55 protein-coding genes and 2 pseudogenes (2 of these 57 running past the window's edge) are annotated in these 55,649 nt (G+C 64.3%); 25 read left to right on the forward strand and 32 right to left on the reverse strand.

The genetic code is table 11. From position 1 onward, the window contains the following. The 6 genes from B0G83_RS17605 to otnK form a co-directional block, all read right to left on the reverse strand. Positions 1-298: the 5' portion of a hypothetical protein gene (locus B0G83_RS17605; RefSeq protein WP_105508662.1), read on the reverse strand. Its footprint begins 287 nt before the window's first position; 298 of the gene's 585 nt are visible here — the first part of the coding sequence; its start codon is at positions 296-298; the stop codon falls past the left edge of the window. A gap of 428 nt (positions 299-726) precedes the next feature. Continuing rightward, positions 727-1,929 (reverse strand): 3-oxoadipyl-CoA thiolase, encoded by a 1,203-nt coding sequence (gene pcaF / locus B0G83_RS17610; protein WP_105508663.1) that lies wholly within the window; start codon positions 1,927-1,929, stop codon positions 727-729. A gap of 228 nt (positions 1,930-2,157) precedes the next feature. Next, entirely contained in the window at positions 2,158-3,138 is a 981-nt protein-coding gene (gene denD / locus B0G83_RS17615) for a D-erythronate dehydrogenase (RefSeq protein ID WP_105508664.1), read from the reverse strand. A gap of 47 nt (positions 3,139-3,185) precedes the next feature. After that, positions 3,186-3,977, reverse strand: a complete 792-nt coding sequence (otnI, locus tag B0G83_RS17620; protein ID WP_105508665.1) for a 2-oxo-tetronate isomerase — start codon at positions 3,975-3,977, stop codon at positions 3,186-3,188. Positions 3,978-4,154: 177 nt separating this feature from the next. Next, positions 4,155-4,817, reverse strand: a complete 663-nt coding sequence (locus B0G83_RS17625; protein WP_105508666.1) for an aldolase — start codon at positions 4,815-4,817, stop codon at positions 4,155-4,157. Beyond that, positions 4,814-6,139 (reverse strand): 3-oxo-tetronate kinase, encoded by a 1,326-nt coding sequence (otnK, locus tag B0G83_RS17630; protein ID WP_105508667.1) that lies wholly within the window; start codon positions 6,137-6,139, stop codon positions 4,814-4,816. The genes B0G83_RS17625 and otnK overlap by 4 nt, the downstream gene beginning before the upstream one ends. Before the next feature lie 249 nt (positions 6,140-6,388). Here otnK and B0G83_RS17635 point away from each other — a divergent pair, with 249 nt between their 5' ends. Next, positions 6,389-7,213 carry an IclR family transcriptional regulator gene (locus B0G83_RS17635; protein WP_105508668.1) on the forward strand — a complete coding sequence of 275 codons (825 nt, stop codon included), beginning with the start codon at positions 6,389-6,391 and terminating at the stop codon, positions 7,211-7,213. Between the two features lie 69 nt (positions 7,214-7,282). Here the strand turns inward: B0G83_RS17635 and B0G83_RS17640 are convergent. Together B0G83_RS17640 and B0G83_RS17645 are read right to left on the reverse strand one after the other, a co-directional pair. Next, a pseudogene (locus B0G83_RS17640) lies at positions 7,283-8,577 on the reverse strand (MFS transporter). A gap of 147 nt (positions 8,578-8,724) precedes the next feature. Further along, entirely contained in the window at positions 8,725-9,915 is a 1,191-nt protein-coding gene (locus tag B0G83_RS17645) for a M20 aminoacylase family protein (RefSeq protein WP_105508669.1), read from the reverse strand. 131 nt (positions 9,916-10,046) lie between these two features. Here B0G83_RS17645 and B0G83_RS17650 point away from each other — a divergent pair, with 131 nt between their 5' ends. Beyond that, positions 10,047-10,955, forward strand: coding sequence for a LysR family transcriptional regulator (locus B0G83_RS17650; RefSeq protein WP_105508670.1), 909 nt, complete (start codon positions 10,047-10,049; stop codon positions 10,953-10,955). A gap of 6 nt (positions 10,956-10,961) precedes the next feature. On the opposite strand, the gene phnN is transcribed toward B0G83_RS17650, so the two are convergent. From phnN to phnF, 3 genes are read right to left on the reverse strand one after another with little or no spacing between them, the layout of a single operon-like run. Then, positions 10,962-11,516, reverse strand: coding sequence for a phosphonate metabolism protein/1,5-bisphosphokinase (PRPP-forming) PhnN (gene phnN, locus B0G83_RS17655; RefSeq protein WP_105508671.1), 555 nt, complete (start codon positions 11,514-11,516; stop codon positions 10,962-10,964). 2 nt (positions 11,517-11,518) lie between these two features. Further along, a complete protein-coding gene (locus tag B0G83_RS17660) occupies positions 11,519-12,241 on the reverse strand; it encodes a DUF1045 domain-containing protein (protein ID WP_105508672.1) in 723 nt (240 codons plus the stop codon). Beyond that, complete coding sequence (gene phnF / locus B0G83_RS17665) at positions 12,238-12,996, reverse strand: phosphonate metabolism transcriptional regulator PhnF (protein WP_105508673.1); 759 nt, start codon at positions 12,994-12,996, stop codon at positions 12,238-12,240. The genes B0G83_RS17660 and phnF overlap by 4 nt, the downstream gene beginning before the upstream one ends. 181 nt (positions 12,997-13,177) lie before the next feature. Here phnF and phnG point away from each other — a divergent pair, with 181 nt between their 5' ends. The 7 genes from phnG to B0G83_RS17700 all read left to right on the forward strand — a co-directional run bounded on the left by phnG (position 13,178) and on the right by B0G83_RS17700 (position 19,155). Continuing rightward, positions 13,178-13,675 carry a phosphonate C-P lyase system protein PhnG gene (phnG, locus tag B0G83_RS17670; protein WP_105508674.1) on the forward strand — a complete coding sequence of 166 codons (498 nt, stop codon included), beginning with the start codon at positions 13,178-13,180 and terminating at the stop codon, positions 13,673-13,675. Continuing rightward, a complete protein-coding gene (gene phnH, locus B0G83_RS17675) occupies positions 13,675-14,286 on the forward strand; it encodes a phosphonate C-P lyase system protein PhnH (RefSeq protein ID WP_105508675.1) in 612 nt (203 codons plus the stop codon). Before phnG ends, phnH begins: the two co-directional genes overlap by 1 nt. After that, positions 14,286-15,464: a carbon-phosphorus lyase complex subunit PhnI gene (locus B0G83_RS17680; RefSeq protein WP_105508676.1), complete on the forward strand. Its 1,179-nt coding sequence runs from the start codon at positions 14,286-14,288 to the stop codon at positions 15,462-15,464. The genes phnH and B0G83_RS17680 overlap by 1 nt, the downstream gene beginning before the upstream one ends. Continuing rightward, positions 15,461-16,384 (forward strand): alpha-D-ribose 1-methylphosphonate 5-phosphate C-P-lyase PhnJ, encoded by a 924-nt coding sequence (locus tag B0G83_RS17685; protein ID WP_105508677.1) that lies wholly within the window; start codon positions 15,461-15,463, stop codon positions 16,382-16,384. Before B0G83_RS17680 ends, B0G83_RS17685 begins: the two co-directional genes overlap by 4 nt. Further along, positions 16,381-17,151, forward strand: a complete 771-nt coding sequence (gene phnK, locus B0G83_RS17690) for a phosphonate C-P lyase system protein PhnK (protein WP_105508678.1) — start codon at positions 16,381-16,383, stop codon at positions 17,149-17,151. The genes B0G83_RS17685 and phnK overlap by 4 nt, the downstream gene beginning before the upstream one ends. A gap of 8 nt (positions 17,152-17,159) precedes the next feature. Then, complete coding sequence (gene phnL, locus B0G83_RS17695) at positions 17,160-17,924, forward strand: phosphonate C-P lyase system protein PhnL (RefSeq protein WP_105508930.1); 765 nt, start codon at positions 17,160-17,162, stop codon at positions 17,922-17,924. Between the two features lie 97 nt (positions 17,925-18,021). Beyond that, positions 18,022-19,155, forward strand: a complete 1,134-nt coding sequence (locus B0G83_RS17700) for an alpha-D-ribose 1-methylphosphonate 5-triphosphate diphosphatase (protein WP_105508679.1) — start codon at positions 18,022-18,024, stop codon at positions 19,153-19,155. A gap of 39 nt (positions 19,156-19,194) precedes the next feature. Here B0G83_RS17700 and B0G83_RS17705 read toward each other — a convergent pair whose 3' ends face one another. From B0G83_RS17705 to B0G83_RS17725, 5 genes are all read right to left on the reverse strand, one after another. Then, positions 19,195-19,641 (reverse strand): lytic transglycosylase domain-containing protein, encoded by a 447-nt coding sequence (locus B0G83_RS17705; RefSeq protein WP_105508680.1) that lies wholly within the window; start codon positions 19,639-19,641, stop codon positions 19,195-19,197. A 99-nt stretch (positions 19,642-19,740) separates the two neighbouring features. Beyond that, the gene (locus B0G83_RS17710; protein WP_258167932.1) at positions 19,741-20,100 is read right to left on the reverse strand and encodes a hypothetical protein; all 360 of its coding nucleotides are present in this window, start codon (positions 20,098-20,100) and stop codon (positions 19,741-19,743) included. Further along, on the reverse strand, positions 20,097-20,405 hold the full coding sequence (locus B0G83_RS17715; RefSeq protein ID WP_258167959.1) for a hypothetical protein: 309 nt from the start codon (positions 20,403-20,405) through the stop codon (positions 20,097-20,099). The genes B0G83_RS17710 and B0G83_RS17715 overlap by 4 nt, the downstream gene beginning before the upstream one ends. 409 nt (positions 20,406-20,814) lie before the next feature. After that, the gene (locus tag B0G83_RS17720) at positions 20,815-22,641 is read right to left on the reverse strand and encodes a diguanylate cyclase domain-containing protein (RefSeq protein WP_105508682.1); all 1,827 of its coding nucleotides are present in this window, start codon (positions 22,639-22,641) and stop codon (positions 20,815-20,817) included. Next, positions 22,641-23,789: a PotD/PotF family extracellular solute-binding protein gene (locus B0G83_RS17725; protein ID WP_105508683.1), complete on the reverse strand. Its 1,149-nt coding sequence runs from the start codon at positions 23,787-23,789 to the stop codon at positions 22,641-22,643. Before B0G83_RS17725 ends, B0G83_RS17720 begins: the two co-directional genes overlap by 1 nt. Positions 23,790-24,291: 502 nt before the next feature. On the opposite strand from B0G83_RS17725, the gene B0G83_RS17730 reads away from it, so the two are divergent. The 3 genes from B0G83_RS17730 (at position 24,292) to B0G83_RS17740 (ending at position 26,911) form a co-directional block, all read left to right on the forward strand. Next, positions 24,292-24,549, forward strand: a complete 258-nt coding sequence (locus B0G83_RS17730; RefSeq protein ID WP_105508684.1) for a hypothetical protein — start codon at positions 24,292-24,294, stop codon at positions 24,547-24,549. Positions 24,550-24,737: 188 nt separating this feature from the next. Beyond that, positions 24,738-25,520 carry an ABC transporter substrate-binding protein gene (locus B0G83_RS17735; RefSeq protein WP_105508685.1) on the forward strand — a complete coding sequence of 261 codons (783 nt, stop codon included), beginning with the start codon at positions 24,738-24,740 and terminating at the stop codon, positions 25,518-25,520. A 275-nt stretch (positions 25,521-25,795) separates the two neighbouring features. Next, positions 25,796-26,911, forward strand: a complete 1,116-nt coding sequence (locus B0G83_RS17740; protein ID WP_105508686.1) for a succinylglutamate desuccinylase/aspartoacylase family protein — start codon at positions 25,796-25,798, stop codon at positions 26,909-26,911. 128 nt (positions 26,912-27,039) lie between these two features. Here B0G83_RS17740 and B0G83_RS17745 read toward each other — a convergent pair whose 3' ends face one another. Next, a complete protein-coding gene (locus tag B0G83_RS17745) occupies positions 27,040-27,846 on the reverse strand; it encodes a MetQ/NlpA family ABC transporter substrate-binding protein (RefSeq protein ID WP_105508687.1) in 807 nt (268 codons plus the stop codon). Between the two features lie 298 nt (positions 27,847-28,144). On the opposite strand from B0G83_RS17745, the gene B0G83_RS17750 reads away from it, so the two are divergent. Further along, entirely contained in the window at positions 28,145-29,287 is a 1,143-nt protein-coding gene (locus tag B0G83_RS17750; protein ID WP_105508688.1) for a porin, read from the forward strand. 91 nt (positions 29,288-29,378) lie between these two features. Here the strand turns inward: B0G83_RS17750 and B0G83_RS17755 are convergent, their stop codons facing one another. After that, the gene (locus tag B0G83_RS17755) at positions 29,379-30,365 is read right to left on the reverse strand and encodes a nitronate monooxygenase family protein (protein ID WP_105508689.1); all 987 of its coding nucleotides are present in this window, start codon (positions 30,363-30,365) and stop codon (positions 29,379-29,381) included. Between the two features lie 114 nt (positions 30,366-30,479). Further along, a pseudogene (locus B0G83_RS17760) lies at positions 30,480-30,862 on the reverse strand (nuclear transport factor 2 family protein). A 217-nt stretch (positions 30,863-31,079) separates the two neighbouring features. Between B0G83_RS17760 and B0G83_RS17765 the strand changes: the two are divergent. Next, positions 31,080-31,631: a PadR family transcriptional regulator gene (locus tag B0G83_RS17765; RefSeq protein ID WP_105508932.1), complete on the forward strand. Its 552-nt coding sequence runs from the start codon at positions 31,080-31,082 to the stop codon at positions 31,629-31,631. 53 nt (positions 31,632-31,684) lie between these two features. On the opposite strand, the gene B0G83_RS17770 is transcribed toward B0G83_RS17765, so the two are convergent. Then, positions 31,685-32,377 carry an SDR family NAD(P)-dependent oxidoreductase gene (locus B0G83_RS17770; protein WP_105508690.1) on the reverse strand — a complete coding sequence of 231 codons (693 nt, stop codon included), beginning with the start codon at positions 32,375-32,377 and terminating at the stop codon, positions 31,685-31,687. A gap of 176 nt (positions 32,378-32,553) precedes the next feature. On the opposite strand from B0G83_RS17770, the gene B0G83_RS17775 reads away from it, so the two are divergent. From B0G83_RS17775 to B0G83_RS17795, 5 genes are all read left to right on the forward strand, one after another. Next, positions 32,554-33,483, forward strand: a complete 930-nt coding sequence (locus B0G83_RS17775) for a LysR family transcriptional regulator (protein WP_105508691.1) — start codon at positions 32,554-32,556, stop codon at positions 33,481-33,483. 61 nt (positions 33,484-33,544) lie between these two features. After that, positions 33,545-34,270, forward strand: a complete 726-nt coding sequence (locus B0G83_RS17780; protein ID WP_105508692.1) for a GNAT family N-acetyltransferase — start codon at positions 33,545-33,547, stop codon at positions 34,268-34,270. Between the two features lie 191 nt (positions 34,271-34,461). Continuing rightward, positions 34,462-34,851 carry a DUF6232 family protein gene (locus B0G83_RS17785; RefSeq protein ID WP_105508693.1) on the forward strand — a complete coding sequence of 130 codons (390 nt, stop codon included), beginning with the start codon at positions 34,462-34,464 and terminating at the stop codon, positions 34,849-34,851. Positions 34,852-35,036: 185 nt separating this feature from the next. After that, complete coding sequence (locus B0G83_RS17790; protein WP_105508933.1) at positions 35,037-35,372, forward strand: hypothetical protein; 336 nt, start codon at positions 35,037-35,039, stop codon at positions 35,370-35,372. Between the two features lie 455 nt (positions 35,373-35,827). Continuing rightward, the gene (locus B0G83_RS17795) at positions 35,828-36,856 is read left to right on the forward strand and encodes a hypothetical protein (protein WP_258167933.1); all 1,029 of its coding nucleotides are present in this window, start codon (positions 35,828-35,830) and stop codon (positions 36,854-36,856) included. Between the two features lie 63 nt (positions 36,857-36,919). On the opposite strand, the gene B0G83_RS17800 is transcribed toward B0G83_RS17795, so the two are convergent. Continuing rightward, on the reverse strand, positions 36,920-39,373 hold the full coding sequence (locus B0G83_RS17800; protein ID WP_105508935.1) for a glycogen/starch/alpha-glucan phosphorylase: 2,454 nt from the start codon (positions 39,371-39,373) through the stop codon (positions 36,920-36,922). A gap of 734 nt (positions 39,374-40,107) precedes the next feature. Between B0G83_RS17800 and B0G83_RS17805 the strand changes: the two genes are divergently transcribed. Further along, on the forward strand, positions 40,108-41,475 hold the full coding sequence (locus tag B0G83_RS17805) for an MFS transporter (RefSeq protein WP_105508694.1): 1,368 nt from the start codon (positions 40,108-40,110) through the stop codon (positions 41,473-41,475). Positions 41,476-41,584: 109 nt separating this feature from the next. On the opposite strand, the gene ltaE is transcribed toward B0G83_RS17805, so the two are convergent. From ltaE to B0G83_RS17820, 3 genes are all read right to left on the reverse strand, one after another. Beyond that, positions 41,585-42,592, reverse strand: coding sequence for a low-specificity L-threonine aldolase (gene ltaE, locus B0G83_RS17810; RefSeq protein WP_105508695.1), 1,008 nt, complete (start codon positions 42,590-42,592; stop codon positions 41,585-41,587). Between the two features lie 204 nt (positions 42,593-42,796). Beyond that, positions 42,797-43,576, reverse strand: coding sequence for a peptidoglycan DD-metalloendopeptidase family protein (locus B0G83_RS17815; protein ID WP_105508696.1), 780 nt, complete (start codon positions 43,574-43,576; stop codon positions 42,797-42,799). 150 nt (positions 43,577-43,726) lie between these two features. Next, positions 43,727-44,038 carry a cupin domain-containing protein gene (locus B0G83_RS17820; protein WP_181156938.1) on the reverse strand — a complete coding sequence of 104 codons (312 nt, stop codon included), beginning with the start codon at positions 44,036-44,038 and terminating at the stop codon, positions 43,727-43,729. A 250-nt stretch (positions 44,039-44,288) separates the two neighbouring features. Here B0G83_RS17820 and B0G83_RS17825 point away from each other — a divergent pair, with 250 nt between their 5' ends. Both B0G83_RS17825 and B0G83_RS17830 read left to right on the forward strand, forming a co-directional pair. Continuing rightward, positions 44,289-44,609 (forward strand): hypothetical protein, encoded by a 321-nt coding sequence (locus tag B0G83_RS17825; protein ID WP_105508698.1) that lies wholly within the window; start codon positions 44,289-44,291, stop codon positions 44,607-44,609. A 164-nt stretch (positions 44,610-44,773) separates the two neighbouring features. Further along, entirely contained in the window at positions 44,774-45,559 is a 786-nt protein-coding gene (locus B0G83_RS17830; protein WP_105508699.1) for a DUF2968 domain-containing protein, read from the forward strand. Positions 45,560-45,687: 128 nt separating this feature from the next. Here the strand turns inward: B0G83_RS17830 and B0G83_RS17835 are convergent, their stop codons facing one another. The 7 genes from B0G83_RS17835 to B0G83_RS17865 form a co-directional block, all read right to left on the reverse strand. Continuing rightward, on the reverse strand, positions 45,688-46,005 hold the full coding sequence (locus B0G83_RS17835; protein ID WP_105508700.1) for a DUF4148 domain-containing protein: 318 nt from the start codon (positions 46,003-46,005) through the stop codon (positions 45,688-45,690). Between the two features lie 274 nt (positions 46,006-46,279). Next, complete coding sequence (gndA, locus tag B0G83_RS17840; protein ID WP_035555948.1) at positions 46,280-47,689, reverse strand: NADP-dependent phosphogluconate dehydrogenase; 1,410 nt, start codon at positions 47,687-47,689, stop codon at positions 46,280-46,282. A gap of 165 nt (positions 47,690-47,854) precedes the next feature. After that, the gene (locus B0G83_RS17845; RefSeq protein ID WP_105508701.1) at positions 47,855-48,487 is read right to left on the reverse strand and encodes a DUF938 domain-containing protein; all 633 of its coding nucleotides are present in this window, start codon (positions 48,485-48,487) and stop codon (positions 47,855-47,857) included. 86 nt (positions 48,488-48,573) lie between these two features. Then, entirely contained in the window at positions 48,574-49,179 is a 606-nt protein-coding gene (locus tag B0G83_RS17850; RefSeq protein ID WP_105508702.1) for a pyridoxamine 5'-phosphate oxidase family protein, read from the reverse strand. Positions 49,180-49,284: 105 nt separating this feature from the next. Continuing rightward, entirely contained in the window at positions 49,285-50,154 is an 870-nt protein-coding gene (locus B0G83_RS17855) for an NAD-dependent protein deacetylase (protein WP_105508703.1), read from the reverse strand. 51 nt (positions 50,155-50,205) lie between these two features. Continuing rightward, a complete protein-coding gene (locus B0G83_RS17860) occupies positions 50,206-50,454 on the reverse strand; it encodes an oxidoreductase-like domain-containing protein (RefSeq protein WP_105508704.1) in 249 nt (82 codons plus the stop codon). Between the two features lie 111 nt (positions 50,455-50,565). Then, positions 50,566-51,330, reverse strand: a complete 765-nt coding sequence (locus B0G83_RS17865; protein ID WP_105508705.1) for an SDR family oxidoreductase — start codon at positions 51,328-51,330, stop codon at positions 50,566-50,568. Positions 51,331-51,576: 246 nt separating this feature from the next. On the opposite strand from B0G83_RS17865, the gene B0G83_RS17870 reads away from it, so the two are divergent. Next, positions 51,577-52,428 (forward strand): polysaccharide deacetylase family protein, encoded by an 852-nt coding sequence (locus B0G83_RS17870; protein WP_105508706.1) that lies wholly within the window; start codon positions 51,577-51,579, stop codon positions 52,426-52,428. A 19-nt stretch (positions 52,429-52,447) separates the two neighbouring features. On the opposite strand, the gene B0G83_RS17875 is transcribed toward B0G83_RS17870, so the two are convergent. After that, entirely contained in the window at positions 52,448-53,857 is a 1,410-nt protein-coding gene (locus B0G83_RS17875; RefSeq protein WP_105508707.1) for a DUF2252 domain-containing protein, read from the reverse strand. Positions 53,858-54,310: 453 nt separating this feature from the next. Here B0G83_RS17875 and motA point away from each other — a divergent pair, with 453 nt between their 5' ends. Next, positions 54,311-55,180 (forward strand): flagellar motor stator protein MotA, encoded by an 870-nt coding sequence (gene motA, locus B0G83_RS17880; RefSeq protein WP_105508708.1) that lies wholly within the window; start codon positions 54,311-54,313, stop codon positions 55,178-55,180. A gap of 14 nt (positions 55,181-55,194) precedes the next feature. Beyond that, positions 55,195-55,649: the start of a flagellar motor protein MotB gene (motB, locus tag B0G83_RS17885; RefSeq protein WP_105508936.1), read on the forward strand. It continues 535 nt past the right edge of the window; 455 of the gene's 990 nt are visible here — the first part of the coding sequence; it begins with the start codon at positions 55,195-55,197; its stop codon lies off the right edge, out of view.

Here is a 55,649-nt window from a genome sequence, read left to right on the forward strand (position 1 = left end):
CGGCCTTCACGAGCAACGCGTTTTTGTAGAGCACGTCGACCCGGTCGCCGACCTTGAGTTGATCGAATCCGGCCACCTGCTGACTCACCAGCACGACGACCGCGTTGCCGCCCGGCCCCTTGAGCGTGAGCGTGCGGCTGCCCGGATCGATGCCGACGATCTCCGCCTTCACATGTACCGGCTGCACCGCGCTGACGATACCGCGCGCGGCGCTGGCCATGGCGTCCTGCGCCGACGCCGGCTGACTCGCCGCGAGCGTCGCGACCGTGAATGCCGCTGCCAATAGGGCTGCCTTCATCTCCGCTCTCCTCGATAAATTGTTCGATCTGGCGTAACGGCGATTCGACACACTGACATGCCGATTTATAACGCCATGAATACCGGTTTTTCAGAACGACAATTAAAAAAGGTACAGCGCGAATGATAGTACATGCCCGGCGGGAAGCCCTCATTGTTTGAATTCAGACTTTCGAATCGGCGCGCAGGCCCGCGCAACGGGCTGGAATGGCTGGCCGCAGCGGTTGGCCGGGCCGTTGCGGTATTTTATTTTCCGTTCATTCGTATTCGATGCATGCCGAAATACCCAGCCAGCATTAAATACATACTGCACAGACATTGAACGGGAAATGAATGGGATGACGCAATCGAATAAAAACCGATACAGGCCTTAAGCCTGAATCAGGCCTCCATTCGATAAGCAGCGCGCGTCACCCGAACCGTCATCGATCACACGCGTTCGATCGCGATCGCGATGCCCTGGCCGACGCCGATACACATTGTGCACAGCGCGAAGCGGCCTTGCGTGCGATGCAACTGATACATCGCGGTGGTCACGAGGCGCGCGCCGCTCATGCCCAGCGGATGGCCGAGCGCGATCGCGCCACCGTTCGGATTCACGCGTGCGTCGTCGTCGGCAACACCGAGTGCGCGCAACACGGCGAGCCCCTGCGACGCGAACGCTTCGTTCAACTCGATCACGTCGAATTGATCGATGCGCATGTTCAGCCGCTCCAGCAGCTTTTGCGTGGCGGGCGCCGGGCCGATGCCCATCACGCGCGGTGCGACGCCGGCCGTCGCGATGCCGAGCACACGGGCGCGCGGCGTGAGGCCGAAGCGCCGCGCGGTTTCCTCATTCGCGAACAGCAGCGCCGCCGCGCCGTCATTCACGCCCGACGCGTTGCCTGCCGTGACCGTGCCGTCCGGCCGCACCACGCCCTTGAGTTTCGCCAGCGTTTCCAGACTCGTCTCGCGCGGATGTTCGTCCTGCAACACCGTGAGCGGATCGCCCTTCTTCTGCGCGATCGTCACGCCGACGATTTCCTGGGCGAGCGTGCCGTCGCGTTGCGCGCGCGCGGCCTTCTGCTGGCTGCGCAGCGCGAACGCGTCCTGATCGGCGCGGCTGATGCCGTAATCCGTGGCGACGTTTTCACCGGTTTCCGGCATCGAGTCGACGCCGTAGAGTTGCTTCATCAACGGGTTGACGAAGCGCCAGCCAATCGTCGTGTCGAAAATATCGGCCTGGCGCGAGAACGCGCTGGTGGCCTTGCCCATCACGAACGGCGCGCGACTCATGCTTTCCACGCCGCCCGCCAGCATCAACGCCGCCTCGCCCGATTTGATGGCGCGCGCGGCGATCCCCACCGCGTCCATGCCCGAACCGCACAGCCGGTTCACCGTCGAGCCCGGCACGTCTTTCGGCAAGCCGGCCAGCAATAGCGACATGCGCGCGACGTTGCGGTTGTCTTCGCCCGCCTGGTTCGCGCAGCCGTAGATCACGTCGTCGACCGCGTTCCAGTCGACCTCCTTGTTACGCTCCATCAGTGCCTTGAGCGGCACCGCGCCCAGATCGTCGGCGCGAACCGACGACAGCGAACCCGCATAGCGGCCAATGGGGGTGCGAATCGCGTCGCACAGGAATGCTTCGGTCATGGGAATGTCTCCGTTCGATGTGCCATTTGTTCTTTATACGAACACAAGGTCATATATCGAACAATCAGCCTCGATAATAGGCGCGTGGCCGAAACCGTGTCAAGCGCGGGCATCCCGCGCCGGAGAATAAGCGGCAGTTGACGCCTGGCTTTGGAAGGATCAAACCATTGACGCGCTCGTGCCGCGGGGCCGGCTTCGACGCCGCCCACACGAGGCGGGTGAAATGCTTCAGCGAATCGAGATGTGTTCGTCGGCGATGTAGCTGCGGATCACGTCGGCAAAACTGGACTCGCCGGCTAGGCCCAGCCGTTCGGCGCGCGACGTGTCCCACCGCCCCGGCCAACTACCCACGATCTTTTCCACCCGCGCGTCCGGCTCCCAGACGATCCGCTGGGCCACCGCATCGCCCGCGACCTCGCGCAGCGCCGCGACCATCTCGTCGACGCTGACCGAAATCCCGGGTAGATTCAGCACGCGCCGGTTGCCGAGCGCCGCGGCGTCGAGTTCGAGCCCGGCAATCAGGCTCTCGATCGCCTTGCGCGGCGACAACAGCCACAAGCGCGTCGCGCCCGCCACGGGGCACACAGCCGTTTCGCCATTCAACGGCTCGCGCACGATGCCGCTCGCGAACGACGACGCCGCCGCATTCGGCTTGCCCGGCCGCACGCTGATGGTCGGCAGCCGCAACACCCGGCCGTCGACGAAACCACGCCGCGAATAGTCGTTGAGCAGCAATTCCGCGATCGCCTTCTGCGCGCCGTAAGACGACTGCGGATTCAACGCGGTGTCGTCCTGCACGACCTCGGGCAGCGCGCCGCCGTACACCGCCACCGAACTCGTGAACACCACGCGCGGCCGGTGACCACGCTGCCGGCAGATCTCCAGCAGCAGGCGCGGCGCATCCAGATTGATGCGCATGCCGAGATCGAAATCCGCTTCGGCCTGACCGCTCACGATCGCGGCGAGATGGAAGATCACGGTGGTTTTCTCGTCGATCGCACGCTCGAGCACGCTGCGCTCCGCGATATCGCCCACTTCGGCGCGCACGCGCGGATCGCCGAAATCGTCGCCGCGCGCCACGTCCAGCAGCACCAGGTCGGTGAGCGCTTGCGGCACGCCTTGCGCGTCCTTCAACGCACCGCGCGCGAGCAGTTCGCGCGCGAGTCGCTGACCGAGAAAACCTGCGCCGCCGGTAATCAGAACCTTCATGATCGGTTTTCCTTGTTTCGTCGGGGGGCGTCGTGGTTCAGGCGCGGTTAGCGGGCGCCGGCGGCCAGGTAAGGCTTGAGCCACCCCAGTCCCGCCGACGTACCCGCGCGCGGCCGGTATTCGCAGCCGATATAGCCGTCATAGCCAAGTGAATCGATCAACGCCAGCAGATAGGGGTAATTCAATTCGCCGCTGTCGGGCTCATGACGCTCCGGCACGCCCGCAATCTGAATGTGACCGATGCCGGCCATATCGCGCTTGAGTTTCACCGCGAGGTCGCCTTCGACGATCTGGCAGTGGTAACAGTCGAACTGCACCTTCAGATTCGGCGCGCCCACTTCCGCGCAAATCGCCTGCGCGTCGTCCTGGCGGTTCAGAAAGAAGCCCGGCATATCGCGCAGGTTGATCGGCTCGATCACGATCAGGATGCCCTCGGCGTGCGCCGCCTGCGCGGCATGCGCGAGATTGCGCAGATACACGTCGCGATGCTGTGCGCGCGCTTGATCGGCGCCGATCAGGCCGGCCATCACATGCAGCTTGCGATTGCCGATAACGCGCGCGTAGTTGAGCGCCGTGTCGATGCCGCGGCGGAATTCGTCCTCGCGGCCCGGCAGCGACGCGAGGCCGCGCTCGCCCGCGGCCCAGTCGCCGGGCGGCGCATTGAAGAGCGCCTGGGTCAGACCGTGGGCGTCGAGGCGCGCCTTGATCTCCTCAGCGGGGAAGTCGTAGGGAAACAGAAACTCGACCGCGTCGAAGCCGTCTTTCGCGGCGGCGGCGAAGCGGTCGAGAAACGCGTGTTCGTTGTACATCATCGTCAGGTTCGCGGCGAAACGGGGCATGACAGCAACTCCAGAAAAACAGGGGGATTCCGTGCGCGCGGCAGGCGTGGATATAACCTGTACCGCGCGCGCAATTCGGTTGATGGCTTGAGCGGTTCGGTTCGGCCTGATCCCGCCTGATTGAGCCTGGTCGAGCCTGACTCAATTCGGCTCGGCTAAGGTCGCAGCGGCCTCCAGCTACCAGCGCGCGCCGAACACGGTACGCAGTTCATCGAGCGCGGCTTCGTTCAGGGGCGTCGGCTGCGGACTCGTCATCAGCCACAGGCGCGCGGTCTCTTCGAGTTCTTCGAGCGCATACGCGGCCTGTGCGACGGAGCGCTCCCACACCACCGGCCCGAGCCGTTCGAGCAGCACCGCGCGAACCCGATCGGCCAGCGCGGCGATCTGCTCCGCCACTTGCGGATCGCCCGGCCGACGGTAGCGTATCAGCGGAACATGGCCCACTTTCATCACGTAGTACGGCGTGATCGGCGGCAGCACATCGGCCTCGCTCCAGACGCCCGCCAGCGTTAGCGCAACCAGATGCGTCGAATGCGTATGGACGATGCCGCGTACCTCGCCGTTGCGCGCATAGATGCCGCGATGCAGCGCCAGCGTCTTCGACGGTTGACCGCCCGACACCGCGTGACCGTCCAGACCGACCTTGGCGATGTCGGCCGGATCGAGCCAGCCGAGACAGGCGTCGGTCGGCGTGATCAGCCAGCCGTCGTCGAGTCGCGCGCTGATATTGCCTGCCGTGCCGACCGTGTAGCCGCGCTGATAGAGACTCGCGCCGGTCACGCAGATTTCCTCGCGCACGCGGGCTTCGTTCGTGATGAGCAGAGCGGGCGTACCGGTCACGACATGCCTCCGTCGAGATGACGCAATGCCTTGGCAAAGAAATCGGTCGTGCCGAAGTTGCCGGATTTCAATGCGAGCGCAAGCGGTTCGGAACCGGTTGCGCTCGCAACGGTGGCCGGCACGCCCGGATCGATTTGCGCGCCGATACGCAGCGTGCGCACGTCGAGCGCCTGCACCACCGCGCCCGACGTCTCGCCGCCGGCCACCACGAACTTGCGCACGCCACGCTCGCGCAAACCGCGTGCAATTGACGCCAGCGTGGCCTCGACCAGCTGCCCCGCCTGATTGACGCCGAGTTCGCGCTGCACCGCTTTGACTTCGTCGGGCGTGGCGGTGGCGTAGATCAGCACCGGCTCGGCGCGTGCGAGATAAGGCCCGGCAAAGGCCAGCGCCTGCTCGACCACGGCCTCGCCGCGTGCCACGGCGAGCGGATCGACACGAAACGCGGGCTGCGTCTCGCGCCACGCGGCCACCTGGGCGTTGGTCGCTTTCGACGCGCTGCCGGCCAACACCGCCGACAAACCTTCCACGCGCGGCAACTCGGCGGCGTCGGCATGCTCGTCGAGCAGCCCCGCCTCGCGGAAATTGCCCGGCAAGCCTAGCGCGATGCCCGAACCGCCCGTGATCAGCGGAAACTCGGCGCACGCGGCGCCGAGCGTGTAGAGATCGGCGTCGGACAGCGCGTCGGCGACCGCCATTCGCACGCCCTGCGCGCGCAGCGCGTCGAACGCTTCGCGCACGGCCGGCACGCCGTCGGCCACGGTGTCGTAACGCACCAGGCCGACTTTCGAGCGGGTCTGCCGTTGCAGCACGTTGACGAGGTTGGCGTCGCGCATCGGCGTGAGCGGATGGTTTTCCATACCCGACGCGTTGAGCAACGTATCGCCCACAAACAGATGGCCGCGAAAGATCGTCCGGCCGTTCTCGGGAAACGCCGGACAGGCGATCGTCAACGCGCCCGCGCCGCCTTGAACGGACAACGCGTCGAGCAACGCGTCCGTGACCGGGCCGATATTGCCGGCATCGGTCGAATCGAAGGTCGAGCAGTATTTGAAAAGAAACTGGCGGCATCCTTGCGCGCGCAACCAGTCGAGCGCGGCGAGCGATTGCGCGACCGCGTCGGCGGCGGGAATGGTGCGCGATTTCAGCGCGACCACCAGCGCGTCGGCCGCGAACGTGTCGGCCGATTCAGCCGCCGCCGGCACGCCGATGCTCTGCACGGTGCGCATGCCGCCGCGCACCAGCATGTTGGCGAGATCGGTGGCACCGGTGAAGTCGTCGGCGATGCAGCCGAGCAGCGCGCGGCGTGAAGTGGCAGTCATGGCGGGGGCTCCGGGCTTGCTTCGCACACGGCGGGCGATTCGCCGGGGAAGATCCTGTCGACCATCGGTCCCCCGATGGATCAAGTCGTCGGGTCATCATACAAAGTCCGTCTGCCGGGAGCATCCACGCTAACCCTGGGATTTTTGCGCGAAACCAGCGCGAAGTTGGCGAAACAGAAGGCTTAAGCTATCGTCACGGCTTTGCGCAGTGCGCTGCCCGCACTTTCCCGAACGCATCCTTCAAGGTCCATGAGCCAAGCCCTGCCGCCGTCTTCCGCCGTTCCTGCCAGCGCCGATCCGGCCCCGGACAAACCGGGCGACTCGTATGTGCAGTCGTTCGCCCGGGGTCTCGCGGTGATTCGCGCGTTCAACGCCACCCGTCCCGAACAGACGCTCACCGACGTCGCCACCGCCACCGGCCTGACGCGTGCCGGCGCACGCCGAATTCTGCTGACCCTGCAAACGCTCGGCTACGTGGAAGCCGAGGGCCGCCTGTTCCGCCTCACGCCGAAGATTCTCGACCTCGGCTTCGCTTATCTGACCTCGATGCCGTTCTGGAATCTCGCCGAACCGGTCATGGAAAGCCTCTCCGCGCAAGTCCACGAAAGCTGCTCGGCGGCCGTGCTCGATCGCACCGAGATCGTCTACGTGCTGCGCGTGCCGACGCACAAGATCATGACGATCAACCTGTCGATCGGCAGCCGCTTGCCGGCGTACTGCACGTCGATGGGCCGCGTGCTGCTGGCCGCGCTCGACGACGACGCGCTCGAAGCGACGCTGAGCTCCGCGCCGCTCTACGCCCACACGCCACGCACGGTCACCGACAAGGACGAGCTGAAGAAACTGATCGCGCAGGTACGCCGCCAGGGGTGGGCGATCGTCGATCAGGAATTGGAAGGCGGACTGATTTCGCTATCCGCGCCGATTCGCAACCGCCAGGGGCGCGTGATCGCGGCGATGAATATCAGCGGCAACGCCCAGCGCAATTCGGCGAAGCAGATGGTGAAGGCGTTTCTGGAGCCGCTGCAGCAGGCCGCGCAAACCGTGTCGGAGATGGTGGCGCGGCGCGGGTGATCTTGATGCGGATGAAGGCGCGCGTTGGCCACGCGCCCGTGTTTTTCAGCGTCGGTTTCAGCCTTGGCCTCAATCGATCGGCTTATCCGCCGTCTCCTTCAGCATCGCGACCGCGATCAGCGACACCACCACGCACGTGGCCACATAACCGGCCGGCGCCAGCTTGCTGCCGGTCAGCTTGATCAGTCCCGTCGCCACCAGTTGCGCGGTGCCGCCGAACACGCATACGCAATGGAAATTCCCGTCGCCCGCACGCGACGCGGGAACGATTCGCACATCAGCGCGAATTCCGACGCCGAGCCCATCGAATAGAACAACAGCATCAGCGCGGTCAGCGACATGATGACGGGCAGGTGCGGAAAGCGGTTGATCAGCATGAAGGCCGGAAACAGCAGCAGCACCAGCACGCCCCGGCCGAACAGAATCGGCCGCTTGCGGCTGCCGATCCGGTCCGACAACATGCCGAACACCGGACACATGACCAGCATCACGAAGCCCGACGCCACGCCGACCAGCATGGAAAGCGACATCGGCAAGCCGAGCGTGTGGATCGCGTAAGTCGGCATGTAGAAGGTCAGGATGTAGGTGGAGACCGTGCCGCCCATCACCGTCAGCGTGATCAGCAACAGCGTGCGCATATGCTCCGTGAACAGCTCGTGCAGCACACCGCGCTCGATTCCGTGACTGTGCGCGCCGGCGGCGTCGTCGGCGAGACGACGGCGCAAGTACATGCCGACCGGCGCGATCAGCACACCGATCAGAAACGGAATGCGCCAGCCCCAGCTTTCCAGCGACTCTTTCGGCAACGCCGCCGATAGCCCCGCCGCAATGCCCGAACCCATCAGCGCCGCGCCGCCCTGCGTGGCCAGTTGCCAACTGGCGCGAAACCCGCGCCGCGCGCCGCCGCCCTGTTCGAGCAGCGTGGAGGTCGCCGCGCCGAACTCGCCGCCCTGCGAGAAGCCTTGCACGAGACGCGCCAGCACGATCAGCAGCGGCGCGGCAAGGCCGATCTGCGCATACGTCGGCACGATCGCGATCAGGCCGGTGCTCGCCGCCATCAGCATGATGGTCAGGTTCAGCGCGGCCTTGCGCCCCCTGCGGTCCGCGTACACGCCGAGCATCACGCTGCCGAGCGGCCGCGTGATGAAACCCGCCGCGAACGTCGCCACCGACAACAGCAGCGAAGTGGTCGCATCCGCCGACGGGAAATACAGCTTGCCGATAATCACCGCAAAGAAGCCGTACACGGTGAAATCGAAGAACTCGAGCCAGTTGCTGATCACCGCCGCCGCGATCGCGCCACGGCTCGCGGTGCGAGTGGCGTCGCCCGGGTGGCTCGCGGCGCTCGTCGCGCCGTGTCCCAGCGGGACATGCTTGGTGGCATTCATCGCGTGGTCTTCCTGTCGTTATGGTTGTAGAACGAGATGGGGCGCGGCTTCAGCGCGGGCTGTTCGAGGCCTTCTTCGAAGTTCGCGAGCGAGGTCGATGCAGCGGCCCGCTCGCCGACCCGCTCATTGCCCCAGGTAGCGCTCCACCAGCCGGGTCCAGAACGCCGCGCCGACCGGCAGATTGCGGTCATTGAAGTCATAGTGCGGGTTGTGCACCATGCAGCCGTCCTCGCCCGCGCCGTTGCCGATCCGCAGGAACGTGCCCGGCCGCTTCTGCAGCATGAACGCGAAGTCCTCGCTGCCCATGAGCATGTCGGTTTGGGCGACCACCTTGTCGTCGCCGACCAGTTCGCGCGCCACCTGCACGGCGAACTCGGTTTCCGCGTCCGAATTGACCACCACCGGATAGCCTTCGATGTACTGCACCACGGCCTTGCCGCCGTAGCTGGCGGCCTGGCTTTCGGCAAGCTCGGTGATGCGCTTTTTCAGCAGCGCGCGGACCTCCGGGCTGAATGAACGCACGCTCAGTTCCAGCTTCGCGGTGCTCGAAATCACGTTGTTCGCGGTGCCCGCATGCATCGAACCGACCGTCACCACCGCCGGCTGCGACGGATCGACATTACGCGCAACGATCGTCTGCAACGCCATCACGATGCTGGCCGCTATCACGACCGGATCGACCGTCAGATGCGGACGCGCCGCGTGGCCGCCGACGCCTTCGATCGTGATGATCGCCTTGTCGCCCGCCGACATGAACGGCCCCTTGCGAAACAGCAGCACGCCCGGCTCCTCGCCCGGATGGTTGTGCACGCCGAACACGGCGTCGCACGGAAAGCGCTCGAACAGACCGTCGTTGATCATTTTCAGCGCGCCGCTGTCGATGCCGCTTTCCTCCGCCGGCTGAAAGTACAGATGCACGGTGCCCGAGAAATTGCGGGTCGCCGCAAGACGCTGCGCGGCGCCGAGCAGCATGGTCGTGTGGCCATCGTGACCGCACGCATGCATCTTGCCGTGCGTGCCGCTCGCATACGGCAGGCCGGTTTCCTCGATGATCGGCAGCGCGTCCATGTCGGCGCGAATACCGATGCGCCGCGTGCCCTCGCCCACCGTCAGCGTGCCCACCACGCCGGTTTGGCCGACCCCGCGCGTGACCTGCCAGCCCCATTGTTCCAGCTTGTCGGCGACCAGCGCACCGGTTTGCAGCTCTTCGTAAGCCAGCTCCGGGTGATGGTGAATGTGATGGCGGATCTCGCGCAGGCTCTCGGCGGCAGGCGCCAGATCGGACACTTCGGTAAAACGCGCGGCTTCGCTCATCTCTCTCGCTCCATGGAATCAAGCCGCATAAAAGCGGCCAACAGACGAGCACTATAGCCACGCCGTTTTGTTCGAATAAGATGCTGTTTTTTTCACCCCGATTAACGCGTCTTATCACCGGGATTACCCTAATGAAGCTGCAGCAACTGCAAGCCTTCGTCGCGGCGGCTCATCACCGCAGTCTGCGTGGCGCCGCGCGCGAACTCGGTGTGACGCAACCGGCCGTCACGCATACGATCCGCGAGCTCGAAAGCGCGTTGAACGCGGAGTTGATGGTGCGTAGCGTGCGCGGCATCGAATTGACGGCGTGCGGGCTCGCGCTGCTGCCGCGCGCCGAGCAATTGCTGGGCGACATGCGGCGCACCGTCGAAGCGGTCGAACAGGTGAAAGGTGAACTGGCCGGCAAGGTGAGCGTGGGCACCATGCCGTCGATCGCGCTGACGGCGCTGCCGCAGGCGGTATCGAAGTTTCGCCAGGCCATGCCGCTGGTGAGTCTGCATCTGGAAGAAGTGACGATTCCGGATGCGGTCGCGCGCTTGCGCAACGGCGCGCTCGATATCGCCGCGATCCATCACGTGCGGACGCTGGATAGCGATCTGGTACAAGCGCGGCTCTATTCGACGGAGTTCGTGGTCGTCATGCGCGCGGGGCATCCGCTCGCGAACGTTACGCGCCTACATGAGTTGGTCGACGCCGAGTGGATCGCGACCGTGGGCGCCGATCACTTTCCGCACAGCGTGATGATGGGCATGTTCGACACGCACGGTTTGCCGGTGCCGCAACGGCTGTTGCGCGCGCCGTCTTCATTCGCGGTGACGCTCGGGCTGGTGTCGCAAACCGACGTGATCGGCTGCTTCACGAGGCCGCTCGCACAGAGGGTCGCGCCGCTCGGCATTCGCATCGCGCAGATCGAAGAGGCGCTGCCCACTTATGACCTCAGCATTATCTCGCGGCGCGATCTGTTGCCTACGCCGGCCGTGCTGCAATTCATTGCGTGTTTGCAGGAGGCCACGCGGGAGCGGCTGTCGGCGGCTGGTTGAGCCTTTTTACCCGACGCGGGTCTCGGCCGTCAGGAACTTGACCAACACCTGCCCGGCGTCTTCGAGCGCGCCGGAGTTGTCGATCGTCGTGCAGCGCACGCCGTCCGGCAACGAAAACGGCGCGCGCCGCGCGAGTCTCGCCGCGACCTGCTCCGCCGATTCACGCGCCCGCGCGCCGAGGCGCGCTTCGAGAATATGGGGCGCGGCGTCCACATGGACGACCTCGGTGTGCGGATAACGCGCCAACGTATGCTGCAAATGCTGCCGCGAACCGTTGACGACCACCGTGCAGCCGCGCGCGAGCCAGCCGTCGAGTTCAATGCCGATACCGTAGCGCAGCGAGTGACTCGACCATTCGAGCGCGAACAGGCCGAGCACGGAACGCACCGCGAATTCCTCGACGCTCAGTGCGACGTGCGCTTCGCCGTTGCCGCTCGGCCGCGTGATGTAACGATGCGCGAAGAGAATCGGCTCGCCCATCAGACGCGTGCGCGCAAAAGCCAGCAACGAGTCCTTGCCCGCCCCCGACGGCCCCATTACATAGATCAAACGACCAGCCATGGTTATTTCACCTCGCGGCTCTGGAACGGCACACGCTGCCACAACACGAACGGCTCGCCCGGCGCCGGCTCGACGAACAGCGCGACGTGATCGACCGGCAGCGGGCCCAGTACAGGCGTACGCGCCTGCCACCACGCGACCAGCGTGGCACGTTCGTGTGCATCGGCAAGCGAACTGGACAACGTCATATGGAAACGGAATTCGTCGAACACGTACGGATAGCCCCATTCGATCAGCAGCGCGCGTTGCCGCTCGCTCAGCGGCGCGGCGAGCCGGCGCGCGAGATCGGCGGCCGACGGTTTGGCGCGCAGCGTACCGAGCGTTTGCAAGGCACTCGTGGCAAGCGTGCGAATGTCGGCCTCCGCGTGCGGATCCGCCGGACGCAGCGCGACAAAATCGCCCAGCGTCGCGGCTTCCACCGGCAACGTGAACGGCCGCTGCGTATCGGCCCATGCACGCGTGGCGGCGAGCACGTCTTCTTGCGTCATGTTATTCGCGAGGCGGAACGGCGCGACCAGCGTGCCATGCCAACCGTAACGGCGCGGCGCTTCGGTCAACGCCGTCAGCGGACGCGTCAGACCTGGCGGTTGCGGCGGCACGCAAGCTTCACCACGCTCGGCATCGCGGCCGAGCCATGTCGAGCCGGCTCGCCACCATGCCGACTCGCGCGACGGCGCGTAATAAACCGCGAAACGCGCGTCGGCGCGCCACACCGCGCCGCTCATACGTCGTGCTCCACCAGCAGTTGCACGCGATCCGCCGCGAAATGCGTGAAGCCGTATTTGATCGGCGTGCCTTGCAGATCCACGTCGACGTTTTCGACCCACAACACCGGCTGTTGACGATTGATGTTCAAACGCCGCGCGACTTCCGGCTCGGGCAGCACGCTACCGATGCGGCTCCACTTGCGCAGATAGTCGTTCACGCCGAGTTCCGTCATCGCTTTCGTGATGCCGCCAGTGCGCTCCAGCACCTCCGGCAGTTCGGGAAAACGCGCCGCGGGATACCAGTTGCGCGCGAACGTGAGCGGCACACCGTCGGACTCGTGCAACGATTCGATCCGGTAGACCGCCGCGCCGGCTCGCAGACTCAGCGCCTTCGCCACGCTCGGCTCGGCCTTTACGCGCACCGCCGACAACATCGTGCCCGCCGCCGAATGATGTTGCTGACGCAAGTTTTCTGTAAAGCGCGTGCGGCGGCCGATCGTATAGTCGATCGCGCCGGGTTGCACGAATGTGCCGCGCCCCTGCTCGACGCTGACCAGCCCCAACGCGGCGAGCCCGAGCATGGCCCGGCGCACCGTATGCCGGTTCACGTCGAAGCGTTTGGCGAGTTCGCCTTCGCTCGGCAAGCGCCCTTCTTCGCCGAAACCGCTCGCGGCGATTTCCTTGGCGAGGATCTGTTCGATCTGCCGCCATACCGCAACGCCGGCGCCGCGTTCGAGCAAGGTGCCCGGCGTCGCGTTGTCGTTCGATGTCATGGTGCTGTCATTCCCTTGAGTTCAAATTATCGCTATGACGTGCATTGTAGTGTGCAAGCCGTGATGGAAATGTGAAACGTCGGCAAAGCTCTATACGGCTCGACAAGCATACCTTTAAACGTCTAGACGTTTAGACGAATAGATGGTCAAATGTTGACTCGCTGGATCACCAGGAACTTCGATGAGTGCCCCTTCCGCCTCGCCCTCTTCCGCTGCGCCTTCGTCGGTCCGGCGCGCCTGGATGGCCGTTCTCGCCCGCACGCCGCGCGCCGATCTCGAAGCCGCGCTGCAGCATGCGCTGCACGACCTCCCCCCTCCCGCTTACGACTGGCTGCGGCCACCTGAAATCGGCCTCGCCATGGTGCGTGGGCGCGTGGGCGGCAGCGGCGATCCGTTCAATCTCGGCGAAGCCACGGTCACGCGCGCCACGTTGCGTTTGCGGGTGGCCGAAGGTGCGGTTGCCGCGGTCGGCGTGGCCTGTCATCTGGGCCGCGACCGCCGCCGCGCCGAACTCGCCGCGCTGGCGGACGCCTTGCTGCAAATGCCCGAACATCACGCGGCGTTGCATGAGCAACTGATCGGGCCGTTCGCCGCGCAACAAGCCGCGCAACGCGACGCGCGGCGCGAGGACGTCGCGGCCACGCGCGTCGAATTCTTCACGATGGTCCGGGGCGACTGATGGAAAACTCACAAATTGCATTGTCCACGCTCACGCCGGGTTTCGCCGATCCGGTGCATGACACCCAGGCGGTGTTCCGCACCTTGCTCGACGCGTTGTCGCGGCCGGGCACGGTCGGCGTGGTCGAGAACGTGCTGCCGGCCGTACGCGCCACGCGCGCCGACCTCGCGGCATTTGCCGCCCTGCTTGCGTTGTGCGACTACGCCACGCCGGTGTGGCTTGCGCAAACCGACACCGCGCTCGGCTCGGCGCTGCGCTTTCATACCGGCGCGCCATTGGTGAACGATCCCGCCGAAGCCGCGTTCGCCTATATCCACGACGCCGCCACCTTGCCGCCGCTCGAGACCTTCGCGCTCGGTGCCGCCGAGTCACCCGAGCAGGCCGTCACGCTGCTGATCCGTGTCGACGCGCTGACCGGTGGCGCGCCGATCCTGCTGAGCGGTCCCGGCATTCAACACACCGGGACGATCGCACCGGTCGGCCTGCCCGAACATTTCTGGCGCGAACGCGCCGCGCTCGCGCCGTTGTTTCCGTGCGGCGTCGACTGTTATTTCGTCTGCGGCGACACGCTGATCGGCCTGCCCCGCACAACTCAAGCGAAGGTGAACTGATGTACGTTGCCGTCAAAGGTGGAGAACGCGCGATCGAGGCGTCGTGGCGCCTGCTCGACAAGGAGCGTCGCGGCGACACGCAACTGGCCGAACTCAGCGTCGCGCAGATTCGCGAACAGTTGCGGCTGGCGGTCGCGCGCGTCATGACCGAAGGCTCGGTGTACGACGAAGAACTCGCCGCGCTCGCGATCAAGCAGGCGGCCGGCGATCTGGTCGAGGCGATCTTCCTGCTGCGCGCCTATCGCACCACGTTGCCGCGTTTCGGCTATACGCAGCCGATCGACACCGAAGCGATGCGCGTGGAGCGGCGTATTTCGGCGACCTTCAAGGATGTTCCCGGCGGTCAGTTGCTCGGCGCGACTTACGATTACACGCAGCGTCTGCTGGATTTCGCGTTGCTCGCCGAAGGCGATGCAGAGACAAGCGTCACGCCGACAACCTCGTCGCCAAAACCTGCCGCGCCGGTCGTCGCCGAAGCCATGCCGCGCGTCGTCACGCTGCTCGACAAGGAAGGGCTGATCGAACAGGAACGTCCCACGCCGAATGCGCCGGAGCCCGGCGATCTGTCGCGCGAACCGCTCGCCTTTCCGGCGAGCCGCGCCACGCGTCTGCAGAATCTCGCGCGCGGCGACGAAGGTTTTCTGCTCGCCATGGGTTATGCCACGCAACGCGGCTACGCGAACTCGCATCCGTTTGCCGGCGAGATCCGCTTCGGCACGATCTCGGTGGAAATGGATCTCGACGAGTTGGGCGAAGCCGTCGACATCGGTGAAATCGACATGACCGAATGCCAGATGGTGAATCAGTTCGCCGGCAGCGGCGCGGTGCCGCCCACCTTCACGCAAGGCTACGGTCTCGCGTTCGGCCACTCGGAGCGCAAGGCGATGGCCATGGCACTGGTGGATCGCGCGCTGCGCGCCGAGGAACTCGGCGAGACGCTGGCCTCGCCGACGCAAGATATCGAATTCATGCTGTCGCATAGCGATAGCGTCGAGGCGTCCGGTTTCGTTCAGCATCTGAAGCTGCCGCACTACGTCGACTTTCAATCGGAGCTGGAACTCGTGCGGCGCTTGCGCGCACAGCACGTCGCGCAGAACGCCGTGCAAACGCCCGACACAAGCGCAAGCGAAACCACGCCCCAGCAAACGGATCACGATCAGCAGGAGCAGGCAGCATGAACGCAGCCGCCACACCGCTCGCCACGCCGTCGTACGACGCCGCCGCGGACGGCTACAACTTCGCTTACCTCGATGAACAGACCAAGCGCATGCTGCGCCGCGCGTTGCTCAAAGCGGTTGCCGTGCCGGGCTATCAGGTGCCGTTCGCCTCGCGCGAAATGCCGCTGCCGTTCGGCTGGGGCACGGGCGGCATCCAGGTCACCGCGGCGATTATCGGCCGCCACGACACGCTGAAGGTGATCGATCAGGGTTCCGACGAAACCACCAACGCGGTCAACATTCGCCGCTTTTTCGCGCGCACCACCGGCGTGGCGACCACGCGCCGCACCGTCGAAGCAACGATTATCCAGACGCGCCACCGCATTCCGGAAGCACCGCTCACCGACAGGCAGATTCTGGTCTACCAGGTGCCGATGCCCGAGCCGCTATTCCGGCTCGAACCGCGTGTGGCCGAAAGCAGGAAGCTGCATGCGCTCGCGGACTACGGTCTGATGAGCGTGAAGCTGTACGAGGACATCGTGCATCACGGCAATATCGCCACGACTTACGACTATCCGGTGATCGTCAATCATCGCTATCTGGCGTCGCCATCGCCGATTCCGAAGTTCGACAATCCAAAGATGCATATGAACCCCGCGCTGCAATTGTTCGGCGCCGGCCGCGAACGGCGCATTCATGCGATCCCGCCTTATACGCCGGTGCGCAGCCTCGACTTCGACGATCACCCGTTCGAGGTACAGAAGTGGCAACACGCCTGCGCGCTGTGCGGGTCGACGGAAAGCTTCCTCGACGAAATGATCGTCGACGACGCGGGCAAACGGATGTTCGTCTGCTCCGATAGCGACTACTGCCACGAACGTCGCGGCGACGCCGAAGTCGATCCGTCGTCGCGCCCCACCGCCCAAGGAGAAGCCGCATGACGCCGCTGCTGAGCGCCCGCGCGCTCACCAAACAATACGGCGGCCGCAACGGCTGCCGCAACGTCAGCTTCGATCTGTATCCGGGCGAGGTGTTGTGCATCGTCGGCGAATCGGGCTCGGGCAAAACCACGCTGCTGAATGCGCTCGCGTTGAAAACCGAAGCCGACAGCGGCGCGCTGCACTACACCGCGTCGCACGGGGAAAAACTCGATTTGCTGGCGCTGTCCGAACCGCGCCGACGGATGCTGATGCGCACCGAGTGGGGCTTCGTGCAGCAGAATCCGCGCGACGGACTGCGCAGCGGCGTCTCGGCCGGCGCGAATATCGGCGAGCCGCTGATGGCTATCGGCGCGCGCCACTACGGCGATATCCGCTACGCGGCCACACAGTGGATGGAACGCGTCGAACTCGATTCGTCGCGGATCGACGAATTTCCGGGTGCGTTTTCCGGCGGCATGCAGCAACGTTTGCAGATCGCGCGCAATCTCGTGACCTGTCCACGGCTCGTGTTCATGGACGAACCCACCGCCGGTCTCGACGTTTCCGTGCAGGCACGCCTGCTCGATCTGCTGCGTACGCTGACCTCCACGCTGCATCTGTCGGTGCTGATCGTCACGCACGATATCGGCGTGGCGCGTTTGCTCGCGCATCGGCTGATGGTGATGCAAGGCGGCGAAGTGGTCGAAGCGGGTCTGACCGATCAGGTGCTCGATGATCCGCAACACCCGTACACGCAAACGCTGGTTTCCTCGGTTCTGCCGGTTTGAGGCTCATGATGCAATCCATTGATACCGCCAACCCGCCCCAAGCCGCCGGGCTCGCATTCGCCGACAACGCCGCGCTGATGCTGCGCGCGGTCGGCATCGGCAAGACCTTTACGTTGCACGGCCAGGGCGGCGTGCAGATCGAAGCGCTCGCGGGCGTGTCGCTCGACGTGGAGCGTGGTGAGTGCGTGGTGCTGGTCGGTCCATCGGGCGCGGGCAAAAGCACGCTGTTGCGCTGCCTGTACGGCAACTATCTCGCCAGCACCGGTTCGATCGCGATTCGCGACGCCGCGAACGACGGCCGCGCCGTGTCGATCACCGGCGCCGAGCCGCACGACGTGCTGCGCCTGCGGCGCGGCGTGGTCGGCTACGTCAGTCAGTTTCTGCGCGTGATTCCGCGCGTGCCGACGCTCACTCTGGTCGCCGAACCGCTGCTGTCGCGTGGTGTCGCCGAAGACGAAGCTCGCACGCGGGCCGTCGCGCTACTGGCTCGGCTGAACGTGCCGGAGCGGCTGTGGACGCTGGCGCCCGCCACCTTCTCGGGCGGCGAGCAACAACGCGTGAACATTGCACGCGGCTTGATCGCTGGCCACCCGCTGCTGCTGCTCGACGAGCCGACCGCGTCGCTCGATGCGGAAAACCGCGACGTGGTCGCCGATCTGATCGTCGAAGCACGCGAGCGCGGCGCGGCGATCGTCGGCATTTTTCACGACGAAGACACGCGCAACAAGGTGGCGACCCGCCGCCTCGAATTGCGGCCGCCGCTGCGTCATTGAGCGAACCGGTCGGCGCCGGACCGCATCAAAAACCGCATTACACTGAACCCCCCATCCAGTCGCATCACACCAGTCTGACTGACTACGGAGCAAGTCGATGTTGATCAGAAACGCTCGCATCGTGACGCGAGATGAAGTATTCACCGGCGTGGTACACGTCGAAGACGGCGTGATTCGCGACGTCGAGCGCGGCACGACCGCGGCGCGCGAAGCGGAAGATTGGGACGGCGACTATCTGTTGCCTGGCCTGATCGAATTGCACACGGACAATCTCGAGAAACATCTCGCGCCGCGCCCCGGCGTGCAATGGAATACCGACGCCGCGTTCGTGATTCACGACGCGCAGGTGGCCGCTGCCGGCATCACCACCGTATTCGATGCGCTCGCCATCGGTTCGCGTTCGAACGTCGGGCTGCGCGGCCGCGACGTGCAGACGCAATGCGCCGAATCGCTCTCGCGTCTGTCCGAACGCAACCTGCTGCGCGCCGAACACTTCCTGCACCTGCGCTGCGAAATCGCCACCGCCGACGTGGTGGAACTGTTCGATTCGTTGTGCGCGCATCCGTTGCTGCGGCTCGCCTCGGTGATGGACCATACGCCCGGTCAGCGCCAGTGGCACGATCGCGAGCAATGGCGCCGCTTCCAGGAGCGCAACGGCAAGCTGAGCGACGAACATGTCGCAACCGCGCTGACCGAGTTGTCGATCGAACAGGCCCGTTACGCCGACACGCACCGCCGCGAGATCGTCGAACGTTGCAACCGGCTCGGCATTCCGGTGGCGAGCCACGACGACACGCTGGTCGAACACGTCGAACAGGCACGCGCCGAAGGCATCGTGCTGGCCGAATTCCCGACCACGCGCGTGGCCGCCGAGGCGGCGCGCGAGCACGGTATTTCGACCATCATGGGTGCGCCGAATATCGTGCGCGGCGGCTCGCATTCGGGCAACGTGTCGGCGCTCGAACTGGCCGAGGCGAATCTGCTCGATATCCTGTCGTCGGATTATGTGCCGTCGAGTTTGCTGACCGCCGTGTTCGAACTGGTCGCGAAAGCGGGCTGGACGCTGCCGCGCGCCATGGCGACGGTCTCCGCCGAACCGGCACGCACGGCCGGCTTGCATGATCGCGGCGCGATCGAAGCAGGCCTGCGCGCCGACTTCGTCCGCGTGACGATGCTCGACACGCTGCCGGTGCCGCGCGCCACGTATCGCGGCGGCGCACGGATCGTCTAACCGTGCGTTGAAGTGTGAGCCTGAGCGTGGGAAAACTGCCTAGCGATCCGACTGCAGTTGCCCCCACGCCACCAGCACCTTCTGGATACCGCGCGCGTAGGCGTCCCGCTCTCGCGGCGTTTCCGAGTGGTAGGCGCCTATCGCGCGCCACGTGTTGCCGTGCTTGACCATCTTCTGTTTCAGCAGCCAGGCCGCGACGTACACGTTCACGCACGGATCGATCAGCGCGCGATGCGGCACCCCTTCGCGTGCGAGATCGCCGAAATGGATCGAATTGATCTGCAACTGGCCGACGTCGATCGAACCATTGGCGTTGCGCCGGATCGCGCTCGGGTCACCCTTCGATTCGTACCACGCGAGCGCGCGCAGCACCCACGGGTTGACCCCTTGATAGGCCGCGGCTTCGTTGAAGCAGTCGTCGGCCGCTTGCGCTGTCCCGCACGCCATCCAGCAGGCGAATGCAGCGACGAAGATTTTCAGGGACATGCTTCATCCTTCCGCTCGATAGCGATAAAGAGGTGAAAGCGGGAGACAACACCACGCCAGCCCATCTGGCCGACGTGCCGTGTCGTTGCGGTGGCCGCGTTACCGGTTCATGGCCAGATCGATCTGGCGCTGTACGTTGTCGAGATACGCGTGCGACGCGTCCGACACGATCAGCCGCACCACCGGAGCCGGCGGCATGCGGCGCTCCGGCATCTGAACCGATGCGCGTGATTTCTTGCGATGCGGCGTCGGTTTGAGCGGCGCGGCGTCGTCATCGGTGACGCTCGGTGGCGGCAGCATGGCAAGCGACGGCAACGGCGGATAGACCTTGTCGGCTGCGGGCGGAAAAGCGGCGGCGGACTGCAAATCCGCGCCGGGCTGACCCGCGCACGCCGATCCGGCCAGCAACGCGGTCAGGGTGAGGAAGGCGCCGCGCGCGATCATCAGGTGCGCCTTCATTGAACCGTCCTGATCGACACGCTATACGGCTGTCCCAAGCCGGCAGTCCGGTTCTCGAAGTTCACCCGCGCCGTGCGTTGTGCGGGCACGCCTTTCCAGACCGCCTGATTCAGATAGCCGAAGTCCTGGCCCAGCGCGGTGACGAGCACGACTGTCGGTTGCGGCTGCGCGGCGGCCAGCGCGCCGGCTTTGGCCAACACGGCGGTGAGTTGCGGATCGCGTGCGCCGAGCGCGTCCGGCGGAATGTCGAAGCTGATCACTTCGTTCGGCGCTTTGTCCGCATGCGCCGCTGTCGACGGCGGCATCTGCGCGCAACCGGCGAGCGCCAGTGCCGCCACCAAGAAACAAACCTGTCGCTTCACGGAAAATCTCCAGTCAGTCCTGTTGCCATAACGACGTTGTCGGCAAGCCCGCGACGAAGTTGAGACAACGAAAACGCTTCCAGTGAAATGAAAAATACTTGCCTCAAGATCGGCGCAAACGATTGCCAGCGCGCTCGCCGAATCGACGATCGAGGCAAACTTGCCTCGCGTTTTTAGCGCGTATTTGTCTGATTAAAACGCCGCTCGGCGCGGGTCGAGGAGGGGAAAATCAGGTGAAGCGGTCAGCGTAAAGCCGCGCGCAAGGAGTTCGTTAGTGACGCGCAAGGGAGACCGTGACGAAAACGCAGCGCGACGCGCACGCCAGACCGCGACGCCGCCACGGCCCGCCCGCTCAGGCCATCGGCTCGGCCTCGCGGCCGGCCGTCGTCGCGTCTTTACCGGCCCTCGCCTGCGCCTCTTCCTGCTGGGCGCGCTGTTCGCGCCGACGCATTTCAAGCAGATCGTGATAGCGCAAATACGCGCACCGTCCGCCGGATTTGGCTGCGTACATGGCCGCGTCGGCATTCAGCAGCAGTTCTTCGGCCGTGCCGCTGTCGTCCGGGAACTGGCTGATGCCGATGCTCGCGCCCACGTTCATGCTTTGGCCGTCCATCAGGAGGGTTTCGTTCAGCGTGCCCATGATGCGCGACGCGATTGCAGGAGCCGCCTCCGCGGAACGCGGCCCCTCGATCAGCACGATGAACTCGTCGCCGCCGAGTCGCGCCACCACGTCGGCGGAACACAGCACCTGCTTCAGCCGGCGCGCCACCGCGACCAGCACCTTGTCGCCGATCGAGTGGCCGAACTGGTCGTTGATCTGCTTGAAGCGGTCGAGGTCGACGAACAGCACCGCCAGGCCTTCCTGGCGCCGCGTGGCTTCGTCGATCGCGCTTTCGAGCTTCTGCATGAACAGCATGCGGTTCGGCAAGCCGGTGAGCCCGTCGTGCGTTGCCAGATGCACGAGCTCGCGTTGCTTGGCGTGCAGCACGTCCATCTGCGATTTGATTTCGCGGCGCAGACGATCGAAGCAACGCGCCAGCACGCCGATCTCGTCGGTGCGCTTGAGCGGCAGCGTCTCCATGGCATGTTCGGCGAACAGATGGGTGGCGGCGTGCGCGAGCAGATGCAGCGGTTTGGTCAGCGCGCGCGCGAACAGCACGGCAAGGCCCAGCGCCAGTGCACTAAACACCAGCACCATGCGCACGATACGATCTCCAAGCAGATTCGCGCCGGACAACACGTCCTCGAGCGGCTTGGCGAGGCCGAGCACGATAAAACGGTTGCCCGCGGAGTCGCCGAACGGCCGGCGCACGAAGGCGAGTACCTGACCGGCTGCCTGCCTCGGCTTCACGAGGCCGTTGACGAGAATTTCGCTTTGCGACTGCTCGAAAAGCGGTTTGGTGACGGAGAAACTATCCTGGATCAACACACGCCGGCCGCGGTCGAAGCCGAAGGTTTTCGACGGATCGGGATGGACCAGGAAATCGCCCCACTCGTTGGTGAGATACACCTGGTAGTCGCTCGGCAAATCGCTTTGCAAACGCTTGAGCAATCCGGCGAGATCGACGTCGATCACCACCACGCCCACCACCTCGCCGTTCGCGTTCGCCACCGGCGTGCCGAGCCGCAAGGTCGGTTTGCCCTCGGCGCCATGCGCGCCGTATTCGTGATTGACCGAGATCGGCGACGTGTAGATGCGGCCCGGCGAAAACGCCAGCGTCTCGAACACATACGCGAACTGGCCTTTTTCCTGCAGGCTGTTGCCCTGCACGCGCACGAGGCCGTCGCCGTCGCGGTCGAAGCGGATCAGTTCGAGCCCGTAGTGCTGCCGCGCGATCAAACGGATCTGAAGATATTCGGGGTGATGGATCATGAAGCTCGAATACACCTGCGCCAACTGCTCGCGCGCCGGGTTCTTGCCGAGACCGTCGTCGGTTTGCGCGACGTCCGCCGCGGACGGCAAGCTCGCGAGCACCTGGGCGTCGGCGCCGACGTCGTCGATCGAGGCGGAAAAGCGCTGACCTAGCAGTTCGGTGGACGTCAGCAGACTGTGGCCGGCTTCGTTCACCAGCATCGTGCGATTGGCGCGATACGCGTAATAGCCGGTCGCGCCGGACGCGAGCACGCCGATGCACGCGAGCAGCACCGACAATTTGACGGTCAGGCCGGGCCGTATCATCAGAAACGCTCCGAGCGATCGCCGGACACGATTCGAGCCCACAGGTCCTCGCGCCGCTGAATATCCTCCACCGTACCGATCCACACGATGTGCGCATTGTCGCTGTTGTCGACCGGCGCGCTGAGCGTGTTGGCGAGCCCCTGGCGTTGCGTGAGCAAGCCGCTCACGCCGGGTTCGAGCATGTAGTTGATCCATGCGAGCGCGAGCGCGGGATCCTGCGCTGAACGCGTCATCGACCAGCAATCGAGCCACGCGAGCGCGCCTTCGTCCGGAATCACATAGCCCACGTCCGCGCCTGCGCGACGCAGCAATTCGACCTGCTGGGTGCCGTAATTGCCGAACATCAGCGCCACCTTGTGCTGCATGAAGACCGCGGTCGCTTCTTCGGGCAGCGTGTAGTAGGTCAACAGATTGCGGCGCAGATCGACGAGTTTCTGCGCGATCGTGTGAATCTGCGTGGCGTCGAGCTGAAACGGATGCGGATAGCCGAGCGCCAGCGCGGTGAACGAGAAGTTGTGCTGCGCGCTGTTGAAGTCGAGCACCTTGCCGCGATACTTCGGATTCCATAACTCGCGCATGGAACGCGGCGGCACCGCGATCTGCTTGCGATCGTAGATCAGACCCATCGACGAATACGTGAACGGAATCGCGTAGACCTTGCCCGCGGACGTCAGGCCTTCGATCGACGTGCGCGCCTGAAATCGCGGCAGTTGCAGTTTCGTGTTCGGCAGGCTCGCCAGATCGAGCGGCGCGAGCAAATTAGCGCGCGTATAGCGCTGGATTTCGGCGGTGTTGGCGGCGAGCACGTCGAACGGCGGCGTGTCTTTACTGTGCATCAGCGCCCACAGCGCCTCGTCGGAATCGGCCAGCGTGACCTCGACCTTGACCTTGTAGCGCGACTCGAAGGTCTTGACCACGTCGTCGTCGGCGTAACCGGGCCATGCCAGCACGCGCAGGATTTTCTCGCCGGCTCGGGCCGGCGCGGCGGATAAAAGCCCGCAGCAGAAAACCGCGCCGCTCAGAAGCGCCAGAAATACGGATAACGCCCGACGGCGCGAACCATTCGCGCGAGCTGCGGCGCCCGCGATTCTCCGCGGGAAGAATCGTTTACAACAGCCCATGTCATCTGCCATCAACATCTTGTGCATATACAACACCGTTTAGCAGAAGGCCCGGCCGACGAACGCCAGCACGCGGAGAGGCTCCGCGCAAATGGTGTTCGGTGACTTTCTTCAGACAGATACGCTCATTGCGCCGCGAGAAGCGAGCGCGAGGAGCTTTGATGATAGCGCTAAAGCAATACAATTTTGTTTTCGGCCACGACGGTGTCGGGAAAAACGGGCAAGCTGGCGTGCCCGGTCAAACGGGCACATCTGCATTAACGGCGATTTATGCGGAATCTTTAATTTGGCGGGCTGTCGCTTGAAGCGCTCGCGCATGGTAATAGGTCGTAATCAACTTCGCTTAATAAAGCGATTCGAAGAGATAACTATGCCCAATGAGTTATGGTATTAAGCGGGCCGGCGTCGGGGCAATACTTCAAGAAGAACGGCTCGGCTGCCGATAACGTTAACTTGTCCCAGGCCGCTAATGGCCACGGGCAGAGCATGAAGCGAACCGGTTTTCGGGTCGTCGAACAAGACCACCACAATGCGCTTGAAGAAAACAGAATGGATGTTGCTGGCCGTCGTGGCCGGCTCGGTAATGGGTTTTGGCAACTGGCTGCAAGGCGAAATGAACCGCGCGACGCTCGCGCGTATTCAGCGCGATTCGAGCAACCCGCAGGATTTGCAGGATTCGCATGGCGCATGCGCGGGCATGAGCGCACGCGAAGCGGAAATGATGGGCAAAGGCGAACTCTGGTGCGGCGCGGTCGGCACTTTAAGCCCCACCACATTCTCGCGTTAAAAGCTATCCTCACCCGCCATCCGGTGTTTCACTAGCTTCCCAATATTTTTGAACTGATAAGCTTGGCGCGCGCTGCTGGCCGCCCCGGCTGGCGGCTTCCACCCAAGCCCGGTCGTGAGTCGCGCCGGGCGGCCCGCCGCGGCAAAACCGCATACGGGCGTATTTGAACTACACCGAGGAGTTAAACAGTGAAAAAACTGCTAGCGGCTTTGACGGTTGCTCTGCTTGCAACGGTCTCGATTGGCGCACACGCTAAAGATTGGTCGACTATCCGTTTTGGCGTTGACGCCAGCTATCCCCCGTTCGAGTCCAAAGGCTCGGATGGCAAGCTCGTTGGCTTCGACATCGACCTCGGCAATGAAATCTGCACGCGCCTGAAAGCCAAATGCGTGTGGGTCGAAAACGATTTCGACGGCATGATCCCGGCCCTGAAGGCGAAGAAGTTCGACGGCGTGCTGTCGTCCATGTCCATGACGCCGCAACGCGCCGAACAGATCGCTTTCTCGTCGAAACTGTTCAATACGCCGACCCGCCTCGTGTCGAAGAAAGGCTCGGGCGTGATGCCGACGGCTGACTCGCTGAAGGGCAAGGCGGTGGGCGTCGAGCAGGGCACGATCCAGGAAACCTACGCGAAGACCTACTGGGAGCCGAAGGGCGTGAAGGTCGTTCCGTATCAGAACCAGGATCAGGTCTATGCCGACTTGCTGTCGGGTCGTCTGGACGCGTCGCTGCAAGACGCCGTGGAAGCTGAAATCGGCTTCCTGAAGACGCCGCGCGGCGCGGGCTACGATTTCGCAGGCAAGGATATCGTCGACGAGAAGGTCCTCGGCAACGGCGCAGGCATCGGCATGCGCAAGGAAGACACCGATCTGAAGGCGAAGGTCGACAAGGCAATCGCCGACATCATCAAGGACGGTACGTACAAGAAGCTCGAGAAGAAGTACTTCGACTTCGACGTGTACGGCAGCTAAGCCCTCCCCGCGCGCCTGACGGCGCGCGTGCCGGCTTGCAGACAACGGGCTCCGCCACACGCGGGGCCCGTTTCGTTTGTGCCGGCTTGTGCCCGCGAGTGCCGGCGGGTGCCGGTCCACGTCGCCGGTCGAAGCACGCCGTGTGGCAGATCGGCTAAGATCGTGCGGTCGAGGCGCGTGAGGCACGCCGCCCCGGCCCTGCTGCCCAACCTGCTTTCCCACTGAAATCAACGACCTAGCGCGGCACGCCCCGCTTGCCCGCGACTCCGAAGACCATGCAAACCCAAACCCATCCGCTGATTGCCCCGACGCTCGGCACTGCCCGTAACCTGACGAGTTTTCATTACGGTTCCGGCGGCGGGCAGAAGATTTATATCCAGTCGTCGCTGCACGCCGACGAGTTGCCCGGCATGCTGGTGTCGTGGGAACTGCGCCGCAAACTGGCCGCGCTGGAAGCCGCCGGCAAGGTACGCGGCGAAGTCGTGATCGTGCCGGTCGCCAACCCGATCGGCCTGAATCAGCACTTTCTCGGTCATCTGACGGGCCGCTTCGAAACCAACACCGCGCAGAACTTCAACCGCAATTTCCACGATCTGTCGGCGCTGGTGCAACCGGTGATCGAGGCGCGCCTGACCGACGACATCGACGCTAACCGCAGCGCCATCCGTACCGCCATGCGCGAGGCACTCGACGCGCAAACGCCGGCCACCGAACTCGAGTCGCAACGTCTGGCACTGCAAAAACTCTCGTACGACGCCGACGTCGTGCTCGATCTGCATTGCGACTGGGAAGCCGCGCTGCACCTCTACACGAACCCCGACCTGTGGCCGGAAGTCGAGCCGCTCGCGCGCTATCTGGACGCGAAGGCCTCGCTGCTGGCGCTCAATTCGGTGGGCAACCCGTTCGACGAAATTCACAGCTTCTGCTGGTCGGATCTGCGCGGCCGTTTCGGCGAGCGCTTCCCGATTCCGAACGGCTCGATCTCGGTCACGATCGAACTGCGCGGCCAGCGCGAGGTGTCGTACGAGTACGCCGAGCGCGACGCGCAGGCGATCATTGAGTATCTGACCTCGCGCGGCGTGATCGACGGTACGGCCGCCCCGCTGCCGCCGCTGGAATTCGCCGCCACGCCGCTGGCCGGCGCCGAGCCGATCGTCGCGCCGATTAGCGGCGTGCTGGTGTACCGCTGCGAAGTCGGCACCTGGGTCGACGTCGACCATGCAATCGCCGATATCGTCGACCCCCTGACGGATCGCGTCGTCACGCTGAAGAGCAGCGTGGCCGGCGTGCTGTATGCGCGGCATCTGACGCGCTTCGCGACGGCCGGGCTGGAGTTCGCGCGGATTGCCGGCGCGAAGGCGTTCAGAAGCGGCTCGTTGCTGAGCAATTGAGAATCGGGCAAGCGGGCCGCACCATCGGCCTTGGGGCCCGAGTAGTCAGGCTTCTTCGAGCATCTCAAGCAGAACGCCCGCTGAAAACAGCGGGCGTTTTGCGTTGACGCGGAGACCGCCCAGCAGGCTCAGAACGCCGGAATAATCGCGCCTTTGAACTGCGTGTCGATGTACTTGCGCACCTCATCCGATTCATACGCCGCGACCAGCTTCTTCACCCACGGCTGATTGCGGTCCTGCACGCGTACGGCGATCAGATTCGCATACGGGCCTTTCAGATCCTCGATCGCGATCGCGTCTTTGGTCGGCTGCAGGCCGGCCTTGACCGCGTAGTCGGTGTTGATCGACGCCGCGTCGAGGTCGTCGAGCGCGCGCGGCAATTGCGCGGCATCCAGTTCCACCAGCTTGATCTTCTTCGGATTCTCGGCGACGTCGAGCGGCGTCGCGTTGACGCCGTTCGTACCGACGCCCGGCTTCAGCTTGATCACGCCGTACTTCTGCAACAGCAACAAAGCGCGATTGCCGTTCGACGGATCGTTCTGGATCCCGACCTTCGCGCCCTCCGGCAGGTCCTTGAGCGACTTCAGCTTTTTCGAGTAGAAGCCCATCGGCGAAACGTAGGTCAAACCGACGTTGACGATCTTGTAGCCGCGCTGCTTGATCTGGCTGTCCAGAAACGGTTGATGCTGGAAGCCGTTGGCGTCGAGATCGCCCGAGTCGAGCGCGGCGTTCGGCTGCACGTAATCGTTGAACTCGATCACCTTCACGTTCAGGCCTTCACGCGCCGCGACTTTGGTTACGACCGACCAGATCTGCGCATCCGGGCCGCTCATCGTGCCGATCTTAAGTTCCTTGTCAGCGGCGTGCGCAAACGTTGCGGTTAACGAAATAGCGGCGATTGCCAGCAGATTCTGGATGATTGTCCGACGTTGCATACGTTTTCCCCACAAGCAATGTTATTGGTAGGGACGCATCGTCGCATGCGCCAACCGCCGGGAAAACCAATCGTTTTTCACACGCTTAGATGGCGAAAAGTGAAAAAGCTTATATGCGGCGCGGCTTGCGCGAATTCGCCGGGCAAAGCTATGTGAGTGTCGCGCGGGCGCGACAGATTTCAAAAATAAGCAAAGCTGTCACATACCTTACTCTGCGTTCCCTTAAATTTCGGGCCATCGCACGACCCTGCCAAAGAGCACGGCTTGGCGATCGCTCAATTTTTTATCGGAGAAAGTCTTGAACAAGAAAGTATTTGCCGCCGCTACGCTCGCAGTCTTCGCTTCCGCCGCTCACGCACAAAGCAGCGTCACGCTGTACGGCCTGATCGACGCAGGTTTCACGTACAGCAATCACGCCAACGCTCAAGCTCAGCACCTGTACCAATACGGTGACGGCGTCGCTCAAGGTAGCCGTTGGGGCCTGCGCGGCACGGAAGACTTGGGTGGCGGTCTGAAAGCGCTGTTCGTGTTGGAAAACGGTTTTAATTCGGGCACCGGCGCACTGGGTCAAGGCAGCTCGCTGTTCGGCCGCCAGGCTTACGTCGGTCTCTCGCAAAACGGTATCGGCTCGCTGACATTCGGCCGCCAGTACTCGTTCTCGACGGACTATCTGGGCGGCTCGTACACCAACGGCGGCCAGACCGTCGCGGGCAACTACGGCTACCACATCAACGACATCGACCAGCTCACGTCGAGCCGTATCAGCAACGCAGTTAAGTTCAGCAGCGCGAACTTCGCGGGCCTGACGTTCGGCGCAATGTACGGCTTCTCGAACCAGGCTGGGGCATTTGCAGGCGCACCGGGCACGGGCGGTTCGTCGTCGGCTTACAGCTTCGGCGTGAACTACGCGAACGGCCCGTTCGGTATCGGCGCGGCGTACACGGACATCCGCTACCCGGGTTCGGCATCGCCGACGACCTTCTCGACGACGCTGGCAAATTCGTCGATCAGTGGCGTGGCTAAGGATCTGGCAACGGTTGGCGTTGGCGCCAAGTACTCGATCGGCGCAGCGACTGCGTACGCTCTGTGGACGCACACGAACATCGAGCAGATCGCGGGCCACATGACGACGTTCAACGCTTATGAAGTGGGCGGCAAGTACGCGTTCACGCCGGCTATCACGGGCGCACTGGGCTACACGTACATGCAAGCCAAGGACCAGACCAACGGCCACTGGAACCAGTTCGACGCAAGCGCCGACTACGCTCTGAGCAAGCGCACCGACGTGTACCTGCTTGGCGTGTATCAGCAAGCCAAGGGCACGAACTCGAAGGGTGCGGCTCTGCAAGCACAGATCGGTTCGAGCTCGAGCAGCTTCCTGCCGGCAGCTGGCGCGAACACGCAGTTGGCCGTGCGCGTCGGTATCCGTCACAAGTTCTAAGCGAGTCTTTGCCGGCGAGGAGCGCAAGCGCCTTGCCGGTTCAAGATTCAGGAAAAACGCCCTACGGGGCGTTTTTCTATTTCTGCTCGCCTCAGAATGAGCGGACCAGCCCGGAAGCGAGTTCCAGCCGGTGGCGCGCGGCCTGATATTCATCGACGAAACGCGCCACCAGTTCGGCTGCGGGCATGACCCGCTTGACCGCGCCGACGCCCTGGCCGGCGCCCCAGATGTCGCGCCATGCCTTGGCCTTGCTGACGTTCTCGGCACTGAAGTTCATGCTGGAAGGATCGGACTCCGGCAGCGCGTCCGGGTCCAGTCCGGCGTTGACGATGCTGTGGCGCAGGTAGTTGCCATGCACGCCGGTAAACAGATTCGAATACACGATGTCGGCGGCCGTGCTGTCGACGATCATCTGCTTGTAGCGCTCGTCCGCATTGGCTTCCGACGTCGCGATAAAGGCCGAGCCGATATAGGCCAGGTCGGCGCCGGCCGCCTGCGCGGCAAGAATCGCATCGCCGCTGGCAATCGCGCCGGACAGCGCCAGCGGACCGTCGAACCATTCGCGGATCTCGTGCAGCAGCGCGAACGGCGACAGCCGGCCGGCATGTCCACCGGCACCCGCGGCAACCGCGATCAGGCCGTCCGCGCCTTTGTCGATCGCTTTCTTCGCGAACGTATTGTCGATCACGTCGTGCAACACGATGCCGCCGTACGCATGCACCGAACGGTTCACATCCTCGCGCGCGCCGAGCGACGTGATGGTGATCGGCACCTTGTATTTGGCGCACAGTTCGAGGTCGTGCTCCAGCCGGTTGTTCGACTTATGCACGATCTGATTGACCGCGAACGGCGCGGCCGGGCGTTCCGGATGCCGGGCGTCGTGCTCGGCCAGTTCATGCGTGATGCGCTCCAGCCATTGCTCCAGCACCGGTCCGGGCCGAGCGTTGAGGGCCGGGAACGACCCGACGACACCGGCCTTGCATTGGGCGATCACGAGCTCGGGGTTGGAGATGATGAAGAGCGGCGAGCAGATCATCGGCAGCGCGAGGCGGCCTTTGAGTATGGCGGGTAAGGACATGAGTTTTCCTGCGAGGAAGGAACCGTGTTCGGTGCTTGCCAGCAGCGCCCCAGCAACGAGCGGGCGGCAGGTTCGGCCGCGACCCGCGGCGTCGGCAAAGCGGAATGGCGGCCGCTAAACTGCGGCGCTCTTGCCGCTCAGCACGGCCTGGGCCGACGCCAGTTGCGCCCCCATCTGAGCCGACAACGCCTGCAAGCCGCTCATGGGACGCACCATGACCTCGAATTCCTCGATCTTGCCGTGCTCGTCGAAGCGCAGCATGTCGATGCCTTTCAGCGATTTGCCGTCGACTTCGGCGCTGAATTCCAGCACCACGCTGCGGCCGTCTTCGCTGACGAAACGGCGGTGGTACTCGGGCGGTGGTACTCGAATTGGCGGAACACGCCGTTGACCGTTTTCAGTATCAGCCGGATCGCCGCTTTGCCCGGATAGGACGTGTGCGCAACCGGCGAGCGGAACACGATGGTGTCGGCCAGCAGCGGGTCCAGTTCATCCATCGCATTGCGTTGCAACAGATCGTGCCAGGCCGACAGCGTGCGCTGCGCGGCGTCGGATAAGGGGTGTGCTTCCACGTTGGTCTCCTTGGTACAGACGGTGGTACAGACGACAATCAATACGCAACTGGTTGCATAAAGAATAACGGGATGCCGCGCGATATGCAACTGAGTGCATAAAGTTTTTGCGCCCCTGACGCCAGCCGCTAAAATGGCGCCCATGTCCATTCAACACGCCCTTCTCACTTCGCTGCTGGAAAAGCCTTCCAGCGGCTACGACCTTGCGCGGCGCTTCGACAAATCCATCGGCTATTTCTGGCATGCCAGCCATCAGCAGATCTATCGCGAACTCGGGCGGATGGCCGAGGCCGGCTGGATCGTGGCAAGCGACGATGAAGACGGCGGCAAGCGGCGCCGCCGGCTGTACCAGGTGCTGGCGCCGGGGCAGGACGAACTGGCGCGCTGGGTGTCGGAACCCACGACGGACGGCGACGCGAGCCGTGCGCTGCTGATCAAGCTGCGGGCGGAATCCGTCATCGGTCCGCATGGGGTGGATCGGGAATTACGCCGGCTGATCGCGGAGCATCGGGCCAGGTTGGACACCTATCTCGAGATCGAACAGCGCGACTTTGCGGCGAGCGAGTTGTCGACCGCGCAGAAGCTGCAGCATGCGGTTTTGCGCGGCGGCATCATGACGGAACAGGGTTGGCTCGCATGGGCGGCCGAGGTGTTGCCGATCCTGGAGGCGGCCGCGCACGGCGCGCCTCGGTAGTTGCTTCAGTCGTCTTCAGTCGTTTTTCCCGAGTGGGCAAGCAGCGGGTCGCCTCACCACGGAACCACCCGGCCGAGATAGTCGAGGTAGTGCAATCCTGAGCGGCCTGCGTAGGCGTCGATCGTATTCAACAGGTTGGGGATGCTTTCCTCGATACTCAGACGAGCTTCAGGTCCGCCCATGTCGGTTCGCACCCAGCCCGGCGCCATCAATAGCAAGGTGCGCGGGTCGTCGGCGTGGCGTGCCGCGAAACTGCGCATGAACATGTTCAGCGCGGCCTTGCTGCCCCGATAAACCTCGTACTGGCCGTTGACGTTGTTCGTGACACTGCCCTGTCCGGACGACATCACGCCGATCGTTCCGTTTGGCGCAACGAGGTCCTGGAACGCTTCGACGACTCGCATCGGACTGAGCGAGTTCGTCACCATCACGCGGATGAATTCCTCGGTCGAGACGTCGGCGATGGTTTCCCGATCGTCGTTCTTGACGCCGGCGTTGACGAACAGCACATCGATCTGCCGATCCGCGAGGCGTGCGCGTAAATCCGCGACCTGCTCCGGCAGCGTGATGTCGACGGTTTCGATCTCGAGCGCGCCGCTCAACTGACGCAGCTTGTCCGTCGATGTCGCCCGCCCGGTGGCGATCACGCGCCAGCCGCGCTTGAGGTATTCCGCGGTCATCGCCAGTCCGAGGCCACGCGATGCGCCGATGAGAAGAATGGTGTTCTGCCGCGCTGAAGTTTGCATGTGAGCGATCCCTTTGAATTTGAATGACGCAGGTCCGAACGCCTCGGAGCAGGACTCGTCGGTCGCGAACCGGTGCATTCAATATATGGCGGGGTGAGACATGGCGGAAGGCGCATCGGCCGCACTCATAACCTGCACGGGACGCGCTATCTCGCGCGGGAATGTTACGATCCGCCATGGCCGAACCCGACCTGAATCTGCTGATCGCGCTCGATTCGCTGCTCGCCGAGGCAAGCGTGGCCGGCGCCGCACGTCGATTGGAACTCAGCGCGTCGGCGATGAGCAGAACGCTAGCCAGGCTTCGCGCGGCAACCGGCGACCCATTGCTGGTTCGCGCGGGCCGTCATATGGTGCTGACGCCGTACGCCGAAGCGATCCGCGAGCGCACGCAAAATGCGGCGCATGAAGCGCGTGCCGTGCTGCGTCCGTCCCCCGCGCAAACCGATTTCTCGACCTTGCGGCAGACCTTCACCCTTCGCGCCAACGACGGTTTCGTCGAAGTGTTCGGCGCGCCGCTGATCGCCGCCGTAACGGCGGTTGCGCCGCACGTCTGTTTGCGTTTTGCGCCGAAGCCGGAGAAGAGCGCGACGCATCTGCGAGACGGGTCGGCCGACCTCGAGATCGGCGTGTTAGGCGAAATGGGCCCCGAGGTGCGTCTCCAGGCGTTATTCCGCGATCGCTTCGTGGGTATCGTCAGAGAGGGGCATCCGCTGCAACGGGATGGTGAAGTGACGGCGCAACGGTATGTCGCGTTCGGCCATGTCGTCGCGTCACGGCATGCGCGAACCAGCGGACCGGTCGACGAAGCGTTGGCCGCGCTAGGTCTCGAACGCAGCATCGTGGCCGTCGTGCCGAGCTTCTCCGCAGCGCGCGCCGTGGCTCGAAGTTCGGATCTGGTGGCGCTCGTGCCGGCGTCTTTTCTCGGCGATCAAGCGGATCGGCAAGCACACGTTGCGGGCGGCGCGGTCCACGCCTTCGAACTCCCCGTGGCAACCGGAAAGATCACCGTCTCGCAGATGTGGCACCCTCGGCTGGAAGCCGATCCGGTTCATCGCTGGCTGCGGCAAATCGTGCTGACGGTGTGTCGGCGATACGCGCCGCGCTGAGCACCGGGTTTCACGCAAACATTCAATCGAGCCGTTAGTCCCCAAGGCAAAAGGAAACCGTATGAGTGGTTCAATTCAAGCTACCCTGGAGCGCGTGATCTGGACCGCGCTCACCACCCGCCAGGCGCATCTCGGCCACGGCGATGCCCTCGCCCGTCGATACCTTGCCGACGTCGCGCCATTCGCCGCACTGGCCGACAAGACGCCCGCCGCCTATCAGGCGCTTCACGCGCTGCTGCAACCTCGCGAAACGGTCGCGTTGCTCTCTCAAGATGAACTGCGTCCCATCGACGCGCTGCAAGCAACGCGTATCGGCCTGCTCCATCGCATGGTCGCGACGCGCGCCGCCGAAGCCGACGGCAGCGGCAGCGCGGCCGCCCCTGACGTGATCCGCCTCAGCGAAGCGAATACGGATGAGATGCTCGATCTGGTGCAGAAAACCCGGCCCGGTCCTTTCGGCAAGCGCACGCCCGAGATGGGCAATTACATCGGCATGCGCGACGGCGGGCGTCTGATCGCGATGGCCGGCGAACGGATGCGCATGGACGGCTACGTTGAGATCAGCGCGGTATGCGTCGACGAAACCTGGCGCGGAAAAGGCCTTGCCCGCCGGCTCATCCAGATCTTGCGCGGAGAAATCGAGCGACGCGGAGAGACACCGTTTCTGCACGTGTTCAGTGAAAACCATTCCGCGATCGGACTGTATGAACGGCTTGGCTTCGAGGTGTGCGGCACGTTCGTGCTGTCGCGGCTTGGACGTATCGATCCGGGTCCCGCGGGCGCGTAGTGACGGGTGGGGTTCTCGTGGCGTACCCGGCCGCTCCGAACCATGGTTCAACGAAGCCGCAAATTTCAGGGCAATCGTTGACGTAGGGCAGCTTGCCGCGATGAGCCTGGCGATTGCGCCACGCCGTCACTTACCGCCGCCTGGCCGCATCTGGTACGCTGCGCCCTTTGCTATCCCTTGCATTCAACTCGATGGAAACTCCTTTCAACGATCGTGGCGTGTCGGTCACGCGTAACGCGCTCTCCTCCGCTGGCCAGGTCTTTCCGTTGCGCGATATCGTCGGCGTGCAGGTAGTCACCGTGCAGAAGAACAAGGTCTTGCCGCTGACCATCTCGCTCGTCGGCGTAGCCTGCGCGATCGTCGGCGCGATATTTCGCTCGCCGGTCGGCATGGTGTGCGGCACGATGCTCGCGGTAGTCGGCTGGCTGACCTGGGCGACTCAGGACGTCACCCATCGCCTGATGGTGCAGACGGCGACCGGCGAGCGCGAGGCGCTGATGAGCGTCGACCGTGAGTTCGTCGAGCGCGTCGGCGCGGCCGTGGATGAAGCGAAGGCTTCGGCGCCGGCGCCGAAGGTTTGAGTTTGGGCGAGCAGCGCCGGTTGAGGCCGTGCGTCGCGCGCGTTGGTGAGCGGTGTTTTGAAGGCGTCGCGTTAACACCATTTTGATTCGCCGTGCAGCAGCTTTTGCGCGTCCTTGAGACGCGCGTCGATAGAGTGGGCAGGTATCAACAACGCGCGCCGCCTCGCCGAATCGGCGCAACCACGATGCACACCTCCGTCGCCACGTCCGACCTCTTCGTTCCGCGCGCACCGCGCACGATTCGCCGCCGTACACATCACGTCGTCCCGCTCGTCATCATCGACGTCACCGTGCCCGGCACCTCGTCGGCCGAAGGACGACGCGCACTGCACGCGTCGCTCGGCGACGATCTGCGCCTCTATGTCGTCACGGTCGATCAGCAACACGAACGCGTGACCTTTCGCGTCGAAGTCACGTCGCGCACGCTCGACGACGTGATCGGCCTGCTGACCGCCGCACTCGACCGCGCGACGCTGGGTCGCGCGCAGGCCACGGTGATCCGCCGTCCGCGCGATTACTGAGGTGGCGCACGTCGGAAAGTGCCGCTTTTGCAGCGGCTTTCGATGCAAGCCCGCGTCGCCATAATCAGCGTGCCCACGCGGCATCGATGCTAGCCGGCAGCCGCATACGGCGCGGCGACAGTGCCACCCGCCGCACCTTGACACATCTTTGCAAGTACAGCTGAGCGGCCATGTAGAGTCGCCGCTCCTGTCAACGCGCGTTCCCGCCCGCAGGCCAGATAGCGTCCCGGTTTCGTCGTGTCACGCCTCGGCAAGTCGGCGCACATGCCGCTGATGCCACACGTGCCGGTCGCCTCGCCGCATCACGATGCCTCGCCTTCGCCAGGAACTCGCCTCTTTGCAAAGCGTGATCTATGTCCCTGTCGTTCCTGCCGTCTCCGTGGTCTCTCTTGCGTGTCCGTGGCACGAGCCAGCCCGGCCGCACCGATCGGCGCGCTCCCCTGCGTCACCGTGCCGTGGCAGCGCTGCTCGCCACCGCCGCCTTCGCCGCGCTAAGCGGCTGCTCCACCAGCTTTCCCACGCCCACGCCGCCTGCTTCCACGGCCGCGCTCGTCAACGGTGGGGCCGACGGCCTGCTGATCCCGCTGCACGTGGAGCGCGCCGACGACGATCACGCGCGCCTCGGCCTGCCGGTCCAACTCGACGGCAAGCCGTTGTACGTCGCGCTCGATACGGGCACGCAAGGCGTGCGCGTGCTGAAATCGGCACTGCCGGGCACGGACTATCCGAACGCCGGCCCGGTGAGTTCGCTGCCGCTGGCGAACGGCGCACAGGTCTCCGGCGCGGCGGTGAAGGTGCCGTTGAGCATCGCGGGTCTCAAGACGGCCCAAGTCACCGCGCAAGCGGTCGAGCGGGTGGACTGCCAGGCCGTGTCACGGCACTGCGTGGGACTGGACGGCTACACGGCCGAGTTCGGCTGGGCGTTCTCGGGTCTGTTCGGTATCGGCGCGGCGCAGCCGGACGACAATTGTTGCACGCAGCCGCTGCGCGCGTTGGGCGGCAATGTCGGTCAACGGTATCTGGTGCATGCGAACTTCGCGAAACCCTACCTGCTGCTGAGTCCGTCGAACGCGCTCACGAAGGACTACACGATGCTGCCGATGGTCGTCGCGCAGAATGGCACCGTGCAATGGCCGCGAGGCTGCGTGAACGTCGGCGACAAGATGACGTTTTGCGCGCCGCTGGTGTTTGCCACGGCCAGCACCGACATGATTCGCATCGAGACGGACAAGGCCCCGGACTGGACCGGCGACGACGACATCGGCAAGGTGCTCAAACGCGGCAACTACGACGCGGCGGTCGGCTCGGGTAAGTGGGTGCATCGCTACGAAGGCGCGCAGGTCACGATCGTCAAGGCGAAACCCGACGCCAATCGCATCGTGATTGGCTTGATGGGCATGCAGCAGGTGGACGTGCTGTTCGATTTTCCGCGTGGCGAGCTGGGGTTGCGGGCGGCTAGCGCCCGGGAAAGCCTGACTCAGTAGCGAGACTGCGCGGCACTGATGCGATCGGCCGCGCAGCTCACTCCATAGGATGGGCCGCGCAGCTCACTCCATATCCAGCGGATTCACATGCCAGATATTGCGAGCATACTCACCGATCGTACGATCCGACGAAAACTGCCCCATCCCCGCGACGTTCTCGATCGCGCTTTCCGCCCACGCGCGCTTGTCGACGAAGCGCGCGTCCACCTCGTCCTGCGCCTTCGCGAACGCGGCGAAATCGGCCAGCACCATGTAGTGATCGCCCCAGTCCACCAGCGTGTGGAAGATGTCCGAGAAGCGCAACGGGTCGTCCGGCGAGAAGAAGCCCGTGCGGATCTGATCGAGCGCCATGCGCAGTTCCGCGTTCTCCTCGTAGATCTGCCGCGGCCGGTAACCGGAGGCGCGCAGACTGTCCACTTCATCCGCGGTATGGCCGAAAATGAAGATGTTCTCGCGGCCCACGGCGTCGCAGATTTCGATATTGGCGCCGTCCATCGTGCCGATCGTCAACGCGCCGTTCAGCGCGAGCTTCATATTGCCGGTGCCCGACGCCTCGGTGCCCGCCATCGAAATCTGTTCGGACAGATCGGCCGCCGGAATGATCAGTTCGGCCACGCTCACGCCGTAGTTCGGCACGAACACCACCTTCAGGCGGTCGCCGATCAGCGGATCGTGATTAACCTTCTCGCTCACGTCGCCGATCAGCTTGATGATCGTCTTCGCCATCCGGTACGCGGACGCGGCCTTGCCGGCGAACAGCACCACGCGCGGCACCCAGTCGCGCTCGGGATTCGCGCGAATCTGGTTGTAGCGCACGATCACATGCAGTACGTTCAGCAATTGCCGCTTGTATTCGTGAATGCGTTTGACCTGCAGATCGAACAGCGCATCCGGATCGAAATGCAGCTTGGTGTGATGCGCGAGCCGCTGCACGAGGCGGATCTTGTTCTGCCGCTTCGCTTCGCGGAAAGCCTCGATAAAGCCGCTGTCGGTGCGCAGATTGCGCAGTTGTTCCAGCTCGAACAGATTGCTGCGCCAATGCTTGCCGATCTGCTGATCGATCAGCGACGACAGCGACGGACTCGCCTGCGCGAGCCAGCGGCGCGGCGTGATGCCGTTGGTCACATTGGTGAAGCGGTCGGGATAGACGCGCGCGAAGTCGGCGAAGATATCGCGTGTCATGAGTTGCGAATGCAGCTTCGACACGCCGTTCACTTTATGACTCGCGACGATCGCCAGATACGCCATGCGCACGCGCCGCTGGCCGTATTCATCGACCAGCGAAATGCGGCGAATCATCTCGCCGTCATGTCCGGACTGCTCGCTGACGTGCTTGAGAAACTGCGCATTGATCTCGAAGATGATCTCGAGATGCCTCGGCAACAGGCGCGCGAGCATTTCGACGTCCCACGTTTCGAGCGCTTCCGGCATCAACGTGTGATTGGTGTACGAGAAAATTTTCGTGACGTGCGTCCACGCCTTGTCCCACGGCACGTGATGTACGTCCACCAGCAAACGCATCAGCTCGGGAATCGCCAGCACGGGGTGGGTGTCGTTCAGATGCACCGCCACTTTCTCGGAGAAACGGCCGAACGTGCTGTGCGTGCGCTGATAACGGCGAATCAGATCCTGCATGGTGGCCGACACGAAGAAGTATTCCTGGCGCAGCCGCAATTCGCGGCCGGCCGGTGTCGAGTCGTCCGGATACAGCAGGCGCGAGACGTTCTCCGACATGTTCTTGGTGTCGACGGCGTTGCGGTAATCGCCACGGTTGAACGCGCCGAGATCGAGTTCCTCGGTGGCGCGCGCGGACCAGAGACGCAGCGTGTTGGTGGCGTCGGTCGCGTAGCCGGGAATGACGGTGTCGTATGCGGTCGCGTTCACGTGCTCGGTGTCGATCCATTCGACGTGCTCGCCGCGCTGCACCGTGCGGCCGCCGAAGTGCACCATGTACTTGATCTCCGGCCGCGGAAACTCCCACGGATTGCCCGCGCGCAGCCAGTAGTCCGGCGCTTCGACCTGCTCGCCGTCGACGATTTCCTGGCGGAACATGCCGTACTCGTAGCGGATACCGTAGCCGAAGCCCGGAATGCCGAGCGTGGCCATCGAGTCGAGAAAGCACGCCGCCAGCCGGCCGAGACCGCCGTTGCCGAGCGCGGCGTCCGGCTCGATATTGATCAACATCTCCATATCGACGCCGAGGCTCGCGAGGGCCTCTTTCATCTGGTCGTGGATGCCGAGCGCCAGCAAGGCGTTCGTAAACGTCCGGCCGATCAGGAACTCCATCGACAGGTAGTAGACGCGTTTCACATCCTGTTCGTATTGCAGGCGCGTGGTCTTCATCCAGCGCGCGACCAGCCGGTCACGCACCGCGAGCGCGGCGGCGTGCAGCCAGTCATGCGGATGCGCGGTGACGGCGTCCTTGCCGACGCCGTACATCATGCGATTGGAAATTGAGCGCCGTAGCGCGTCGACGGTACTGTTGAGCTGGTCGAATTCCAGATCGACGGTTGTCATCGAAGCCTCCGGGTAAAAGCGACGCGACATGCGCGAACCGCACAGATGACGGACGGGAGGCGCGTGCCGGTCAGGCGGGTTAAGAAACAGAGTAGGACATTTTACGGCCACCGGACACCGGCGAGCGCGAGCGGTTTGAGACGCACATGCCATGCCCGCCGCCAGGGGCCGCCAAGCGGATTTTTCGCACGCGCGCGGTGCAAGCCCCGTGAGCGCGGCACTGCACGCGTGCATCGGCCCACAAAACAGGCAAACGATTGCGAAATGAAAGACGCGCGGGCAGCGAATCCAGGCACACGCACAACGACATTATTTTTTCGACGCGTGACGTGCGGATGAATCCACCAACAACGTTGAGGCGTGATCGAATCGGTCCCTCTCGTCTGCCAGACGGATGAAGCGGAAAGGTGTGTGACAACGCGAACCCGAGCCAGTTCGAAGATGCCGTTCGGGGCTGACCGTTAGTTGCTTTATGACCTCGGTCCATCGCGTCCCGCGCCGCCTGACTCCCAGCACGATTTCGGCGTCTCTGTAACAATTGCGCGATTCGCCGCGCGCACTGCTTCGATCGCTGAATTCGGGCCACGCGCATCCTCCTCACACGCAATCCTGCCGCTCGCGCGCCACGCTTTTCACCACGCGCCGGCGCGAGCCGTACGCCTAACCCGACGAGCCACGCCTTGTCCGACAAACCCAGCACCACCACTGCGCCGCCGTTCCCCGCGGACGGCCCGATGTCCGCCGCCAACCGCCGTGCAATGGCCGCGATCATGCTCGCCGTCGCCCTCGCCACGCTCGACACCGCGATCGCCAACACCGCGCTGCCGGCCATCGCCGCCGACCTGCATGCGGCGCCCGCGGCGTCGGTGTGGATCATCAACGCCTATCAGCTGGCGATGGTCGCGACCTTGCTGCCGCTCGCGGCACTCGGCGATATCGTCGGGCACCGGCGCATTTATATCGGCGGGATCGCGCTGTTCACGCTGGCCTCGCTGGCATGCTCGCTGGCGACGACGCTGCCCATGCTCGCCGCCGCGCGCGTGCTGCAAGGACTCGGCGCGAGCGCGATCATGAGCGTGAATACCGCGCTGATCCGCTATCTGTATCCGCCGCATCGGCTCGGACGCGGGCTCGGCACCAATGCGCTGATCGTCGGGGTGTCGTTCGCGGTGGGGCCGACGGTAGCGTCGCTGATTCTTTCCGTCGCCGCGTGGCCGTGGCTGTTCGCGGTGAACGTGCCGCTCGGCCTGCTGGCGCTTGCCTTCGCGTGGCCCGCCTTGCCGCACACCGAACGCGGCACGCATCAGTTCGATCCGGTCGCGGCGCTGCTCAACGTGATCACGTTCGCCGCGCTGATCTTCGCGCTCGGCGAGGCGGCGCAGCGCGCACCGACGCAACTGGTGCTGAGCGCGGCGGCGATCGCGGTGGTGTTCGGGGTGCTGCTGATTCGCCGTGAGGCGGGCCACCCGGCGCCGATGCTGCCGGTCGATCTGTTCAAACGGCCGGTGTTCGCATTGTCGGCGGTGACCGCGGTCTGTTCGTTCGCGGCGCAAGGGCTCGCGTTCGTCTCGCTGCCGTTTTACTTCGAGGACGTGCTGCATCGTAGCCAGGTGGAAACCGGCTTTCTGATGACGCCGTGGCCGGTGGTGGTTGCGTTGGCGGCGCCGCTGGCCGGGAGTTTGTCCGATCGCTATCCGCCCGGCCTGCTCGGCGCGATCGGGCTGGCGGTGATGTCGGCGGGAATGGCGTCGCTGGCGCTGTTGCCGGTGCATCCGCATGTGCTCGACATCGGTATCCGGATGGCGATTTGCGGCGCGGGCTTCGGCTTTTTCCAGTCGCCGAATCTGAAGGCGCTGATGGCGAGCGCGCCGCCCGAGCGCAGCGGCGGCGCCAGCGGCATCGTCGCGACGGCGCGCCTGCTCGGGCAGACCACGGGCGCGGCGCTGGTCGCGTTGAGCTTCGGGATCGCCGGCCGGCATGGGCCGACGTTGGCGCTCAGCGCCGGCGCGTTCTTCGCGGGGGCGGCGAGCCTCGCGAGCGGTTTGCGGCTGCTGGCGCCGTCGCATCGTTCGGGCGTCCATGCGAAGACGGCGGTGAAATGAAAAAAGCGGGCGCACTGTTGTGACAGTGCGTCCGCTTTTCGCCTGGACGTTTCCTTGAACGTTTCGGTGAGGCTTTCCTCCCCGGCTCGCCCTAGCGCGCGTCAGACCCTCACTGCGCCGCGAAATACCCCTTCACCGCCGCGATAAACGTATCGATATCCCCACGCGATACGTCCTTGTGCGTGACGAACCGCGACGCGTACAGCATCTGCGTGAGGATGCCGCGCTCCTTGAGCCACGCTTCGAGCGGCGCGCAATGCTGTTGCGGAAACTGCGCGAACACCATATTGGTCGCGACCGATTGCACCTTGACGTGTTCGATAGCCTCCAGCCCGGCCGCCAGATGCGCGGCGTGCGCGTGGTCGTCGGCGAGACGCTCGACGTTGTGATCCAGTGCGTACAAACAGCCCGCCGCCAGCACGCCGGCCTGGCGCATGCCGCCGCCGAGCACCTTGCGCCAGCGGTGCGCCACGTCGATCAGCGCCTGGCTGCCGACCAGCACCGAGCCGACCGGCGCGCCCAGCCCCTTCGAGAAACAGACCGATACCGAATCGAACGGCGCGCACAACTCCGCGACCGGCTTGCCCGACGCGACGGCCGCGTTGTAGACGCGCGCGCCGTCGAGGTGAGCCGCCAGACCGTGCTTGCGCGCGAGCTGCACCGCCTCCGTGACATATCCCGCCGGCAACACCTTGCCGCCGATGGTGTTCTCCAGCGCCAGCAACCGCGTGCGCGCGAAGTGGTCGTCGATCGGCTTGATTGCGGCGGCGATTTTTTCGAGCGCGATCGAGCCGTCGGCGGCATTTTCGAGCGGCTGCGGCTGGATGCTGCCGAGCACCGCCGCCCCACCGCCTTCGTACTTATAGGTATGCGCCAGTTGGCCGACGATATATTCGTCGCCGCGCGCGCAGTGCGCCATCAAAGCGGCCAGATTGCTTTGCGTTCCGCTCGGGAAAAACAGGCCGGCCTCCTTGCCGGTGCGCTCGGCGAGCGTGGCTTGCAGACGCAGCACGGTGGGGTCGTCGCCCCAGACGTCGTCGCCCACTTCGGCGGCCGACATGGCCGCGAGCATCGCCGCGGTCGGACGGGTTACGGTATCGCTGCGCAAATCGATCATGGTGTGTCCCTGTGCGTCTCGTCTATGAATGACAGCCCGTGGCGGCCGGCGCGCCGCTTCGTCGGTTGCGACGAATGGAGGCGGCGCCGGCTGGTGAGCCACACAGTGTATTCAATTCAGACGGCGCTGAGAAACCTTGCTCAAAATCCGCACGGATAGATAGCCTTAAGCGCGAGCCTTAAGCGCGAGGCTGAACAGAGCGCCTTAACCGCCCGACTTCGGCAGCCACGCGAGCGGATCGACCGGCTGACCGTTCTGGCGCACTTCGAACTGGATCGACGCGACGCCCCGGCTATCCACGCCGACCTCGCCGATGGTCTGCCCTTGCGCAACCGCGTCGCCTTCCTTGACGAGCAACGTGCTGTTCTGCCCGTAAGCGGTAATCAGCGAATCGTCGTGTTTGATGATGATAAGCGGACCATACGCCTCGATGCCGGTGCCCGCGTAGACCACGCGGCCGGTGGCAGCCGCCTTGACCGGGTCGCCCGGACGCCCGCCGATCACGATGCCGTTCGATCTGCCCGGCGCGAACGTCTTGAGGATCGGCCCACGCAACGGCCATTGCAACACGCCCTGCTGCGGCCCGGACGACGCCAAAGGCGCACCCGGCACATTGGGCGCGTTCGAGCCGCCGTTCTGGCCGACGCCGACGGGTGGCGTCACCACGCTGCCGGACGCCATGGGCGGCGATACGCGCAGCACCTGGCCGGGACTGACGGCGGCGTTGACCGGCAAGCCGTTCCACGACGCGATTTCCTGAAGCTTGCGGCCATACGCCGCCGCGATGGCGGGCAGCGTATCGCCCGCATTGACGCGGTAGAAACCGGCAGGTACGGGCACCGTGCCGAGGGTGGTCGGACGGGCAGGCGCGTTGCTGTAGAACGGCGTGCTGTCCCACGGCATCGTGGTACAACCGCCGAACATCACGCCCAGCAAGGCTGCGGCCAGCAACCTCGAGCCCGTCAAATGCCATTGTCTTGTCATGTGATTTTCCTCGACACGTTGATTCAATCGGATGCAATCAGCCCCAAGCATTTGCCATGCCGCTCGACCTGAGCGCACGGCGGCGACCCGCCATTATGCCGCCGCGTCCGACAGCGACGGCGTCGGCATGGCAGCCGCACACGCCAACGTTCAGACGCTGCCTTCCGCCTCGACCACCAGAATGCGCGCCGCGCCTAGCGGATGGGCGACATGCTCGGTTCCCACCGACGCGTAGAACACGTCGCCCGTTTCCAGGATCGCCGACTGTTCGACGCCGTCTTGCCGATAGCGCATCTCGACGCGGCCATCGAGCACCGCGAACACTTCCTCGCCGTCGTTGACGTGCCACTTGTAGGGCTGATCGGTCCAGTGCAGGCGCGTCGTGATGCCGCCCATGTTGGCGATATCGAGCGCGCCCCAGGCGCGCGTCGCGGTGAAGCTCTTGCTGCGAATGATCTTCATGGTCATCGAGCCGGTGAGAGAGGCGAAGCGGCGGCGCCCGTTTCCGCCGAAGCAGGCCGAGCCGCGGGAAGCGTGCTTTTTGCGCTGGCCCCATTATAGGTCCGGCGCTCGGCGCGGCGACTTCCGCGCCGGCTTCCGCTTATGCAGGCCTAATCGTGTGACCATTGCTTCCATTCACCCCTCGCCTATACTCAGACTTGCCGCGCGCGGTACGTCGAACGAAAACGCCTGATCCTGCGAGGAGTTGGGGATGAACAAAGCCACCTTTCTGGCCGTGCAGCTCAACGTCGACGATGTGGCGGCGTCCCCCGGTCTGGTCGAGTTGCTGAATACGCACCTGGTGTTCGCCGCGGACGTGGCCGAAGCCGCCGACGCCCTGGTACAGCTGGCAAGCATCGCGGGACTGTCGAGCGGCGTCGAAGCCAGCGTCGAGATTCCCGCCCTCGCGATCGAACGACTGCGCGAAGCGCTCGACAACCTGAGCGGCTACGACGAATCGTGGCTCCTTGCCCTCGAACCGAGCCGCGCGCTATTCGACGACATAGGCCGCCGGCATCGCACGCTGCATTAGAACCGCGCTCGCGGAGGGCATCCCGAGTGCCGCGCGCCGTGGCGCCTGCTTGCCAGCGCCGCCGTTCCGCCTCTTTTCGCTCACCGCCCGATCCGCCAGATCTGCCGGCATGCCGCAATGCCGGTGGCATCTGAAGGCGCCGGGCGTCAACCGGAGGAACCGCCGTGAAAAGTCTCCTGAACCGCCGAAGCGTGCTGGCCGGCCCATCGCATCTCGTCCAGGTCGCGCGCGAGAACGCCGGCGGCGCCGGTTCGCCGCCTGACGTGCGCAACGCGGCATCCGCCGCCGAAGCCGCCGAGGCTGACGATCGCGCCAATCCCGCCGCTATGCAGTCCACGGCAGCACCTGCGGCGCCGGCCGACGCGCCGCCCCGGCCTGTCACGACCTTGCGGCCCGTGCCGGTCGTACCGACGCAGGTGAGCGGACGCGGCGTGCAGATTGCGGACACCGCCGATATCGAGTGGCTGACGGAAGAAAACGCGCTGACGCCGTTTCGCGTGTTCCGCAGCTTTAGCTATTCGGTCAGCCTGCTGTTTCACGCGAAGGAATTGACGTATTACATCGTGCTATATCAGGACGGCTCGCTGTGGCGTGCACTAAAAGCGGCCGATCTCGAAGCCGCCGAGGCGGCCTTCCATCATTTCGAAGACCAGGCCACCCGGCTATCGGACGGCGAAACCCGCCGCGCCCAGCTCGAAGCGCAGAACGAACAGCTGGCGCGCCTGATCGCGCGTTCCGAGGCGCACGCCGAACGGCTGCGCAGCGATCTGCAACGACGCGGCGCGCAGGAGCAGGCGGTGTCGGCCCGACAGAATCAGACACGTAAAGACGTGTCGCAACTGGAAGCGCAGCGCGTGGCCGCGCAGGCGCATCTGAACAAGGCGCATCGGCAGATTCATCAGCTCGATCTGACGAGCAATGAATGGATTCCGCATTTGCCGAATCGTTGACGCATGCGGTCGTGAATGCCGTTCACGCGTCGCACACATAAAAAAACGCCGACCTGGCATAGAAAGCCGGTCGGCGTTTTTTTGCGCCGCGATCCATCAGGCGGCGTTTGCAGCAGCTTCAGCGCAAATTAATTGCCGAAGTAGATCGAGTTGCGGTTATTGCCGTTCAGCGGACGACCCGACTGCGTCGTACCGACAGCCGGTGCGCCATAGCCGCTGTTGTCAGCCTGAGCGGTGCCGTTCTGAGCGTCGACACGGGCTTGCGCGGCCAGCAGGTTGGACGGGTAATCAGCGTGATCGCCGACCGGGTTGTAGCCGGCCTTTTCCAGTTGCACCAGTTGGGCGCGGACTTCAGCGCGGGTCAGCGGCTGGTTCGATTGAGCGAACGAAGCGACAGGAGCGACCAGAGCCGCGGCGACGACAACAGCAGAGATAAGGGACTTCATGATGTAAACCTCCAGAACTTGTTTTTAATGCGCGTTGGGCTTGTTGTCCCGTAGCGCTTAAGTAGAAGTTTAGGAGCGTCGACATCTAGGGGAAACCCCTTAAACGATGAAACTCTATTTCGAAATTCGCAACAGTCAGGGCTTCGCGCCAGCTTCATGCCATCTGGCTGACAGTTTTCGGCAATAATTTGCCGACTCACGTTTCAATCGATCACACGGCCGGGCGCGCCTTGTGGCAGCGCGCCCCGAGCCGCGATTAAACGACCGACCCGGTTCAGCTCCAGTTAGCGTGGAAGCTGCCCGGCTTGTCGACGCGTTCGAACGTGTGCGCGCCGAAGAAGTCGCGCTGCGCCTGCACCAGATTCGCCGGCAGACGTTCCGAGCGGTACGCGTCGAAATACGCCACCGCCGACGCGAACGCCGGTACCGGCACCCCAGCGTTGATCGCGGCCACGACGACTTCGCGCAACGCCGCCTGATAGTTTTTGGCGATGTCGCGGAAGTACGGATCGAGCAGCAGGTTGGCGATCGCCTTGTCTTTCGAATAAGCGTCCGTGATCTTCTGCAGGAAGCGGGCGCGGATGATACAGCCGGCGCGGAAAATCTTCGCGATCGTGCCGTAGTCCAGATCCCACTTGTACTCTTCCGACGCGGCTCGCAGTTGCGCGAAGCCTTGCGCGTACGAGATCACCTTGCTGAAATACAGCGCCCGGCGTACCGATTCGATGAACGCGTCGCGCTCGACGCCGAGCGGCTTCGCCTGCGGTCCTTCGAGTACCTTGCTGGCGGCCACGCGCTGATCCTTCAGCGACGACAGCACGCGCGCGAACACGGCTTCGGTGATCAGCGGCAGCGGCGCGCCGAGGTCGAGCGCGTTCTGGCTGGTCCACTTGCCGGTGCCCTTCTGCGCGGCGCGATCCAGGATCACGTCGACCAGATCCTTACCGGTTTCATCGTCTTTCTTGCTGAAAATCTTCGAGGTGATTTCGATCAGATAGCTGTCGAGTTCGCCCTGATTCCACTCGGTATAGACCTTGCCGAGTTCTTCGTTCGACAGGCCGACCACCTGCTTGAGCACCGCATAGCTCTCGGCGATCAGTTGCATGTCGCCGTATTCGATGCCGTTGTGCACCATCTTCACGAAATGGCCCGCGCCGTCCGGACCCATGTACGCGACGCACGGTTCGCCGTCCGGCGCCTTGGCGGCGATTTCGGTGAGAATCGGCGCCACCAGGTCATACGCGTCGCGCTGGCCGCCCGGCATGATCGACGGGCCTTTCAACGCGCCTTCCTCGCCGCCCGACACGCCCGTGCCGATGAAATGCAGGCCCGACTTCGCGAGATCCTGGTTGCGGCGGATCGTGTCGGTGAAATGCGTGTTGCCACCGTCGATCAGAATGTCGCCCTTTTCCAGCAGCGGTTTCAACTGGTTGATCGTCGCGTCGGTGCCTTCGCCCGCCTTGACCATCAGCAGAATGCGGCGCGGCTTTTCCAGCGACTCCACGAATTCTTCCAGCGTGAAAGCCGGCACCAGCTTCTTGTCCGGATATTCGGCGATGAGTTCGTCGGTTTTCTCGCGGCTACGGTTGTACACCGACACCGCGTGGCCGCGGCTCTCGATGTTGAGCGCCAGATTGCGGCCCATGACCGCCAGCCCCACCACGCCGATTGCCTGTTTGCCCATGTGAATTCTCCAGAGTCCAATAAATGTCGGGACGTCGCGCCGGGAAGAAACGTCGGCGGGACGTCGAGGGTGAAAGAATAAAAGAAATGCCGGCTTGCCGCTCGCTGGCAGGCAACGGGCGGCCGATTTTTTTACTGCGCGAAGCGGCGTTCCTGACCGCGCTCTTCAGACTCGCGCCATGTCTGCGTGTTTTCTGAAGACCAGACTGAAGTTGTTGGCTGGCATCTCGACCGGCTCCCCGGCGACGAGTCCCACCGAAGCCCCCAGCGTCACCACCGCTTCCATGTCGCGCACGCCCCATGACGGATCGCGGCTGCGCAACTGCTGATCGAACGCTTCGTTGCTCGACGCAGTATGCGCGCCGCCGCGCCGGTACGGACCGTAAAGATAGAGCACGCTGCCGTCGACCAGACGCCGGCTCGCGCCCGCGAACAGCGCCTGCGTCGCGCTCCACGGCGAAATGTGGATCATGTTGATGCAGATCACGGCGTCGAGCGTGTCGATGCCCCAGTCCGGCTGATGCACGTCGAGCGCGAGCGGCGCACGCACGTTCTGCAAACCGGCCTGCGCGGTCCATGCGGCGATCGAAGTGCGCGCGTCCGCGTCGGCATCGCTCGGTTGCCAGTCGAGTCCGGGCAGCGCGGCGGCAAAGCAGATAGCGTGCTGGCCGGTGCCGCTCGCGATCTCGAGCACGCGGCCGGTGGCCGGCAGCACGCCGCGCAATACAGCCAGGATCGGCTCGCGGTTGCGTTCGGCGGAAGGTGAACGTTGCCGCAGCGCGAGATGGGATTCAGTCATGGTCGGCCTGGGATTCTGCTCGTGGTTTAACGCGCTGTTCAGCTTGCGTGGTAGTTCATGCCGCGGCCTGGGTTTCAGCGCGCGTTTCAGTAAAGGGTCGTGCGCACGCGCTCGTCGAGTTCACGGTCGTAGGTCGCGGCATCGAAATTCGCGCCGTTGATACGCCGGTGAATTTCGCCCGCGCTCGGCAGCCGCGAACGCTCGATATGCCGCGCCGGATCCCACAGTTTCGAGCGCACCAGCGCTTTCGAGCAGTGAAAATAGACCGCGTCGACGTCGATCAGCAGCACGGTGCGCGGCAGTTTACCAACGACCGCGAAACTGTCCAGCCATTTGGCGTCGTCGGTGATGCGGCCGCGACCGTTCACGCGCAAACTCTCCCCCACGCCGGGAATGACAAAGAGCAGCGCCAGCTTAGGCTCGGCGATGATATTGCGCAGACTGTCGATACGATTGTTGCCGGGACGGTCCGGCAACGCGAGCGTACGTTCGTCGATCACACGCACGAAACCCGGCGCGTCGCCGCGCGGCGAACAGTCGAGACCTTCGGGGCCGGCGGTGGCGAGCACAACGAACGGCGCGACCTCGATGAACGCGCGATAGTCCTCGTTGATATAGGGAATCTCTTTACGTACTGCGCGCTCGTGCGGCTGACCATAGATGGCTTCGAGCTGTTCGATCGTCGTCAACATCGGTGTTCCTTTGCGTCGCTGCAGGTGTTTTCAGGTTAGGGGGAGTGTGCCGCTCGCCGCGCGCGGCGGCCGGCCTTCCACCTGCGGACCTTCAGTGTTCGACCTTCAATCCAGCGCCAGCCGTCCGGCCAGCGCAGTGAGCGTCTCGGCGCACGGCGCCGCCAGTTTCAGCGACAACAGCGGATCGGCGCGCGTCCGTCCCAGATTGATCGCGGCGATCGGCTTGCCCTGCTTCTGCGCCCACACGCAAAACCGGTAACCCGAGTAGACCATCAGCGACGAACCGACCACCAGCACCGCATCCGCCGCATCGAGCGCATGCGAGGCCGCTTCGACGCGCTCGCGCGGCACGCTTTCGCCGAAGAACACCACGGCCGGTTTAAGCAGGCCGCCGCAATTCGAACAGGCCGGCACGCGGAACGTGTCGAGCGCGTGCCATTCGAGATGCGCGTCGCCGTCGGCGGCGGTTTCGGCGGTCACGTTCAGCAACGCGGGATTGTCCGCTTCGAGCGTCTGCTGGATCGACGCGCGCGCGTGCTGCATGCCGCAGTCGAGACACGTCACGCCGTCGATACCGCCGTGCAGTTCGATCACCTCGCGACTCCCTGCCCGCTGATGCAAACCGTCGACGTTCTGCGTGACGAGCGTCGGCACATGACCGGCGGCCTGCAGCCGGGCCAGCGCGGTATGCGCGGCGTTGGGCTGCGCGTGCGCGACCACCGGCCAGCCGATCATGCTGCGAGCCCAGTAACGCTGACGCATGGCCTGCGTACCGAGAAATTCCTGCAACGTGATGGGCGGCGAGCGCTTCCATTCGCCGTTGTCGTCGCGATAGCCGGGAATGCCCGAATCGGTGCTGATCCCCGCGCCGGTCAGCACGAACAGACGCGGATAACGCTGCACGAAACGATGCAGGTCGTCCAGGCTGTGGGATTCGTTCGAGGGGTCAAGCGGCGCGGGCTGAAGGTCGGTCATGACGGAGGGGGTGAAATGCTGGGGCTTCTCAGAGCGAACCGTACGAGTCGCCTAAGCCGATCCGCGACGTTGACGCGGCGTGCTTTGGCGCTTGGGCGTTGTTTGTACTTGCACGGATGCCTGGGCCACTTGCCGCTCCTGCCGGGCTTGCCATTGCGCGAGTGCGGCCTGATAACGGTCGAGCGCTTCGTCGTAGAGATCGAATACACAGGGATTGCAACCGCTGTGACAGCAATCGTCGAGATCGGGCTGCACGGGCGGCACCGGCTGCGGGTCGTCACTGAGTAGGGCTCGAGACACGGCGAATCGCGGTCCGTGAAAGAGAAAGCGCTCAGTATAAGTTGATCTCCGGCGCCGTGCTGCGGGGGGACGGCGGCGGTTATCCGCTGTCGGCCGGCTGCGTCCTCCGTATCAGCCTCGGCCGACGAACGGCATCTTGCTCGCCATGATGGTCATGAACTGCACATTCGCCGACAGCGGCAGTTCGGCCATATGCAGTATCGCGTCGGCCACGTGCTGAACGTCCATCAACGGTTCAATCATGATTTCGCCGTTCGCCTGGGGCGTGCCCTGTGCCATTCGCGCGGCCATGTCCGTGGCCGCATTGCCGATGTCGATCTGCCCGCACACGATGTCGTACGGACGGCCGTCGAGCGAAACGGCCTTCGTGAGGCCGGTGATCGCATGCTTGGTCGCCGTGTACGCAATGCTGTGGGGCCGCGGCGCATGGGCCGAGATCGAGCCGTTGTTGATGATGCGGCCGCCGCGCGGGTTCTGCGCTTTCATCAGACCGAAGGCCGCTCGCGTACACAGGAACACGCCGGTGAGATTCGTATCGACCACCGAGCGCCATTCGTCGATCTCGAGTTCGTCGATCTCGACCGGCGCGGCGCTGCGGCCCGCGTTGTTGAACAGCAGGTCGAGCCGGCCGCGTCGCTCGCGGATCACGTCGAACAACGCGGCGACGCTCGCGGCGTCGGTGACGTCGCAGGCCACCGCCAGCGCGTCGCCGCCGAGTTGTTGCGCTTCGCGCGCGAGCGCGTCGAGCGGCGCCTGGCGGCGGCCGGCCAGGACCACGCTATAGCCGTGTTCCAGCAGTTTGAGCGCACACGCACGGCCGATGCCGCTGCCCGCGCCCGTCACCAGCGCGACCTTCTTGATTCCTGCTGCCGTCACGACGTCTCTCCTGTCGAACAGAGTCGGCGCTTCAGCACCGACTCATGGTTCATCAACGATAGTTGCTGTTGTGCCGCCACGCCCTGCACGCGGCAAGGCAATGTCTTTCAAAGCGCTGTCATTATTGGCCGATCCTGTCCGCTGCTACGTTGCGCCGCGCATCAATGGTATCGTTCGATGTTGCGCGTCGCTCGCGCGATTCAAGACCTTCCCAGGACGGAGGAAGGCTGACCGGAAGTACGCTTTATGACTGAACACTCCTCGCCGCAAGGCGCCGCGCACGCGCCATTGCGCTGGCCGCGCACCGGCTATCCCGCGATGCTCACGGCTACCGCCGCCTGGCACGTCTTCGTGCTGGCCGGCGTGCTGCTCACGCCGACCCTGTGGCCCTGGTGGCTGGCCGCCATGTTTGCGAATCACGCCGTCTTCACCGTGGCCGGCCTGTTGCCGCGCACCTCGCTGCTGGGTCCGAACTGGACCCGCCTGCCCGAGGGCGCGCGGAACGCCGACGCGATCGCCCTGACTATCGACGACGGCCCCGACCCTGCCGTCACGCCGCAAGTGCTGGACCTGCTCGATGCGCTCGGCGTGCGCGCCACGTTCTTCTGCATCGGCGCGAAGGCGCAGCGCTATCCCGACCTTGCACGCGACATCGTGGCGCGTGGCCATACGCTCGAGAACCACTCGCAGGTTCACGTGCACACGTTTTCCGTCACGCTGCCCGGCTCGCTCACACGCGAGATCGACGCCGCGCAATGCACGCTCGAAACGCTCAGCGGCGAGCGGCCAATGTTCTTCCGCGCGCCGGCGGGCCTACGCAATATTTTCCTCGAACCCGTGCTGCGCAAACTCGATTTGCGGCTCGCGGCGTGGACGCGGCGCGGCTACGACACGCGTGAGCGCGATCCTCAGGTGGTGACGCGGCGCCTGCTCGACGGTCTCGCGCCACGCGACATTCTGCTGCTGCACGACGGCAATGCGGCGCTCACGATCGAAGGCCAGCCGCTGATCCTCGCGGTGCTGCCGCGTGTGATCGAAGCGGCGCGCGAACAGCGTCTGCGTTTTGTCACGCTGCGCGAGGCGCGCGTCGAGAACTGAAGCGCCGCTCGTCGCGGCGCTACACGCGAAAATCCGCCGCCATATCCTCATCCGTACGCGCCTCAAGTTCGCCGCTACGGCAAGCCTTCAAAAACACGTCGTAATCGCGTTCCACCTGGTCCGCGTAAGCCGTTGCGTAGCCGGTCAACGCCTCCGCGAACTGATCGCCGCGGCCAATGTACGCGCCGATCTCGATCGCCTGTCCGCTCGCCTTCGCATGCGCGCGCGCCATGATCCAGCCGCACAGCCGCGCATAGCCCTCCAGCAGATCCGTGTCGAACAACTCGATGTTCGCCGACAGCTTCATATCGCGTAGTTGGCGGAAGTAGAAATGCCGCCCCGACGGGCCGGTCGCCCAACCGAGAAAAATATCGCTGGCCGCCTGCAACATGCGCTGACCGCCGACCACCCGCTGTCCTTCGTGCTTGTACGGCGGCGACTTGTGAAACTGCGCGATCACCGACTTACGGGCTTCCTTGATCTGAATGAACAGCGGCTTGCCCATATGATCGACGTTCAACAGCACGAGGCAACGCGTGCCCACGCTGCCCACGCCCACCACTTTGAACACGAGATCCTGCGCGGTGAAATGACCGAGCAATTCGCGCCGGTCGTGCGATAAGGTTTTCAGGTACTCGTCCCACATCGGCTCGATCAGCGTGCGCCAATTGCCGATGGTGAACCAGTCGTCTTCCGGCGAAAACAGCGTGTTCGCACCGTGCACGTGAAACATGCCCGGCGGCGCATCGCGAATCGTCCACGCTTCACCGTCGAACTCGGCCATTTTCTCCAGCAGACTCTCATGCGTGCGGCTCGCCGCCTTTTCCATGCCGCGCCGCACCGCGCGTCGGCGTTCCGGCGTAAGCGCCGTCTCGGCCATCAGGTCGAAGGTAATGCGGTCGTACCAGAGTTCGAGCGCTCCGCATTGCGCGTATTGCGCCATGCGGTCGCGATAGGTCGACACCGCCGTCATCACCAGATGCTCCGCCGTGCCGCGACTCAGCCGCATATGACGCGCGGCCACCACGAGGCTCGCCGTCAGCCGCTTCAGATCCCATTCGAATGGACCGACCGCCACTTCGTCGAAGTCGTTCAGATCGAAGACCAGTTGCCGCTCGGGCGTCGCGAAGCCACCGAAGTTCATCAGGTGGCCGTCGCCGCAGATCGGCATGACGAGACTGCTGTCATGCACCTTGCTCAGGTCGTGCGCCTGCAGGATCGCGGTGCCGCGAAAAAACGTGAAGGGCGAGACGGCCATGCGCCCATAGCGCAGCGGCACGAGGTTTTCAACGCGGCCCTCGCTGCTTTGCCTGAGCAACGCGACCGGATCGCGGTGCAGCTCGCCGATCGCCTTATGGCTCGAGCGTTTCGAGTGCTCGCGGGCGGCACGGCCACGGGCCTCCCGATCGGCAATGGTGCTGGCTTTCATGCTCTTCTCCGTTTTTGTGAGTCTTCACGACCGGTTCTAGAGACGACTTGTGCGGGCACGATAAAGCGGAACGTCCGGCGCATGAGCGTGGCGGCTGGAACAGCCGTCGCCACGAGCCGCTAGCCATGCTAGCAGACCGATCGGTAAAAAGGTGATGCCATCCATTTCGCATCGCACGGTCGCTAAGTCGGGATTTCCACCTACGCCGCCGAAGAAGTTGCGGCTGCAACGATCACCCGCTTGACGGACAAAATTACCGGAAGCTTCATCACAAACTAACTATCCGGTGAATTTTGCGTTTTCATTGGTGCAAGCACTTCAGCAAAAAAGATTCGCGCCGTTTACCAGTACATACAAACTTTTAAATGACGCACGAGAAACACCCTTTAAAAAGGGCCTGTTTCTTGATCGATCGTGTTCGGTCACGCGTCAGGCAAGATAATCGGAGAGAGTATGTTTGTCGCAATCGGTTGGGTGCTGGTGATCGGTTCTGTGATCGGTAGTTTTGTCGGCGTGGGCGGCCATCTATTGGCCCTCCTACAACCGTTCGAATTGCTGTGTATTTTCGGCGCGGCGATCGGTGCGTTCGTCGTGAGTAATCCGACTTCCACGCTGAAGAAAACCCTCAAGGCGATCCCGTCGTGCTTCAAGACCGGTGGCTACACCAAAGAGAAGTATCTCGAACTGATCGCGCTGTTGTACGAGTTGCTTCAGAAGGCCCGCAAGGAAGGCATGATGTCGCTCGAAGCGGACGTCATGGCGCCCGAGGACAGCGTGATTTTCCAGAAGTACTCGCACGTGCTGGAGGATCATCACCTGCTCGACTTTATCGTCGACTATCTGCGCATGATGTCCGGCGGCAACGTGAATGTGCTCGAAGTGCAGGACCTGATGGATGAGGAACTGGCCACGCATCACGCGGAAGCGTCGGTCGCCGCCAACGCGATTCAGAAGATGGCCGACGGCCTGCCCGCGTTCGGCATCGTCGCGGCCGTGATGGGCGTGGTTCACACCATGGGCTCAGTCGGCGCACCGCCCGCCGTGCTCGGCGAAATGATCGCCGGCGCGCTGGTCGGCACATTCCTCGGCATTCTGCTCGCGTATGGTTTTATCGGCCCCGTGGCCGATCTGCTCAATGCCAAGGGTCGCGCCGAAGCCAAGCCTTATCAGTGCGTGAAGGCCGTGCTGCTCGCGTCGCTGTCGGGCTACGCACCGCCGATCGCGGTCGAGTTCGGCCGCAAGGTGCTGTTCACCGCTGATCGTCCGAGCTTCCAGGAGCTCGACGACGCCGTGCGCGCCACCAAGATGCCGAAGTCGGCCTGACGCGGAGCGGCATGATGAGCGAAAGAAGATCGCGCGCCTCGCAGGAGGTGGAAACGCCTGCTCCGGTGATCGTGCGCCGCATGCGCAAGGGCGGCGACCACGGCGCGCATCACGGCGGCGCCTGGAAGATCGCGTACGCCGATTTCGTCACGGCGATGATGGCGTTCTTTCTGTTGATGTGGCTGCTCGGCTCGACCTCGAAGTACGACAAGCAGGGCATCGAGGATTATTTCAACACGCCGCTGTCGAGCCTGCTCGGCGGTAGCCAGGGCACCGCCGCTGCGCGACCGAGCGTGGTGCAAGGTGGCGGCCGCGATATCTCCGACACGCGACCCGGCGACGGCAAGAAGACTCAGACCGAGCCGACGCCGCCGACCACCGCCGCGCCGACTGTGGCGCCCGCGGATGCGGCCCGCCTCGAACAACTGAAGGCCAAGCTCACCACGCTGATCGAACAGAGCCCGGCCTT

It is taken from the genome of Paraburkholderia sp. BL21I4N1 (assembly GCF_002973525.1).
GTDB lineage: Bacteria > Pseudomonadota > Gammaproteobacteria > Burkholderiales > Burkholderiaceae > Paraburkholderia.

Excerpts from the sequence above, each read along its gene's own strand:
- pcaF (WP_105508663.1), bottom strand. The coding sequence starts at position 1,929 with ATGACCGAAGCATTCCTGTGCGACGCGATTCGCACCCCCATTGGCCGC.
- denD (WP_105508664.1), bottom strand. The coding sequence starts at position 3,138 with ATGAAGGTTCTGATTACCGGCGGCGCAGGTTTTCTCGGTCAGCGACTC.
- otnI (WP_105508665.1), bottom strand. The coding sequence starts at position 3,977 with ATGCCCCGTTTCGCCGCGAACCTGACGATGATGTACAACGAACACGCG.
- otnK (WP_105508667.1), bottom strand. The coding sequence starts at position 6,139 with ATGACTGCCACTTCACGCCGCGCGCTGCTCGGCTGCATCGCCGACGAC.
- B0G83_RS17635 (WP_105508668.1), top strand. The coding sequence starts at position 6,389 with ATGAGCCAAGCCCTGCCGCCGTCTTCCGCCGTTCCTGCCAGCGCCGAT.
- B0G83_RS17645 (WP_105508669.1), bottom strand. The coding sequence starts at position 9,915 with ATGAGCGAAGCCGCGCGTTTTACCGAAGTGTCCGATCTGGCGCCTGCC.
- B0G83_RS17650 (WP_105508670.1), top strand. The coding sequence starts at position 10,047 with ATGAAGCTGCAGCAACTGCAAGCCTTCGTCGCGGCGGCTCATCACCGC.
- phnN (WP_105508671.1), bottom strand. The coding sequence starts at position 11,516 with ATGGCTGGTCGTTTGATCTATGTAATGGGGCCGTCGGGGGCGGGCAAG.
- B0G83_RS17660 (WP_105508672.1), bottom strand. The coding sequence starts at position 12,241 with ATGAGCGGCGCGGTGTGGCGCGCCGACGCGCGTTTCGCGGTTTATTAC.
- phnF (WP_105508673.1), bottom strand. The coding sequence starts at position 12,996 with ATGACATCGAACGACAACGCGACGCCGGGCACCTTGCTCGAACGCGGC.
- phnG (WP_105508674.1), top strand. The coding sequence starts at position 13,178 with ATGAGTGCCCCTTCCGCCTCGCCCTCTTCCGCTGCGCCTTCGTCGGTC.
- phnH (WP_105508675.1), top strand. The coding sequence starts at position 13,675 with ATGGAAAACTCACAAATTGCATTGTCCACGCTCACGCCGGGTTTCGCC.
- B0G83_RS17680 (WP_105508676.1), top strand. The coding sequence starts at position 14,286 with ATGTACGTTGCCGTCAAAGGTGGAGAACGCGCGATCGAGGCGTCGTGG.
- B0G83_RS17685 (WP_105508677.1), top strand. The coding sequence starts at position 15,461 with ATGAACGCAGCCGCCACACCGCTCGCCACGCCGTCGTACGACGCCGCC.
- phnK (WP_105508678.1), top strand. The coding sequence starts at position 16,381 with ATGACGCCGCTGCTGAGCGCCCGCGCGCTCACCAAACAATACGGCGGC.
- phnL (WP_105508930.1), top strand. The coding sequence starts at position 17,160 with ATGCAATCCATTGATACCGCCAACCCGCCCCAAGCCGCCGGGCTCGCA.
- B0G83_RS17700 (WP_105508679.1), top strand. The coding sequence starts at position 18,022 with ATGTTGATCAGAAACGCTCGCATCGTGACGCGAGATGAAGTATTCACC.
- B0G83_RS17705 (WP_105508680.1), bottom strand. The coding sequence starts at position 19,641 with ATGTCCCTGAAAATCTTCGTCGCTGCATTCGCCTGCTGGATGGCGTGC.
- B0G83_RS17710 (WP_258167932.1), bottom strand. The coding sequence starts at position 20,100 with ATGAAGGCGCACCTGATGATCGCGCGCGGCGCCTTCCTCACCCTGACC.
- B0G83_RS17715 (WP_258167959.1), bottom strand. The coding sequence starts at position 20,405 with ATGCCGCCGTCGACAGCGGCGCATGCGGACAAAGCGCCGAACGAAGTG.
- B0G83_RS17720 (WP_105508682.1), bottom strand. The coding sequence starts at position 22,641 with ATGATACGGCCCGGCCTGACCGTCAAATTGTCGGTGCTGCTCGCGTGC.
- B0G83_RS17725 (WP_105508683.1), bottom strand. The coding sequence starts at position 23,789 with ATGCACAAGATGTTGATGGCAGATGACATGGGCTGTTGTAAACGATTC.
- B0G83_RS17730 (WP_105508684.1), top strand. The coding sequence starts at position 24,292 with ATGCGCTTGAAGAAAACAGAATGGATGTTGCTGGCCGTCGTGGCCGGC.
- B0G83_RS17740 (WP_105508686.1), top strand. The coding sequence starts at position 25,796 with ATGCAAACCCAAACCCATCCGCTGATTGCCCCGACGCTCGGCACTGCC.
- B0G83_RS17745 (WP_105508687.1), bottom strand. The coding sequence starts at position 27,846 with ATGCAACGTCGGACAATCATCCAGAATCTGCTGGCAATCGCCGCTATT.
- B0G83_RS17755 (WP_105508689.1), bottom strand. The coding sequence starts at position 30,365 with ATGTCCTTACCCGCCATACTCAAAGGCCGCCTCGCGCTGCCGATGATC.
- B0G83_RS17765 (WP_105508932.1), top strand. The coding sequence starts at position 31,080 with ATGTCCATTCAACACGCCCTTCTCACTTCGCTGCTGGAAAAGCCTTCC.
- B0G83_RS17770 (WP_105508690.1), bottom strand. The coding sequence starts at position 32,377 with ATGCAAACTTCAGCGCGGCAGAACACCATTCTTCTCATCGGCGCATCG.
- B0G83_RS17775 (WP_105508691.1), top strand. The coding sequence starts at position 32,554 with ATGGCCGAACCCGACCTGAATCTGCTGATCGCGCTCGATTCGCTGCTC.
- B0G83_RS17780 (WP_105508692.1), top strand. The coding sequence starts at position 33,545 with ATGAGTGGTTCAATTCAAGCTACCCTGGAGCGCGTGATCTGGACCGCG.
- B0G83_RS17785 (WP_105508693.1), top strand. The coding sequence starts at position 34,462 with ATGGAAACTCCTTTCAACGATCGTGGCGTGTCGGTCACGCGTAACGCG.
- B0G83_RS17790 (WP_105508933.1), top strand. The coding sequence starts at position 35,037 with ATGCACACCTCCGTCGCCACGTCCGACCTCTTCGTTCCGCGCGCACCG.
- B0G83_RS17800 (WP_105508935.1), bottom strand. The coding sequence starts at position 39,373 with ATGACAACCGTCGATCTGGAATTCGACCAGCTCAACAGTACCGTCGAC.
- B0G83_RS17805 (WP_105508694.1), top strand. The coding sequence starts at position 40,108 with ATGTCCGCCGCCAACCGCCGTGCAATGGCCGCGATCATGCTCGCCGTC.
- ltaE (WP_105508695.1), bottom strand. The coding sequence starts at position 42,592 with ATGATCGATTTGCGCAGCGATACCGTAACCCGTCCGACCGCGGCGATG.
- B0G83_RS17815 (WP_105508696.1), bottom strand. The coding sequence starts at position 43,576 with ATGACAAGACAATGGCATTTGACGGGCTCGAGGTTGCTGGCCGCAGCC.
- B0G83_RS17820 (WP_181156938.1), bottom strand. The coding sequence starts at position 44,038 with ATGAAGATCATTCGCAGCAAGAGCTTCACCGCGACGCGCGCCTGGGGC.
- B0G83_RS17825 (WP_105508698.1), top strand. The coding sequence starts at position 44,289 with ATGAACAAAGCCACCTTTCTGGCCGTGCAGCTCAACGTCGACGATGTG.
- B0G83_RS17835 (WP_105508700.1), bottom strand. The coding sequence starts at position 46,005 with ATGAAGTCCCTTATCTCTGCTGTTGTCGTCGCCGCGGCTCTGGTCGCT.
- gndA (WP_035555948.1), bottom strand. The coding sequence starts at position 47,689 with ATGGGCAAACAGGCAATCGGCGTGGTGGGGCTGGCGGTCATGGGCCGC.
- B0G83_RS17845 (WP_105508701.1), bottom strand. The coding sequence starts at position 48,487 with ATGACTGAATCCCATCTCGCGCTGCGGCAACGTTCACCTTCCGCCGAA.
- B0G83_RS17850 (WP_105508702.1), bottom strand. The coding sequence starts at position 49,179 with ATGTTGACGACGATCGAACAGCTCGAAGCCATCTATGGTCAGCCGCAC.
- B0G83_RS17855 (WP_105508703.1), bottom strand. The coding sequence starts at position 50,154 with ATGACCGACCTTCAGCCCGCGCCGCTTGACCCCTCGAACGAATCCCAC.
- B0G83_RS17870 (WP_105508706.1), top strand. The coding sequence starts at position 51,577 with ATGACTGAACACTCCTCGCCGCAAGGCGCCGCGCACGCGCCATTGCGC.
- B0G83_RS17875 (WP_105508707.1), bottom strand. The coding sequence starts at position 53,857 with ATGAAAGCCAGCACCATTGCCGATCGGGAGGCCCGTGGCCGTGCCGCC.
- motA (WP_105508708.1), top strand. The coding sequence starts at position 54,311 with ATGTTTGTCGCAATCGGTTGGGTGCTGGTGATCGGTTCTGTGATCGGT.